Source organism: Vibrio breoganii, assembly GCF_001677275.1.
In the GTDB taxonomy this organism is placed as follows: domain Bacteria; phylum Pseudomonadota; class Gammaproteobacteria; order Enterobacterales; family Vibrionaceae; genus Vibrio; species Vibrio breoganii.
On the sequence record NZ_CP016177.1, the window covers coordinates 1555038 to 1612708 of the forward strand.

46 protein-coding genes (1 of these 46 only partly in view) are annotated in these 57671 nt (G+C 46.2%); 26 read left to right on the forward strand and 20 right to left on the reverse strand.

All coding sequences use genetic code 11. From position 1 onward, the window contains the following. Positions 1-8 precede the first annotated feature (8 nt). Positions 9-1010, reverse strand: coding sequence for a zinc-binding alcohol dehydrogenase family protein (locus tag A6E01_RS07250; RefSeq protein WP_017030084.1), 1002 nt, complete (start codon positions 1008-1010; stop codon positions 9-11). Between the two features lie 104 nt (positions 1011-1114). Here A6E01_RS07250 and A6E01_RS07255 point away from each other — a divergent pair, with 104 nt between their 5' ends. Further along, positions 1115-2017 carry a LysR family transcriptional regulator gene (locus A6E01_RS07255; protein WP_065209939.1) on the forward strand — a complete coding sequence of 301 codons (903 nt, stop codon included), beginning with the start codon at positions 1115-1117 and terminating at the stop codon, positions 2015-2017. Between the two features lie 1103 nt (positions 2018-3120). Here A6E01_RS07255 and serC read toward each other — a convergent pair. After that, complete coding sequence (serC, locus tag A6E01_RS07260; protein WP_065209940.1) at positions 3121-4203, reverse strand: 3-phosphoserine/phosphohydroxythreonine transaminase; 1083 nt, start codon at positions 4201-4203, stop codon at positions 3121-3123. Positions 4204-4351: 148 nt separating this feature from the next. Continuing rightward, positions 4352-5620, reverse strand: a complete 1269-nt coding sequence (locus A6E01_RS07265; RefSeq protein ID WP_065209941.1) for a DUF945 family protein — start codon at positions 5618-5620, stop codon at positions 4352-4354. Between the two features lie 164 nt (positions 5621-5784). Between A6E01_RS07265 and A6E01_RS07270 the strand changes: the two genes are divergently transcribed. From A6E01_RS07270 to A6E01_RS07280, 3 genes are all read left to right on the forward strand, one after another. Beyond that, complete coding sequence (locus A6E01_RS07270; RefSeq protein ID WP_065209942.1) at positions 5785-7692, forward strand: ATP-binding protein; 1908 nt, start codon at positions 5785-5787, stop codon at positions 7690-7692. A gap of 14 nt (positions 7693-7706) precedes the next feature. Further along, positions 7707-8204 carry a response regulator gene (locus tag A6E01_RS07275; RefSeq protein WP_017030523.1) on the forward strand — a complete coding sequence of 166 codons (498 nt, stop codon included), beginning with the start codon at positions 7707-7709 and terminating at the stop codon, positions 8202-8204. 203 nt (positions 8205-8407) lie between these two features. Next, positions 8408-8947, forward strand: coding sequence for a hypothetical protein (locus tag A6E01_RS07280; RefSeq protein ID WP_017030522.1), 540 nt, complete (start codon positions 8408-8410; stop codon positions 8945-8947). Positions 8948-9010: 63 nt separating this feature from the next. Here A6E01_RS07280 and A6E01_RS07285 read toward each other — a convergent pair whose 3' ends face one another. From A6E01_RS07285 to A6E01_RS07295, 3 genes are all read right to left on the reverse strand, one after another. Beyond that, entirely contained in the window at positions 9011-9211 is a 201-nt protein-coding gene (locus A6E01_RS07285; RefSeq protein WP_017028485.1) for a DUF4250 domain-containing protein, read from the reverse strand. A gap of 92 nt (positions 9212-9303) precedes the next feature. Then, on the reverse strand, positions 9304-9996 hold the full coding sequence (locus A6E01_RS07290; RefSeq protein ID WP_065209943.1) for a hypothetical protein: 693 nt from the start codon (positions 9994-9996) through the stop codon (positions 9304-9306). Between the two features lie 54 nt (positions 9997-10050). Beyond that, positions 10051-11241, reverse strand: coding sequence for a BamA/TamA family outer membrane protein (locus A6E01_RS07295; protein ID WP_017242798.1), 1191 nt, complete (start codon positions 11239-11241; stop codon positions 10051-10053). Positions 11242-11367: 126 nt separating this feature from the next. Here A6E01_RS07295 and A6E01_RS07300 point away from each other — a divergent pair, with 126 nt between their 5' ends. Beyond that, positions 11368-13698: a YgiQ family radical SAM protein gene (locus A6E01_RS07300; protein ID WP_017028488.1), complete on the forward strand. Its 2331-nt coding sequence runs from the start codon at positions 11368-11370 to the stop codon at positions 13696-13698. Between the two features lie 53 nt (positions 13699-13751). On the opposite strand, the gene A6E01_RS07305 is transcribed toward A6E01_RS07300, so the two are convergent. After that, positions 13752-16205, reverse strand: coding sequence for an MMPL family transporter (locus A6E01_RS07305; protein ID WP_237334457.1), 2454 nt, complete (start codon positions 16203-16205; stop codon positions 13752-13754). 175 nt (positions 16206-16380) lie between these two features. Here A6E01_RS07305 and A6E01_RS07310 point away from each other — a divergent pair, with 175 nt between their 5' ends. The 4 genes from A6E01_RS07310 to A6E01_RS07325 all read left to right on the forward strand — a co-directional run bounded on the left by A6E01_RS07310 (position 16381) and on the right by A6E01_RS07325 (position 20085). Then, positions 16381-17169 carry a lipase family protein gene (locus tag A6E01_RS07310; RefSeq protein WP_026012669.1) on the forward strand — a complete coding sequence of 263 codons (789 nt, stop codon included), beginning with the start codon at positions 16381-16383 and terminating at the stop codon, positions 17167-17169. 60 nt (positions 17170-17229) lie between these two features. After that, positions 17230-18510, forward strand: coding sequence for a DASH family cryptochrome (locus tag A6E01_RS07315; RefSeq protein ID WP_065209945.1), 1281 nt, complete (start codon positions 17230-17232; stop codon positions 18508-18510). Beyond that, complete coding sequence (locus A6E01_RS07320) at positions 18501-19217, forward strand: SDR family oxidoreductase (RefSeq protein WP_017028492.1); 717 nt, start codon at positions 18501-18503, stop codon at positions 19215-19217. The genes A6E01_RS07315 and A6E01_RS07320 overlap by 10 nt, the downstream gene beginning before the upstream one ends. A gap of 292 nt (positions 19218-19509) precedes the next feature. Continuing rightward, a complete protein-coding gene (locus A6E01_RS07325; protein ID WP_017028493.1) occupies positions 19510-20085 on the forward strand; it encodes a prepilin-type N-terminal cleavage/methylation domain-containing protein in 576 nt (191 codons plus the stop codon). A 203-nt stretch (positions 20086-20288) separates the two neighbouring features. Here A6E01_RS07325 and A6E01_RS20910 read toward each other — a convergent pair whose 3' ends face one another. The 3 genes from A6E01_RS20910 to A6E01_RS07335 form a co-directional block, all read right to left on the reverse strand. Further along, complete coding sequence (locus A6E01_RS20910) at positions 20289-20435, reverse strand: DUF2256 domain-containing protein (RefSeq protein WP_198589104.1); 147 nt, start codon at positions 20433-20435, stop codon at positions 20289-20291. Positions 20436-20443: 8 nt separating this feature from the next. Further along, positions 20444-22069: a peptide ABC transporter substrate-binding protein gene (locus A6E01_RS07330; protein ID WP_065209946.1), complete on the reverse strand. Its 1626-nt coding sequence runs from the start codon at positions 22067-22069 to the stop codon at positions 20444-20446. A 96-nt stretch (positions 22070-22165) separates the two neighbouring features. Then, entirely contained in the window at positions 22166-22771 is a 606-nt protein-coding gene (locus tag A6E01_RS07335) for a TetR/AcrR family transcriptional regulator (protein WP_017028495.1), read from the reverse strand. A 111-nt stretch (positions 22772-22882) separates the two neighbouring features. Here A6E01_RS07335 and A6E01_RS07340 point away from each other — a divergent pair, with 111 nt between their 5' ends. The 3 genes from A6E01_RS07340 to sstT all read left to right on the forward strand — a co-directional run bounded on the left by A6E01_RS07340 (position 22883) and on the right by sstT (position 28882). Continuing rightward, complete coding sequence (locus tag A6E01_RS07340) at positions 22883-23962, forward strand: efflux RND transporter periplasmic adaptor subunit (protein WP_065209947.1); 1080 nt, start codon at positions 22883-22885, stop codon at positions 23960-23962. Positions 23963-23971: 9 nt separating this feature from the next. Next, a complete protein-coding gene (locus A6E01_RS07345; protein WP_065209948.1) occupies positions 23972-27049 on the forward strand; it encodes an efflux RND transporter permease subunit in 3078 nt (1025 codons plus the stop codon). A 615-nt stretch (positions 27050-27664) separates the two neighbouring features. Then, complete coding sequence (gene sstT, locus A6E01_RS07350; RefSeq protein ID WP_017242741.1) at positions 27665-28882, forward strand: serine/threonine transporter SstT; 1218 nt, start codon at positions 27665-27667, stop codon at positions 28880-28882. A gap of 407 nt (positions 28883-29289) precedes the next feature. Here sstT and A6E01_RS07355 read toward each other — a convergent pair whose 3' ends face one another. After that, a complete protein-coding gene (locus A6E01_RS07355) occupies positions 29290-29895 on the reverse strand; it encodes a TfoX/Sxy family DNA transformation protein (protein ID WP_237334458.1) in 606 nt (201 codons plus the stop codon). A gap of 332 nt (positions 29896-30227) precedes the next feature. Between A6E01_RS07355 and A6E01_RS07360 the strand changes: the two genes are divergently transcribed. The 4 genes from A6E01_RS07360 to A6E01_RS07375 all read left to right on the forward strand — a co-directional run bounded on the left by A6E01_RS07360 (position 30228) and on the right by A6E01_RS07375 (position 34609). After that, entirely contained in the window at positions 30228-31133 is a 906-nt protein-coding gene (locus A6E01_RS07360; protein ID WP_026026183.1) for a LysO family transporter, read from the forward strand. Positions 31134-31246: 113 nt separating this feature from the next. After that, positions 31247-31759, forward strand: coding sequence for a hypothetical protein (locus A6E01_RS07365; RefSeq protein WP_017028796.1), 513 nt, complete (start codon positions 31247-31249; stop codon positions 31757-31759). Between the two features lie 109 nt (positions 31760-31868). Then, positions 31869-33518 (forward strand): pyridoxal-dependent aspartate 1-decarboxylase PanP, encoded by a 1650-nt coding sequence (gene panP, locus A6E01_RS07370; protein WP_065209949.1) that lies wholly within the window; start codon positions 31869-31871, stop codon positions 33516-33518. 236 nt (positions 33519-33754) lie between these two features. After that, positions 33755-34609, forward strand: a complete 855-nt coding sequence (locus A6E01_RS07375; RefSeq protein WP_017028798.1) for a MurR/RpiR family transcriptional regulator — start codon at positions 33755-33757, stop codon at positions 34607-34609. A 58-nt stretch (positions 34610-34667) separates the two neighbouring features. Here A6E01_RS07375 and A6E01_RS07380 read toward each other — a convergent pair whose 3' ends face one another. Next, positions 34668-35882 (reverse strand): iron-containing alcohol dehydrogenase, encoded by a 1215-nt coding sequence (locus A6E01_RS07380; RefSeq protein ID WP_017030506.1) that lies wholly within the window; start codon positions 35880-35882, stop codon positions 34668-34670. 267 nt (positions 35883-36149) lie between these two features. On the opposite strand from A6E01_RS07380, the gene A6E01_RS07385 reads away from it, so the two are divergent. Beyond that, a complete protein-coding gene (locus A6E01_RS07385; protein WP_017028800.1) occupies positions 36150-36413 on the forward strand; it encodes a GrxA family glutaredoxin in 264 nt (87 codons plus the stop codon). A gap of 337 nt (positions 36414-36750) precedes the next feature. Next, positions 36751-38142, forward strand: a complete 1392-nt coding sequence (locus A6E01_RS07390; RefSeq protein WP_065209950.1) for a peptide MFS transporter — start codon at positions 36751-36753, stop codon at positions 38140-38142. Positions 38143-38179: 37 nt separating this feature from the next. Here A6E01_RS07390 and A6E01_RS07395 read toward each other — a convergent pair whose 3' ends face one another. Then, positions 38180-38560, reverse strand: coding sequence for a GtrA family protein (locus tag A6E01_RS07395; protein WP_065209951.1), 381 nt, complete (start codon positions 38558-38560; stop codon positions 38180-38182). Positions 38561-38683: 123 nt separating this feature from the next. Between A6E01_RS07395 and A6E01_RS07400 the strand changes: the two genes are divergently transcribed. Beyond that, a complete protein-coding gene (locus A6E01_RS07400) occupies positions 38684-39595 on the forward strand; it encodes a 1-aminocyclopropane-1-carboxylate deaminase/D-cysteine desulfhydrase (RefSeq protein ID WP_065209952.1) in 912 nt (303 codons plus the stop codon). 123 nt (positions 39596-39718) lie between these two features. Then, the gene (gene cpdB / locus A6E01_RS07405) at positions 39719-41680 is read left to right on the forward strand and encodes a 2',3'-cyclic-nucleotide 2'-phosphodiesterase (protein ID WP_065209953.1); all 1962 of its coding nucleotides are present in this window, start codon (positions 39719-39721) and stop codon (positions 41678-41680) included. A gap of 1043 nt (positions 41681-42723) precedes the next feature. On the opposite strand, the gene A6E01_RS07410 is transcribed toward cpdB, so the two are convergent. From A6E01_RS07410 to A6E01_RS07430, 5 genes are all read right to left on the reverse strand, one after another. Continuing rightward, positions 42724-44601, reverse strand: a complete 1878-nt coding sequence (locus A6E01_RS07410) for a propionyl-CoA synthetase (protein WP_017030501.1) — start codon at positions 44599-44601, stop codon at positions 42724-42726. 13 nt (positions 44602-44614) lie between these two features. Then, positions 44615-46066, reverse strand: a complete 1452-nt coding sequence (locus A6E01_RS07415; RefSeq protein ID WP_065209954.1) for a bifunctional 2-methylcitrate dehydratase/aconitate hydratase — start codon at positions 46064-46066, stop codon at positions 44615-44617. A 12-nt stretch (positions 46067-46078) separates the two neighbouring features. Beyond that, a complete protein-coding gene (prpC, locus tag A6E01_RS07420; RefSeq protein ID WP_017026922.1) occupies positions 46079-47218 on the reverse strand; it encodes a bifunctional 2-methylcitrate synthase/citrate synthase in 1140 nt (379 codons plus the stop codon). 77 nt (positions 47219-47295) lie between these two features. After that, the gene (gene prpB, locus A6E01_RS07425; protein ID WP_039825748.1) at positions 47296-48183 is read right to left on the reverse strand and encodes a methylisocitrate lyase; all 888 of its coding nucleotides are present in this window, start codon (positions 48181-48183) and stop codon (positions 47296-47298) included. An 18-nt stretch (positions 48184-48201) separates the two neighbouring features. Beyond that, a complete protein-coding gene (locus tag A6E01_RS07430) occupies positions 48202-48867 on the reverse strand; it encodes a GntR family transcriptional regulator (RefSeq protein ID WP_017030498.1) in 666 nt (221 codons plus the stop codon). 347 nt (positions 48868-49214) lie between these two features. On the opposite strand from A6E01_RS07430, the gene pepT reads away from it, so the two are divergent. From pepT to arfB, 6 genes are all read left to right on the forward strand, one after another. Beyond that, positions 49215-50444, forward strand: a complete 1230-nt coding sequence (pepT, locus tag A6E01_RS07435) for a peptidase T (RefSeq protein WP_065209955.1) — start codon at positions 49215-49217, stop codon at positions 50442-50444. Positions 50445-50578: 134 nt separating this feature from the next. After that, the gene (locus A6E01_RS07440; protein WP_065209956.1) at positions 50579-51121 is read left to right on the forward strand and encodes a hypothetical protein; all 543 of its coding nucleotides are present in this window, start codon (positions 50579-50581) and stop codon (positions 51119-51121) included. Positions 51122-51248: 127 nt separating this feature from the next. Continuing rightward, positions 51249-51512: a hypothetical protein gene (locus A6E01_RS07445; RefSeq protein WP_017026927.1), complete on the forward strand. Its 264-nt coding sequence runs from the start codon at positions 51249-51251 to the stop codon at positions 51510-51512. A gap of 147 nt (positions 51513-51659) precedes the next feature. Continuing rightward, a complete protein-coding gene (locus tag A6E01_RS07450; RefSeq protein WP_065209957.1) occupies positions 51660-52262 on the forward strand; it encodes a class I SAM-dependent methyltransferase in 603 nt (200 codons plus the stop codon). After that, on the forward strand, positions 52255-54711 hold the full coding sequence (locus tag A6E01_RS07455; protein WP_065209958.1) for a DEAD/DEAH box helicase family protein: 2457 nt from the start codon (positions 52255-52257) through the stop codon (positions 54709-54711). Before A6E01_RS07450 ends, A6E01_RS07455 begins: the two co-directional genes overlap by 8 nt. Before the next feature lie 11 nt (positions 54712-54722). After that, the gene (arfB, locus tag A6E01_RS07460) at positions 54723-55133 is read left to right on the forward strand and encodes an alternative ribosome rescue aminoacyl-tRNA hydrolase ArfB (protein WP_065209959.1); all 411 of its coding nucleotides are present in this window, start codon (positions 54723-54725) and stop codon (positions 55131-55133) included. An 85-nt stretch (positions 55134-55218) separates the two neighbouring features. Here arfB and A6E01_RS07465 read toward each other — a convergent pair whose 3' ends face one another. Together A6E01_RS07465 and A6E01_RS07470 are read right to left on the reverse strand one after the other, a co-directional pair. Then, positions 55219-56292, reverse strand: a complete 1074-nt coding sequence (locus A6E01_RS07465) for a saccharopine dehydrogenase (protein ID WP_065209960.1) — start codon at positions 56290-56292, stop codon at positions 55219-55221. 16 nt (positions 56293-56308) lie between these two features. After that, positions 56309-57671, reverse strand: partial view of a Na+/H+ antiporter NhaC family protein gene (locus A6E01_RS07470; RefSeq protein WP_017030481.1) — the 3' portion only. The gene runs 137 nt beyond the window's last position; only the last 1363 of its 1500 coding nucleotides appear in the window; its start codon lies off the right edge, out of view; it ends in the stop codon at positions 56309-56311.

Sequence of the window (57671 nt, forward strand, 5' to 3'; positions counted from 1 at the left end):
ACCACTATTTAGTCGTTAAAGCCTTCCAGCACTATCTTTCCGCGTGCTTTTTGAGACTCTAAAAGCGCATGTGCTCGCTTCAGATTTGTCGCGTTGATCGCGCCAAAGTGCTCTCCTAGAGTGGTTTTCACCTCTCCAGAGTCGATCATTGTTGCCACCTTTGCTAAGATCTCATGCTGCTTTTGCATGTCGTCGGTTTCAAACATCGAGCGGGTATACATAAACTCCCAGTGCAAGGACACACTCTTTGGTTTAAGCGCTCGAATATCAAAAGACGAAGGGTCATCAATCAAGCCAAATTGACCTTGTGGCTTTATGACCTTCATAACTTCAGGCATGTGCTGTTCGGTATTGTTGAGACTCACCACATAATCGACACAATCATTCATCCCAAGTTGCTCACTCATGGATTGGTTGTGATCAATCACCTGATCTGCGCCAAGCTGTTTTAGCCACTCCACAGAGGCAGGACGCGAAGCGGTCGCTATCACCTTCAAGTTAGTGAGCTTTTTCACTAGCTGGACCATAATTGAACCTACCCCGCCCGCAGCGCCGATGATAAGAATGCTTTGATTTGCTTCTGTATTAACTTTTAGGCGGTCAAACAACATCTCCCAAGCGGTTAACGTAGTCAAAGGCAAGGCTGCAGCCTGAGACACGCTCACGGAAGTTGGAGCTAGACTGGCAATGCGCTCATCCACTAATTGAAATTCAGCATTGGTACCAGAGCGCGTAAGATCCCCCGCATACCAAACAAGGTCGCCAACGTTAAACAAAGACACTTGATCGCCTACCTCTTCGACAATACCCACCGCATCCCAACCGATCACTTTATAGCCGGACTCTGGAGCCACATTGGCACGTATTTTGGTGTCTACCGGGTTGACGGAAATAGCTTGCACCTTAACAAGTAGATCCCTGCCTGCTGCATTGGGTTTATCGAGCGTGATGTCCTGTAGTGACGCTTCATTGTCGATAGGTAGGTTTACTTGATATCCAACTGCCTTCATTGTTTGCTCTCCAGATTGATTCCGTTATATACAACCAGTTTAATTGACACGTTTAGTTTGAAAAACTAAGCTTCGCTCAAAACACTTTTTACAAAAAGTTAAAAATGAAATCACTGCATGATATTAAAGTCTTCCTTGAAACCGCAAAGCTCGGCAGCCTTTCCGCTGCTGCTCGTAGTTTAGACCAAACTCCAGCTGCCATTAGTCGGACGATTCAAAGATTAGAAACAGAGCTCGAGGTCCCGCTGTTTATTCGCTCCACTAGAAAGCTAAGACTCTCTCCTCAAGGAGAGTTATTTCTGCCTCGCTGTCAGCAAGCCATGCTTATCTTTGAGCAAGGTATCGATGAACTAACAGAAAAAGATCAAGAGTTAGCCGGCAATATCAATCTCTCTATGCCCTCAGATACAGGGCGAGGTGTCATTATGCCGCTCATCGATGAGTTTTTGGCTCTGCACCCTAAGGTATCGGTGCACGTGCATCTTTCCGACAGCTACGCCGACCTCTACGAGCAAAATGTCGATGTGGCTCTGCGCATTGGAGAACCTGAAGACTCCAACATGATTGCCATCCCCCTGTATAAAGAAAACTATCGAATTTTGTGCGCCTCTCCTGAATACATAGAGTCACATCCTAAAATCACCCAACCAGAGGATCTCACGGAGCACAACTGCCTATGCTTCGCCCTGAATCAAAAGCTGCACAATCGTTGGCACTTTATTCAGCATGAATCTCAGCAACAATTGGTGGTTAAGGTAAACGGAAATCGCAAAACCAGCGATGGGCAGATGGTGCGTCAATGGGCACTCAACGGGCATGGTGTCGCGTATAAATCACGACTGGATGTACTGCAAGATATTAGAGAAGGTCGCTTAATGACTCTAGCGCAACAGTGGCGCGGCGAGCACGCCCCATTGTATATGATATTTACCGACCGAAGTCAGTTCAGTGGATTGGTGAAAGCCCTGAAAGAGTTTCTGCAAACGAGGCTGAAAGCTCTCAGCTGATAGATACGAAAGACCGTCATCCTGAACTTGATTCAGGATCTTAGTGAGCACATAGTTAAGTTATCCACTCCCCAAGATACTGGATAAATACTTCGTATTTTCCAGTATGACGTGGATTCAGGGTGAGTTATTTAGAAGAGAACCGTTGTCACTACGAAAGCCGAAATAACCGTCATCCTGAACTTGATTCAGGATCTTAGTGAGCACATAGTTGAGCTATGCACTCTCCAAGATACTGGATAAATACTTCGTATTTCCCAGTATGACGTGGATTTAGGGTGAGTTGTTCAGAAGAATGTAGTTGTCACTACGAAAGCTTAAATAGCCGTCATCCTGAACTTGATTCAAGAACTTAGTGAGCACATAGTTAAGTTATCCAATCCCCAAGATACTGGATAAATACTTCGTATTTTCCAGTATGACGTGGATTTAGGGTGAGTTGTTTAGAAGAGATCCGTTGTCACTACGAAAGCCGAAATAACCGTCATCCTGAACTTGATTCAGGATCTTAGTGAGCACATAGTTGAGTAATGCACTCCCCAAGATACTAGATAAATACTTCGTATTTTCCAGTATGACGTGGATTTTAGGGTGAGTTATTCAGAAGAATATAGTTGTCATTACCAAAGCCGAAATAGCCGTCATCCTGAACTTGATTCAGGATCTTAGTGAGCACATAGTTGAGTAATGCACTCCCCAAGATACTGGACAAATACTTCGTCTTTTCCAGTAAGACGTGAATTTTAGGGTGAGTTGTTCAGAAGAATATAGTTGTCATTACCAAAGCTAAAATAGCCGTCATCCTGAACTTGATTCAGGATCATAGTGAGCACATAGTTGAGTTATGCACTCCCCAAGATACTGGATAAATACTTCGTATCTTCCAGTATGACGTGGATTTAGGGGGAGTTGTTCAGAAGAATGTAGTTGTCACTACGAAAGCTTAAATAACCGTCATCCTGAACTTGATTCAGGATATTAGTGAGCACATTGTTGAGTTATGCACTTCCCAAGATACTGGATAAATACTTCGTATCTTCCAGTATGACGGCTAACGGAAAGCCCGGTTAATACCAAGCGACTTTCCTTCAAACTTTCAGCTATTAATTATTCGCTTTCTCAAACTCACTCATAAACGCAACCAGCGCATTTACGCCTTCTTCTGTCATTGCATTATAGATAGAAGCGCGCATGCCGCCCACGGCTCTGTGGCCTTTTAACGCCACTAGGCCTTTCGCTTCCGCTTGCTCTAGGAACAAAGCATCAAGCTCTGGTTTTGCCAATTGGAAAGGTACATTCATCAATGAACGGTTATCTGGATGAACATCATTCTTGTAGAAAGCAGAGTCATCTATTGCCTTGTACAGGGCTGCCGCCTTGTTGCGGTTACGTTTTTCCATCTCAGCGATACCGCCGATGGATTTTAGCCACTTGAACACCAATCCAGACAAATACCAAGCGTACGTTGGTGGCGTGTTGTACATAGACTCTTTCTCATCGAGCAGTTTGTAGCTTAGCGTGCTCGGCAAGATGTCACTGGCCAGATCCAGTAAATCATCACGAACAATCACCAGTGTAATGCCCGCAGGACCGATGTTCTTCTGTGCTCCGGCATAGATAACGCCAAACTTACTCACATCGATCTGGCGAGACAAAATCGTCGATGACATATCCGCAACGATAGGTTTATCAGTCACCGGAAGGTCATTGATCTCGATGCCATCAATGGTTTCATTTGGGCAGTAGTGCACGTATGCGGCGTCATCATCGATAGGCCAAGATGCCGCAGGCGCAATCGCGGCCTTACCATCACGTTCAGTTTTAGCGTCAACAATCTGAACCTCACAATACTTATTCGCTTCTGCAATAGCACTGTTTGCCCAGTAACCACCGTCAACGTAACACGCCTTAGTAGCTTGACCGAGAAGGTTCATTGGCACTGCAGAGAACTGAGCGCGAGCCCCGCCCTGACAGAATAGGATTTTGTAGTTGCTAGGCACTTGAAGTAATTCGCGCAGGTCGCGCTCGGCAGCTTCCGCTACTGCAATAAACTCTTTACTGCGATGGCTAATTTCCATCACTGAGCGGCCCATACCGTTCCAGTTTACAAACTCTTTCTGAGCTAATTCCATCACGGCTTTTGGTAGGCCAGCAGGTCCGGCACTAAAGTTATAAATGGCGTCCATTTCGTTTACTTACTCCAAGTGATTCAATCAATGTTTTCAATGACTATACCCCAGCTTAAAACAAGATTTAAGTCTCATTTTGATATAAAAAAGCCATAGTTGGTATAAAGGACCAAACTATGGCTTTTTTTTCTGTAGGTAATTGGTTTTACTGTGCTTGTTGTGGCAATAGCATTGGCAGCAATAACGACATTACCGGTACTTCTTTGCCATTAGAGAACAGTATATTTCCATCTTTCAACTGCAAAGACATTTTGTAACCATCATCAGTCTGCGATGCAACTTCCATGATCAACAATTCATCTAGGTTTTCTTGAATGAAAGGGTAAGCCATCACCAAGTCACTAGAAACAAAGGCATTCATATCCCCTTGCAACAGTTCGATAAGCTGTAAGAAATCTTTCGATGTGTTCGCCTCACCCGAAGGCAGGTTCATATTCCAGTTTGACTCAAAATGACCTTCGTCCACATCAACGCTGAATTTATTCAAAGACATGAAGAAACCCTTAGCCAGAAACTCATCGACTTTAGGTAATGCTTTAGCGGTGTCTTGCTCTGTCCATACAGGGCTATTCTGATACATCTCAGACAAATCCAAGAATGCAGATTTATCAAAACCACCAGCGGTAAAGCTTAGGCTTAGGTTTTTAGCCTCACCATCATGGTTTTTAAACTCCTGCAGAGTCAGTTGATAATCCCCTTGCAGAGTGTGTGCCGTTTCGTCTTGGCTGGTTTGGAATTGATAGCTCAAGCCCCCCATTTCCACTAAGTTGACACCCTCATAGTCGTTAACCACAAAGCTATCTAGAGAAAGGGTTTGCTCACCCATCCAAAGCCCTTGCTCTACTTTACCTTCACCACTGCTTGCTAGGCCATCAAATCGAATCATAGCGCCATTTTGATAGTCAAACTCAAGAGAAGGCATAGTTAATTGATATTCAAGCTCACCTAATACTGTCACAGAGCCTTCGATATCTAGTGCGCCCAACAGTGCTGTCATTGGCTCGCTACCGGCGATATCAAATTGCTGCGCTTTTACGTTGGTAGAAAACTCAGTATTACCATTAAGTTGAGTCGTTGTGAGAAGCTTAAGCTCAGGCACTTGAGAATAGAAAGTCTCGCCACTTAGGCTCAACATCCCATGATTAATATTGTGTACCAGCTCATACTGTGTCGGCCAGCCGTAAGCATTCAGCTGAGCCACAGCTTGCGGATCTATTACGGTGACTAGCGTCTTAGCCACAGAGCTTAGATAGCCTCTATCGTATTCTTCTAGTTCTACCTTGATGTCTTGATTGTCAAAGTTTTGAATACCGTCAGTCACTATGGTTTGTCCAATGTGACCTACGGCCAAAGGCCAGATACCGATAAGGGCTACTGCACCGCCTACTGCGGCTATTGATTTTAATTGTCGCATATTCTTATAATTTCTGTGTTTGCACGTCTACTCTCTTTTATACAGATAAAATTGAGATAAATCAGTATTTTCTAGGATATTTTCGCTTTACTGGCATAACTTTAACTGGCTCTCATTTGAGTTAGATTAAAATTGTTACAGTGCAATAAAAAGATGGGTTGATTATGACTCAATATTGCGTTCTTTGTATCGAAGACGATCCAAACTCTCTATCAATATTGGAGCTTGCTCTCAAACCCTATGAGCGCAAGTTTAGACCTCTGTTCGCGAAAAACGTTCGTGATGCTTATGCATGCCTCGAGGAAATTCGTGTCGAGCGCCAAGAGCTGGCCATGGTTATCGCCACAGAATCACTCAATACTAGCGCGTCACAACTGCTGGTTGATCTAGAACCTCACTACCCACACTGCCGCAAGATACTGACTTGTGATGCCAACCAATTAGAAAGTGTGATTACAGCAGTAAATGAAGGGCGATTAGACCACTGTTTTACTCACCCACTGCAACTTGAAAATACCACTCAGATAATTAAAAAAGAGCTCACTGAATTTATCATTAATCAGCCTAAAATAGACTGGTTACCTTATGGCTCCGTCTTAGATAGCCAAAAAATCATCAGAGTTCATATAGATAAGCGCATTCACGCCTACCGCAGTGATTTTATCCGTGATTATCATTCCATTAGTGATGACGAGTTATCGGAAAAGGTATGCAACGCACTAGAAGCCTTCTTTGCAAAAAGCGATGAATCACGGGCTATTCGTCGATACTCTCCTTCTCACCTCTTGACCAAAGAGGGAGAACCAAACCAATTTCTATGGTTTATCACCAAGGGGGAGGTTGCCTTATACAAACGAGATGAACATGGCAAGCGACGCGAGGTGGTTCGTCACGGCAAAGGCGGCATTATCGGCGGTATGTCATTTGTGACCGGAGAAAAGTCCTTTTCAACCGCACTGACCTTAAGCCAAACCCAAGTTATCAAGCTCAGCAAAACCACCTTTACTGAAGTCATGCATTCAAACAGTGCCCTGCTTCCCTTATTCACCAACTTACTCTTGCGTCACTTCAACCGTCGATTGCAGCGTAGCATTCACACTAAACTGCAGTTACAACATACCTTCGAGTCCCTTGAAGCTGCGCAAACTCAGTTGGTTGAAAATGAAAAGATGGTTGTACTAGGGCAATTGGTTGCCGGCGTTGCCCACGAGCTCAACAACCCTATTGCGGCTATTTTGCGAAGCTCCGATACTCTAATTCACGAAATTAGCCAGGACACCGAAGAGTTTGAAGCGACCAGCAAAGTCCTCGGCAAGCAAGTGCTCGAGCGAGCATTGCGCTCTAACCCCATCTCAACCGTGCAGCTTAGACAAAAATCCAAAGCTATCGCCAGTAAGATGCAGACCAAACAGCAAGCTAAGATGGTGGTCAACATGGGCCTTGAAGAGCAAATCGATAGCATCTTGGCCCATCAAGACATTGATAAAATCTTGGCGCAACTCGAGCACTATTACACTGCTGGCACCACTTTGCGGTCGATAAATGTGTGCTCACAACGCATTGCCGACATGGTGAAAAGCCTAAAAAGCTATGCGCGCTCAGATGAAGAATCAACACAGAAAGTCGATATACACGAAGGTATTGAGGATACCTTGGTCATCTTTGAGAACCGATTGAAAAACATCACCGTGGAGCGAGATTACCACTCAATCGCCCCAACATTTTGCCGCCCCATTGCGCTGCAGCAGGTATGGACCAACCTAGTTTCCAACGCCCTAGATGCAATGGATAACAATGGGAAACTCAGTATTCACAGCGCATTAGATGCAGATAAACAGCAAATAGAGATCGTATTTCAAGACAACGGGTCTGGCATTGAACCAGAACAGCTCGAGAGTATTTTTGAACTTAACTTTACCACCAAGAAACAAGGTGACTTTGGCTTAGGCATAGGGTTGTCCGTGTGCCAGCAAATAGTCCACCAGCACCAAGGCAGCATCTCCGTAGCATCAACCATCGGGGAAGGAACGCAGATGATTGTTCGTCTGCCGTTTATACCGCAATCAACGTGAAAATGAGGGAATGAATGAACAAGCTATTAATTTTGTGTGTCGATGATGAGAGAGACGTCTTAGAAAGTGTGGTTCGTGACCTTAAATCGTTTGCAGAATTCTGCGAAATTGAAGCGGCCGAATCAGTCTCGGAGGCGCGTGAAGTCATTGCTGAATATCAAGCAGAAGACACCCCTTTAGCGATGATCTTGTGCGACCACATCATGCCAGAAGAAACCGGTGTCGATTTTCTTATCGAATTGCATCAAAACGCAGCCACAAAAGCCTGTAAAAAATTACTTCTCACCGGGCAAGCCGATCTCAACGACACCGTCAATGCCGTCAATCACCACTGTTTAGATTTCTATATTGCTAAGCCATGGAAGAAAGCGGAGCTTGTCGACATCGTTACTGAGCACCTAACGCGCTACGTAATAGAGACTGCGGAAGAACCAATGCAATGGGCTCGTTTCTTAGATACCGCCAAAATATTGCAGGCCGTTTCGGAAAAACGCACTCAATTCGGTGAATAAACGTGCGAAAACACTAGCTTTGTGAAAATTGACAGAAATTTAGCGTATATAACCCTCTGTTTTAGTGGAGGTAATAGTCTGGTTACATTAATATGGTCAGCATTATAAAAGGCAAATCATTCACATAGTGCATGATGACTACGAGAGTTTACTCTCTTAGAGCCAAGGACTAACAATTTCCACTAAGTAGGTTATCAATCATTATGCGTAAATTAGCCTGTGCTGCACTTGCTGTAGCAGCGACTTTTTCTGGCGCCACCTTTGCAAACAGCCCTGCTGTTATGAGCAACTTTAATTACGACTACTTTGAAGCGCGCATTGGTATGGCTCCGCTGACTTTCGGTGCTGGCTTTAGTAAAGCGATTCACCCGAACGCGCACTTTGTAGCAACCATCGACTCTGAGTTTGAAAGTGATTACAACCTTCGTACCGGTCTTGGATTCCATGCTCCAGTAACAAACTGGGCTGACATCACAGGTCAAATGTTACTTCGCGTTGTAGACAACAATAAGTTTGACAACGACCTAGGTATGGAAGTGAACCTTGGCTGGCGTCAATGGTTAGGTCCACAATTTGAGCTAGGTGGTAACGTAGGTTACGTGACTATCGACAGCAATGACGACTGGATTGGTAGCGTTTATGGTCGATTCCACGCCACAGAGCTTTTCTCTCTAGGCTTAGAAGGCAAAATTAATGACTTCTACGGTGATCAGTTCATGCTGACCACTCGCTTTGTATTCTAGAGCGTCCTAATACAAAAAATGGCTACCCTAGGGTAGCCATTTTTATAGGTAATGTTTTAGTTTCTAGAACTCGTGAGATTTAAACTGATTAGTCAGTGGGTCATATTGATAGCCCACACCGCTTAGCTTGTCTGCCAAGCTGTTTGCGTCAATTTCGTACATACTCGCTAACTCTTCAATGCTGTCGCACTCTAAGCGCAGCTTCTCGTTAACGATACTCAGCAGGATATTACTGTCCCAGCGTTTGATGTTACTTAGATCCATGTGTCACCTCTCAGACGAACTGCTCCCAAAAACCTCTCTTACAAGATTAGTTGCAAACCAGTCGTTTGACAGTGATCAATGGCAAAATTTTGTCAAAACAAAGGAAGTAGAAGATAGCTGCCGCTAATTCCTAATGCACTCGCCACCAAGACTTGATACTGATTCACGGTCGATGAGCGAAACAGATGCCAACTCCACACAAGGATAGCGGTGAGTAATAGCGGGAAGGAAAAGCTAATCACCGATATAACAACCTCGCTTTGTTCACTCCAAGCCCAATGAGCCTGAACCAATACCGAGAGCACAAGCAGCATGGCCGAAGCAATACCAGCAACAGGCAGCAGTGTATGGAAAGCTTGAAGGCGGGTCTTCGCTCTGATCATAAGAAGATGACCTAAAGCCGCGCCTAAGAAGATCACCTCACCCATTGCAATACTTAATGAACCAAGGACAAATCTAGGCTCACTATTCACTATGGATAATATCCAGAATAGGCATGCGGATACGCCTGCCAACATTAATAAAAACAGCGAGCCACTGTCGCGCGTTTTGCCCGTTTTGGTTTGAACTGAGAAGTACATAAGAAGCGCAGCTGGGACAATAAACGCTGGCATAGCGCCGCCACCAACAAAGAATAAGCAGGCAATAATAGGCAGTTGCTTGTGCAGGCGACCTCTTTGTCCAGGGCAAATCTCACCCTTGGTTAAGGCCAGAATCAAAATCGCTAAGGCGCCAATGGCCATAGGCAAGAAGATATGTATCGATAGCTGAGCGTAGGTGTCCATAGTGTCATCAATCAAAAACAATGAGGAGAAGTAGTGTAACCTCCCCTAGCGTGATTACAATCCCGTGCCAACATTAAAATAGAACGCACTGTCTTCTTCACTAAAGCCAAAATCCATTCCCATATGAACGCCATAGCGTCTAGCTATGAGATAACGAAAGCCCGTACCATACGCCCACTTCATGTCGTCAAACATGGCCGATGCCCCTTCATTAGATCGGCCAACGCCACTGTTGCCTCCAACGCCGCCAAACACAGACACACTCCAGCGTGGAGTAAACTGCCACATGACCTGCGTTTGATAAGAGCTAGTGTAGTTACCTTGATAGCGGTTCACCGGGATACCTCTAAGGGAAATATCGGGATAAGCGAGTGGTGGTAAGGTGGTCTCATCCGTTGTCAGTGAGTTGTATTCAACGGCAAAAGCCAGAGTCCAATTGTTCGCTATGGGTACATACGCGGTACTTGAGGCCAAAAAGGTCTCGTAATCGTTATCACTGCCGATGCCTTCTCTATACCAGAGGTATTCAGCAATAAAGTCCCAGCCCTCGGTTGGATAAAAAAAGCTATTTTTTGCGTCATATTCAAGGTTAAACCCCAAACCTGAAGAGCGTGTCTCGGCAAGGGTATAACTGTCCGAACCAATCCCAGAATTATTCTTGAGCCTTACCTCACTATCCGCGTAGAACTGCTGTATACCCAAAAACAATTTAGTGTCTGCCACCCTAAACTGAAGTTTTTGCATGCCGCCATAACCTTCCGTTTCAAGCTCAACACCTACATCTTGCAGAGGACCACCACTATTGGAAAAAGGATAGAACTCCATAATTGCCGTACCAAAGCCGACTCCGCCCATATAACGAATAGAGTCTTGTTTCCACACTCGTCTATGTCCTAACAGAGCAAACCAAGTCCCGTTTTCAGTCGCCGCTCCACCCGCTACAGTGACTGCCGGAGGAATAAGCTGCGCGCCCCCATCGATAGATTCCATTGCGAGTTTACGACGTTTCTCTTTTTGCTCTTCTGTTTCGTGCAAAAACATCCCTATCACGCCGAAGCCATAGCCCACCGCAGGTTCGGTTATAATTACTGGGATAGGCAGAAATCCGTAGGCGTTTTCAGCTAGATATTCGCCCATATCAAACATACCATCGACGGGGTCAGTGAAACTGACTGCATGAGCAGTATTGAAAACAGAGCCACTGAGCGCCAATAGATAGGAGAGTTGACGAATAGGCTTACACATAAAAGGGACTCTTATATATCTGAAATTTAAAGACTATTTACTGAGTATATATAAAATTCTGGCTTCTGCTAGCTAACCTTAAAACTAATCGCTATAATGCACCGCTTGCTCAAAAGAGGTCAAAAAATGCACAACACTATTACTCCAATCCACCAATACAAAAAATATTGGGCAGAGTGTTTCGGAACCGCACCATTCTTGCCAACCAGTCGCAAAGAAATGGACGCTCTAGGATGGGACAGTTGTGACATTATTATCGTCACTGGCGATGCCTATGTGGACCATCCAAGCTTTGGTATGGCTATCATTGGGCGACTTCTAGAAGCTCAAGGCTTTCGTGTTGGTATCATTGCTCAACCGCGATGGAACAACAAAGACGACTTCATGACGCTCGGTAAACCAAACCTATTCTTTGGTATTACCGCTGGCAACATGGATTCAATGATCAACCGCTACACTGCGGATAGAAAATTGCGTCACGATGATGCCTACACCCCGAATAATGAGGGGGGAAAACGCCCTGATCGTGCGACCTTAGTGTATTCTCAGCGCTGCCGTGAAGCCTTCAAAGGCACACCGATTGTGCTTGGTGGTATCGAGGCAAGTCTTCGCCGTATCGCGCACTATGACTACTGGTCAGATAAAGTGCGTCGCTCAGTCATCTTCGATGCCAAGGCAGACCTTCTTCTGTTTGGTAACGCTGAACGTGCCCTTATCGAGGTAGCACATCGTCTTGCTGACGGTGAAGATATTGCACAAATGACCAACATTCGTGGCACAGCGGTAAACCTAGCGCAAGCGCCACAGCAATTTAAGATCATCGATTCGTCACGCATAGAAAAACCAGGCAAAGCCTTCGTACCGACTAACCCTTACGAAGTCGAAACCAACTGCAGTGATAAAACCTCAGAGCAAACCGAAGTTAAGGCTGAACCTGTAGTAGTGCGCCCTAGCCGCCATGACTCGGAAACCACAGCCATTCGCATACCTGCGTATGAAAAGCTGCATAACGACAGAATCTTATATGCCCACGCAAGTCGCGTGATGCATCTAGAAACCAATCCTCACTCAGGCCGAGCGCTAATACAGCGTCATGGCGATCGTGAGCTATGGGTAAACCAACCGCCTATTCCTCTGACAACAGAAGAGATGGACTATGTGTTCGGTCTACCGTTTGCGCGTGTACCCCACCCTATGTACGGCAAGGCAAAGATCCCTGCTTACGACATGATTAAAACCTCGGTTAACATCATGCGTGGATGTTTTGGTGGGTGCTCGTTCTGTTCTATTACAGAGCATGAAGGGCGCATTATTCAAAACCGCTCTCAAGAGTCGATCCTTAACGAACTCGAAGAAATCAGAGACAAGGTTCCAGGATTTACTGGCACGATTTCTGATCTTGGCGGCCCAACGGCGAACATGTACCGCCTTGGCTGTAGCATTCCAAAAGCTGAAGCAACCTGTCGTCGCCCATCTTGTGTATTCCCAGGCATTTGTAGCAAGCTCAACACAGACCATAAGCACACCATTGATCTCTACCGCGCTGCCCGTAAGGTGCCAGGCGTTAAAAAGGTGATGATTGCTTCTGGCGTGCGTTACGACTTGGCAATTGAATCTCCAGAGTACGTCAAAGAGTTGGTGACTCACCACGTTGGCGGATACCTGAAGATTGCTCCTGAGCACACAGAGAAAGGTCCTCTAGACAAAATGATGAAGCCGGGCATGGGCACCTATGACCGCTTCAAAGAAATGTTCGAGAAGTACAGCCAACAAGCAGGCAAAAAACAGTATCTGATCCCTTACTTCATCTCTGCCCACCCAGGTACAGAAGATGAGGATATGGTGAACCTTGCGCAATGGCTAAAATCAAACAGCTACGAGTGCGATCAGGTTCAGAACTTTTACCCTTCACCTATGTGTAACGCCACAGCGATGTACTACTCAGAGACCAACCCTCTGAAACGCGTTAAATATAAACAGCGTGAAGATGTGCCTGTAGCTAAGGGTGAGCGTCAGCGCCGCCTGCACAAGGCATTGCTTCGTTATCACGATCCTGCCAACTGGCCGATGATCCGCGAAGCGCTGATCAGCATGGGTAAAAAACACCTTATTGGTGACAAGCCAAACTGTCTTGTGCCAGAAGAAGATCTCGATAAACAAACGCCAGCACAACGTCGCAAGTCGGGACGCCACGGCGCACACCGCTTTGCAACCAAGCACACCGACAGCCAGCCAGACATTCGCAAGCCAAACCAAAGAGGCAAAGCGAAGCCAGGACAAGGCCGTAACGGCAATAGCACCCAAGGTAATGCAGGCCAAGGCCGCAATAGCCAAGGTAGCACTGCTAACGGAAGTAATGCCCAAGGCAAGGCTGGTGCGAACAATAAAGGCGGTCAGCAAAACCGACCACATGCAGGTAAGCCGAAGGCAGGTAAGAAACCTAGTCGTCAAAGATAGATCTCTACAGCTGTCAGCTTCAAGCTGACAGCTGTAAGCCTAGGTTCTAGGTTCTAGGTTCTAGGTTCAAACCTATGCAAGAACGCAGGCAGAATCAGTAAGCTAAAGCAGAGTATTGCACTTAGCGCTATGGTCAGCAAAAACCCTATCGAATACATTCCCTGATGGTCAGCTAAGGTCAATGCGCCAAAGGTAGCGATGGTGGTCAAGCAGCTGATCAAGGTTGCTTTCGGCGTTGATGATGAGAAGAAACGTGTAATCGTCTGCTCGTGTCTAAACCGCTTCACAATATGAATACCGTTATCCACACCAAGGCCAAAAATCAGCGGTATAACAATGATGTTAGCCATATTCAGAGACTGACCAAACCAATGGGCTATCGCAAGTGTTGTTGTTGTGGTTAGCAGTAACGGAATAAAGATAAACAAGATATCCAGCTTATACCGTACGCTGAATATCAGGATAAGCGTTATGGCGACTATCGATATCGCGATTGCAGTATAAAATGCCTTCACAATAATCTGCCCCACTTGTTGCTCAGCCACTGCACGGCCAGTTGCTAGCGGTGCCACTCCTTGCACGGTTTCAATAAACGCATTCACCTGCGCCACATCTCGCATATCACCCGACGGAGTCACTGACACCAGCCATTGCCCATCATCGGCAATATACTTATGGGCAATTTCAGCGGGCAACATATCTACATTAGGATCGACAATCGCTGAGTTTTGAGACGCTAACGCCTGCATTAAAGGCTGAATCTCGGCCGTTAGATGCTGCTGCAGAGTTTTCTCATCGATACTGGTTTCTGAGGCATCGTTCAAGCCAAGTAGTTGCTGATACTTCTTCGAAAACTCTGACCAGGTCATCATCGCTGGGCGTTTTGCTTCAGGAGTCGCCGACTCTTTGAGTTCTTTCACTCGCTGCGAAAAATCCTGAGGCAAAAATGAGTTAGCACTGATGGTAGCCGCAACATCTGGGCTATCTTGCAGCTGACTCTCCCAGTCCATTGCTTGCTGGCGATCTTTTGCCACAGCGAATAGCTGATAACTAGAGCCAAGCTTATTGTCTTGCAGCCATTGCAAAGCCTCTACTGACTCAGAGTTTTTGTTCTTTAACACCAAGGTCGAGAAATCAAACTGAAACTGCATTGCGCCGTATCCCGTCGCAACCGCGCCAACTAAGGTCATTAAAATGATCTTTCTATGTTGAGCCACAATAAACTCGCTGAGTTTCAACGCCACTTTTGAGCGTTTGGCATTGCTTCTCTTTACCTTTGGATAGCCAAAGAACTGGAAGAAAAGTGGGATCACCAAGAAGGTGGCAACAAGCGCTAGTATCATGCCTGCCGCTGAAATAACCCCAAGCTCACCGAGTCCGTTATAAGCCGTCGGATAGAAGCTCAAAAAGCCGATGGCGGATGATAAGGCACACAGACCTAGTGGTGAGATACAGTGCTGAACAGAGAGCGCCAAACTTTCACGGTTATCATGCCCCTTTAATCTTTGTTCATACACATGCAAGCTAAGGTGAACGGCAAAATCCACGCCCAAGCCAATGAAAATAACCATGAACACGATGGAGATGGTATTAAACGAGCCCACCAGAAATAGGCCTGCTGCAAAGGTCCAAACCAAGCCAACGATTACCGCAAGGTAGCTAGCAACGATAATCCTTAAAGAGCGAATACCCACCGCAAGAATCAGTATCAAACTGATGAGTGATACCGTCCCCGCAAGCGCTACGCTATCGTTCGCATCTTGAATTTCATCATAATCTAACGCCGTTTGTCCGGTCACTCGCACCATCACATCCGCAGGCATCCCTACACTGGCAATCACCTCACGAACCGTATTCATGATGAGTTTATTGGGTTCAGTTTCAGAATAATCCGGAACGGCAGTTAAGCTGATCACATAACCATTGGGTACAGAGACATCTGAAAACAATAGGCCTTGCCAATCAACGTCTTTATCTTGCATCGCTTCGAGCAGTGGCTGAATCAATGTGTTGATTTCTTCGGGAGAGCGTTCGCTAGCAGAAAGCTTTTCGTCCAGCGCACCAAGATAAGGCTGTAAGCTGTTCATCTGAGTGGAGACCATGACCTCAGGCAATAGCAATGCTACTTTGTCCCTAAGGGATTGGTATTCTTTATCACTCAGAAAGCCGGTGGCGTATTGTTCAAACCATTGCAAGGTAGACGGGGCGAACACATCAGCAAACAGCTGACGCGTTTTGAATGCCTTTGCCAATTTCTCGGTCGCTATCTTGGCTTGTTCACCATCTTTTGATGAGACAGCAATGATGATGTTTCCAGAGTCAGGGAATACCGCCTCTACCGCATCAAGATTGTCACGCCACTCCCCTTTTTGTTCCACAAGCTCACTGAGATCCGCATTCATAGAAAAATGAGTCGACCCATAATAGCCAGCAGCCATAGTAACCATGACAAGAAGTAGCAAAAGGGTCTTTGGGAAACGAATAATAGTGTCAGTGAAACGTTGCACAGTAGGTGCCTCAACAAAGCGACGGTCGAAAAAAGTAGGCAAATTATTGAACAAGAGCCTGTTTTAAGCAATCTATACAGCGAGTTATCGGCAATTCATCGCTCAGACGGTCACATAATCGTCATTTTCTCGCGACACAATAGACTTTTGAACCAAAGATTGTTCGGTTTCATCATTGAAAAGCCTCAAACGATATCAATACGAACGCTACGCTGTGCTCTGCCGGTTAGCCTATCCTCGCGTATTCAAACAAACCGCCTTTGGTTTCGACCCCAACGGTCAGCGCATTATTCGCAATGCCCAAGGCAATATCATGATGCGGGTGCTTTGGAACAAGCAACGTGAAGAAGTGGTGCTGGTGATTAAGGGCTCCCACAGTGTCAAAGACTGGTTGCTAAACCTTGGATTCTGGCACAAGAGCTGCAAAAATTTCGGCCTCGACTACTCCATCCACGCCGGCTTCCACTATCTCCTGTCTCAAGAAAGCCCTCCTTCTCACAGAGATGACAAGCTTGGGTTGTCGGTATTTGAGCGTGTTTTGGCCATCATTGAGCCACGTCTTGAAAGTGGATACCGCCTTGTTATCACAGGTCATTCATCGGGAGGTGCCATCGGCAGTGTCATTGGGGATTATGTTGAGCATCATTACCCCAAAGCCATCAAGCGCATCGTTACCTTTGGCCAGCCTGCGGTGGGTTGCTGGCGCTTTAAAAAGCATTATCGACTGTCACATAAAACCTATCGCGTCTGCTGCGACCTAGACATAGTGACCTTTATGCCCTTAATTCCCCTCGCTTATTGGCATGTTGGAAAGTTGCTTTGGCTGTACAACGGGCGCATCTATGAAAATACGCCTACCTTCATTCGCTTAGGGCGCTCTCTAATCAGTTGGCTCATTCGCCCTTTCTCTTATCATTTAATGAGCAAGTACATCCGTAACAAGGATTTCTTTGACGAGCATTAGATCGCTCTCATCCACATCTACGTAATAACATTCACTAGCAAATCAGTGGGTGCGATCAGGATGAATGATAAAAAACGGGGGTTAATATGGTTTGGCAACGATTGCCGAATCAGCGACAACAATCTACTCTTTAGAGCCAATCATGAGGTAGATGAGTTGATTTGCGTTTATCTGCCCTACTCTAAAATTACCAATTCAGAAGATGAGCACCTTCCCGTTGCTAGGTCAGAGCACCTTGAACGTTTTGAACACGAATCCGTAAGCAACTTGGCGGAATCTCTCAGCCGGTACGGTCACAGACTATATACACCACACGATTTTCCCCAACTTTGCCAGATCATAGATACGCTGCAGATCAACACTCTATATCGAGCGTTTCACCCTGGTATGTATGAGCAAGAAGCGGAGAAAGCCATTGCTCAGACATTTCCACAGCTGACTGTGTGCAATGCCTATACAGGATCTTTGTTCCACCAAAGCCAACTTCCTTTTACGCCTGAGACGTTACCTGCAACCTTCACCCAATTTAGAAAGCGCGTAGAACATCTCACTATCGTCGAACCCCTGGAGCAACCTGTAACCTTACCCGCCCCCATTGGTATTGATTGCATGTCCGCCGAGCCTATCTTCATGACAGAGGCAACCTTTGGCAACTTTGTTGGCGGTGAGGATGCAGGACAGAATCACCTGTCTCACTACTTTTCGTCGCAGCTCCCGCACAGTTATAAGCTGGTCAGAAACCGACTAGATGGTTGGGATAACTCGACCAAATTTTCCCCATGGCTAGCTTCTGGCAACCTTTCAGCAAGACAAATCTGGCACAGCGTTATTCAATTTGAGCGCGACCACGGCGCGAATGATTCAAGTTACTGGATCAAATTTGAATTGCTTTGGAGAGAGTTTTTCCATTGGTACAGTGCATGGCATCAAGAAAAGTTGTTCCACTCTGGAGGCATAAGCAAAGAGCCACAGCTATGGGATGACGACGCAGCGACACTGGAGGCGTGGATCAACGGCGAGACGGGTTTTGATATCGTTGACGCCTGCATGAGACAGCTGAAAAACACGGGATTTATGTCAAACAGAGGCAGACAGTTGGTCGCCAGTTGTTTGATACACGAGCTTGGTTTGGATTGGCGCCTCGGTGCGTTGTATTTCGAACACAACTTAATTGACTATGACGTCGGCTCAAACTGGGGAAATTGGCAATACATTGCTGGTGTTGGCGCAGACGCCAAACCTGTCAGACGCTTCGACCTTGATAAGCAAACGCAGATGTATGATCCTTCGAGAGCCTTCATCAATCGTTGGCTAGATAAAGAGTGGCAAAAATGCGGATAATGATTGTAGGTGCAGGCGGTGGTATCGGTTCAGCCCTCCTTGAAAAATGCATGGAGGCCTTCCCTTTTGCTACCTTTGAGGCGACGTATCTGAGTAATAAGCCAGAGTTTGAAGCCGAACGGGTCTCATGGCATCGCCTTGACGTTACTGACGAAAGGCAGGTTGAAGAGCTGAGCCATCAGTTTTCCCAGATAGACTGGATCATCAACTGCGTTGGCCTTCTTCATTGCCAGCACCACGGCCCAGAAAAAAGCATCAAACAGCTCGATGCTGACTTCTTTATTGAAAACTTTCGCCGCAACACCTTGCCGACGTTACTTCTTGCTAAATACTTTCAAGACAAGCTTATGTCCAGCAACCAAACCGATGTCGCCAAGTTTGTCACTTTGTCCGCCCGTGTAGGGAGTATCGAAGACAACCGATTAGGCGGATGGTACAGCTACCGAGCTTCAAAGAGCGCCCTTAATATGGCCCTTAAGAACCTGCGCAACGAATGGCAGCGTAGTCACAAACCTATTGCAGTATTGGCCCTGCACCCTGGCACCACAGATACACAGTTATCAGAACCTTTCCAAAGAAACCTACCCGAGGGTCAGTTAATGACACCAATGCAAACCGCACATTTGCTGCTCGAACAGATAGATGCGTTGGATGCGGATTCTTCAGGGACGTTTAAGGATTATGCGGGAGAGACAATTCCGTGGTAAACGTTGGCACTGGGTTCTGGGTTCTGGGTTCTGGGTTCTGGGTTCTGGGTTCTGGGTTCTGGGTTCTTTAGTACTTTTGTACTTCAAAAGCATCACCCACCAACAAAACGTCATCCTCGAGTGCTTCTCTGGGCCGGCGCACTGGTCGGGATTCCCTTAGAGCTCAATAAACTCAAATATAACAAAAGCTTGCCAACAACTTATCAGTACGTCATTCTATATTCATAGTTGAAAATAGATTCATAAACGCCCCTTAAAGCGCATTTAAAGGAGCGGACATAAGGATATGTTAATGAAACACAAGATGAGACAAGGCTTTACCCTCATCGAACTGATTGTCGTAATTGTAATTCTAGGCGTACTGGCGGTAGTCGCAGCGCCACGATTTATTAATCTGCAATCAGACGCACGTATAGCGACGTTGGATGGTATCGATAGTGCATTGGATTCTGCGATAACTCAGGTCCAATCAAAGGCCTATATCGAAGGACTGACAGCAGAGCCCACAATACCTGATGATCAGAATGACTATATTATCGATTTTGGTTTTGGGTCAGTAGAAATTGATTGGGGAACACTCTGTCCTGAAAGTCGTGGTGAATCAGGTGATGCCCTTACCGTTATCGACTTTTTGACCTTAGATACGAGTATCGACGTTACCTATGATATTGGAAATAGACACACAGTGATTGGTTTTGATTATCCATTTCAGGAAAGTGATTTAAACAGTAGGAACTACACCGACTCTGATCTCCCTGATGGCTGCTACGTCATCTATGATTCATTCGGTGGTCGCACTGGGAATAATCGAACCTGCCCTGAAGGTGGCTGTATCTGTACAGTGAGAGTAGTCGATACTGAGTGCTAAACCATCTAAACGACAGTGCCTCTTATCGCACAAACCAAAGCCTTGCACCATCTAAGATTCCGGCTCAAGGCCGGAATGACGTTTAGAGCAGGATAGATATAAGAGATTGAGATATTGAGGCAAAGGTTGAAATACTCTCAACCCCGTCATTCCCGAAGTCTTTTATCGGGAATCTAAAGTCGCACTAGCCCAACCAATTACTCTTATGATCCTTCCTTCTTCACTTTCTTCCTACGACACCGCTCCGAGCAATAAAGCACTTCATCCCAACATCGCTCCCACTTCTTGCGCCAGACAAAAGGTAGGCCGCAGGAGCGGCATACCTTAGAGGGAAGGTCCTTTTTCGCTATCCGCTTACTCACAGCTTCTTAATGTAAAGGTCTTTAGAGTAAATACGCCCTTCAGCATTGTGCTTGGGAACGCCGCCGACATTCGGTCGTACTAAGCGCGCTTGCATAAAGTAATAGATCGGAGCGATAGGCATATCTGTGGCTAGGATAGATTCAGCTTGGTCATACAACGCACTTCGCTTTGTCTCGTCTGTTTCGGTTTGCGCTTTATCCTGCACCGCGTCGTATTCAGGGTTTGCATAGAAGGCAAAGTTTCTGTCGTTGTCTGAGGTAAACAAGCTTAAGAAGGTTGAGGCCTCGTTATAATCCCCGCACCAAGAGGCGCGCAGTACATCAAACTCCCCGGCCTTGCGCGCGTCCAGATAAGATTTCCACTCTTGGTTCTCTAAGGTGACATTCACTCCTAGCGTCTTATGCCACATAGAGGCAATACCCACCGCAATACTTTTGTGACTCTCTGAGGTGTTGTATAAAAGGTTAAGTGTGAGAGGGTTTGATTCGTCATAGCCCGCCTCCTTCATCAGCGCTGCCGCTTTTTCGTCACGCTCTTTTTGAGTTAAGTTCGCATAATCTGGTTTTGTCGCATTAAAGCCTGCAACGTCTTTGTGAGCAAAGGTATAGGCTGGAAGGTGACCGCTATTGGTGATGCCTGTAGTCACCACATCGCGCATGATGCTGTAAGACAAGGCTTGCCTGACCTTAGGGTCTTTAAGGGCTTCGCGCTGTGTATTAAACGCGTAGTAGTAAGTGCACAACAAAGGCGCTACTTGATACGCATCTGGAAGGTCTTTAGCCAGCTTGGTGGCCATTTGCGCCGGCACATCGGAGGTAATATCCACCTCTCCGCTACGATAACGATTATAAGCCGCCATTTGGCTTTCAAACGGGATATAGGTGACTTTATCTAATCGTGTATCCTTGCTATCCCAGTAATTTGGATTGCGCTTAAGCGTGATTTTTTCATTCACCACCCACTCGTCTAAGACAAATGCCCCATTGGATACCAAGTTTCCTGGCCTTGCCCATGAATCAGGATTGGCCTCCACACTCGCTTTATGAATCGGCATCATAACGGTATGACCGGTCATCGCTAAAAAGTATGGCACTGGCTTAGATAAGGTGATCTTAAGAGTGTGGTCATCCAACGCTTCCACGCCGAGACTATCAGGAGACTTCTTCCCCTCAATAATATCTTCAGCATTGAGCATTTCGGTCAGCTTCAGATACCAAGCATTCGGTGATGCAGTGTTAGGGTCAACCGCTTTACGAAGGCTATAGACGAAATCGTCAGCCGTGACAGGGTCACCATTAGACCACTTGGCGTTCTTCCGAAGATAGAAGGTAAACTCTTGATTGTTTTCATTGTCCCAGCGCTCAGCGGCACCTGGAATGACGTTGCCATCGGCATCTTGAATAACCAAGCCCTCAAAAAGATCGCGAACCACGTGCATCTCTGGTAGCCCTTCCGCTTTAATTGGGTTTAGGGTGGCTACTTCGGCATCATTGGCGCGCACTAGCTCTTGGCTAGACGCAAGCGTTACATTTTGAGGCAATGGATTTGCCAACACTTGAGATGAAAATTGGCTAGCGATGAGTACTGAGGTCGCGAGTACGCTAAGTGAAGGCAGGGTCATGAAATATCCTTATCTGCGAAATAATCTACCGTGACTTCAATTGTTACATAACTCTTTGAAATTACGATACGAATAATTCTTTTGATATCACACTATTTACACCCGGTGCCCATTTCCCTTTAAAAACAGATCCACACAACTTTCAATGTAGGCTGCACGCTGTTCGGGGGTTTCACCACTATCCTCCCCCAAATTTGCCCAATACACAGCTCTACCATGAAACAGTAACAGCAATTGCATAGCGCCGTCCTCTGCTGATCCTTGAAGAGACAACTCACCTGCATCTACTTTTTTAGAGAGATAATTGCTCAACACGCGATTGGTCATTTTGGGGCCGGATTCAAGATAAAGCGCCGCTAGATCTGGATGCAATTCCAGTTGGCTAATGGCATTGCGAAAGGTTTGCTGCACCCCTTTATCCAGCAACATATTTTGAAAGCGAACACCAAACTCAAGTAGCACATCCCTAACCGGAGCGTCGGTATTAAACGCGTTTTCATCAATACGGTTACTCACACACTTAGACTGTATGCAGGTTTCAAACAACACATCTTTGGTTTTGAAATGGGCATACACCGTTTGTTTTGAGACGTTAGCGGCCTTAGATATGGCATCCATACTCACCCCATAACCGTGCTCCGCAAACAACTTTCCTGCCGCTTGAAGAATTTGATCTCTTTTACGCTCACTTCTGCTAACCATGTCTTCTCTCAAATACTCAACATTTTTTACAAATATAACCCAATCAAACTGGACAGTCTAGTTTGATTGGGTTTTAATAGACTCATAAACGTTGCATCAAGGATGTCTGTCATGTTGTACACATCAAAATTCAAAGTCGTTTCACTATTGTCATTGTCAGTAGCGATCAGTGGCTGTTTTGATTCAAAGGCCCAACAAGAAGAGTACGTACAAACCGTCTCTGTTCAAACCTATACCCTTCAGCAAAGCGAGCAATATCAAGTAGAGCGCGAGTATGTAGGTACCGTTCAGGCAGGACAAAAAGCACGTCTTGGATTTGAGTTTGCAGGAAAAGTGTCCAGCATATTGGTCGATGTAGGGGATAAGGTCGACAGAGGTACTCCTCTAATCACCCTTGATACTCAGTTACTAGAGACCGAGGCTAGGCAGTTAAGAGCACAGCGAAATGAAATACGCGCCCAGTTAAACTTGGTGGATGCTAACCTCAAAAGGCAGCAGTCGCTCAAATCAAAAGGGTTTAGTGCTGAAGCGGAAATTGATGCGCTCAACAGCCAAAAAGGCGTGCTGCAAGCGAATACCGTCAGGCTCAACGCTGTCATTCAGGCAAACAGTCTTAAACAAACCAAGTCGACAATTAAGGCGCCCTACTCCGGTACGGTCAGCAGACGCCACGTTTCTCTCGGTGATGTGGTCAATGCCGGCTCCCCCACACTGACTCTACTATCAGAAAATGACAAAGAAGCCTTCATCGGCATCCCAACCATACAATTGCGTAAAGTCAGCCAGATATCCGACCCGAAGATTCGTATTGGTAGGAATCAATATGACGCCAAGTTGATCAACCCTGGTGGAACTGTCGATCTTAACTCTCGCAGTATTGGTCTGCGCTACCTTCTGCCCGACACCGCGCGAGTGCTGGATGGGCAACTGGCTTATCTGACCTACACCGAGAACATCCCTGAAGCTGGCTTCTGGATTCCGAATACAGCATTAACTGATGGGATTCGCGGCGTATGGAACGTGTTTGTCCTAACCCAAGACAACGTTATTGAGAGACGCAGTATTCAGGTGCTATTTGCCGACAATGAGCAAGCGTATGTAGCGGGTGCTATCTCTGAGGGTGAGCGCATTGTTGAAAACGGACTTCACCGCGTCGTACCGGGTCAAGTCGTCTCACCTAAGCAGGGCTAAGGATAGAATATGAAACTTATCAATATCATATCCAACACCCGGTTACTTGTGCTGATGACCGCATTTTTGTTGGTCAGTGGCTTCTCTGCGCTGAATACCTTGCCAAGAGCGGAAGACCCAATCATCAGCAATCGCTTTGCCAACGTCACCACCACCTTCCCTGGTGCCAGTGCTGAGCGTGTTGAGGCGCTAGTAACCGAAGTGGTTGAGAACAAACTGCGTGAACTCAGTGAGGTAAAGCTGCTTTCGTCGACCTCTCGCCCCGGCGTTTCTATCATTACCATTGAACTTAACGATGACATTACCCAGCCGGACGCTATATGGTCCAAGGCCCGCGACAAACTCTCTGACGTCACCCCTTTTCTTCCAGACGGCACTTTAGCGCCAGAGCTTGATAGCGACCACACCTACGCCTTTACTCTTATCGCTTCACTCATTTGGCAAGGTGAAGGGGAAAGTGACCTACTGACTTTAGGTCGATATTCAAAAGAGCTAGCCTCACGTTTGCGCTCAGTCTCCGGTACAGAGTTTGTTGACGAATATGGCATGCCACAAGAGGAGGTACTAGTCAGCCTTGATACCAACAGCGTGGTCGCCATGGGCGGCTCTAGTGCCAGCATCGCCGATAGCCTTGATGGGGCAGACGCAAAGAACTCAGCCGGTGAACTGGTCAACGGTAACTCACGCTTTGGTCTAGAAATCGCCTCTGATCTCGACTCCCTTGAACGCATCCGCCAAGTGCCTATCTCTATTGACGAACAAGGGCACATGGTGCGCCTTGGTGATATCGCTACGGTCGAGCGAACCCAAAAGACCCCTGCTGATGAAATCGCCGTGATAGGTGGAGCGCCTGGCGTTATAGTCGCCGCACGCATGCAATCACATCTTCGCGTGGACAAGTGGACGCCTCGCGCAGAGGCCCTCATTGAGCAGTATCAAACAGAGCTACCGAGCAACATTAAGGTCAATATCCTCTTTAATCAGCAAGGGTATACCGAATCGCGACTATCGGAATTAAGCGGTAGCTTGCTGCTCGGTTTTAGCATTATCTTGGTGGTGCTGCTGCTCACACTCGGCTTTAGAGCTGCAATTATGGTGGCAATCGCTCTTCCTTTAACTTCTATGCTCACCTTGGTATTGATGAAGTTTACAGGAATCCCTATCAATCAGATGTCCGTCACAGGCCTGATTGTGGCATTGGGCATAATGGTCGATAACGCCGTAGTGATGGTGGATACTATTCAGACCTACCGACTGCAAGGTAAGGCGAAACTCGAATCAGCACTTAAGGCGATTGAACACCTTTGGGTGCCGTTATTAGGCTCCACTCTAACTACAGTTTTGGCCTTTGCACCTATCTTCTTAATGCCTGGCGCGAGTGGCGAATTCGTTGGTGCTATCGCCATTACGGTATCCTTCTCTCTAGTGGGTTCATACCTTATTTCTCACACTATCATTGCCGGGTTCGCCGCGCAGATATTACCGAGTCATACATCGTCGAATCGCTGGTATCAAACTGGGGTACATTTTCCTGCGCTCACTCTAGCTTTTTCTAAAACTGTGGCGTTTGCCATTCGCCGTCCGCTCATCGCCATTGCCTTGGTAATTACTGTTCCCATTGGCGGATACCTGAGTATGTCGCAATTGACAGAGCAGTTCTTCCCGCCATCAGACAGAGATATGTTTGAGGTGCAAGTGTACCTATCGCCTCAAGCGAGCATCTACGCCACCGAACAAGCCACAAAGAAAGTGGACGCCATCATTCGAGAATATGAGGGAGTCGAGCAAGTCAATTGGCTACTCGGGGCTAACTTCCCTTCTTTCTATTACAACCTGCAAGCCTCGCAAAGCAAAGCCCCCTACTTTGGGCAAGCGATGGTGAAGATGGATACCTTCCAGTCGGCGAACGATGCAATTCCAAAGCTGCAACGTCAGCTCAGCCAAAGCATACCCAACGCACAGATTTTAGTGCGCAAGTTAGAGCAAGGCCCTCCGTTCAAAGCGCCCATTGAACTGCGTATTTACGGAGAAAACCTAGATAGACTAAAAATGATTGGCGAAGATATCAGGCTGATATTGGCCAATACCAATCACGTCACCCACACCAGAGAAACATTACAACCGGGCACGCCAAAGGTTTGGCTTGATGTTGATGAAGACACCGCAAAGCTAAATAACCTTGCGTTAAGTGACTTTGCCGACCTTCTACAAGCGACCTTAGTGGGCAGAGAAAGTGGCAGCATCATAGAAGCGAGTGAATCTATTCCAGTGCGCGTGCGCGTGGGTGATTCGGATAGAGAAAATATTACTCACTTGAGTAATTTACGACTGCCTGTTGTTTCAGAGATGTACACCACAGGCATCAGTATCTCGACAATTGCCGAGCTTAAGCTCACGCCAAGCCGTGGCGCAATCCCAAGGCGTGATGGACAGCGCGTGAATACCATTGAAGGCTATCTCGAATCTGGCGTTTTGCCACAAACCGTGCTCAATGACTTTCAAAAAGCGCTAGAGAGTTATTCTTTACCGACAGGCTATCGTATGGAGTTTGGCGGCGAATCAGCGGAGCGCGATGAGTCCGTTAACAGCTTGATTGCCAACCTGTCGATGGTGATCACCTTAATGATCTTGGTGGTCGTCATTTCCTTTAATTCATTTAGGTTAAGCGGAATCATCTTTGCCGTTGCCGGCCTTGCAGCAGGCCTTGGGATACTGTCGGTATTCCTCTTCGACTACCCGTTTGGCTTTACCGTTATTATCGCCATGCTCGGCATTGTCGGTTTAGCTATTAACGCCGCCATCGTCATACTAGCGGAGCTAAAAGCAAGCCCAGAAGCGTGCGCAGGCGACAAAGAGGCAATACTAACGGCTGTAATGAGTTGTACTAGGCACATAACCTCAACCACCATCACTACCGTGGGAGGCTTTACCCCTCTCATTATTGGTGGCGGAGGCTTCTGGCCCCCATTTGCGGTCGCCATCGCCGGAGGCACAACACTGACAACGCTTATTTCCTTCTACTTCGTGCCAGCAATGTTTAAGTTGATGGCGAAAAAACCGAAAGCCGAGCCAGTGATGTCATCCTGATGAAAATCAGGATCTTAGTGAGTGCCAAAGGCCAGCTTTAGCAACCCCTAAGATACTGGATAAACACTGCGTGTTTTCCAGTATGACGATGTGCGCCACAAATATGACGAGTCCAGAACGTCATCCTGATGAAAATCAGGATCTTAGAGAGTGCCAAAGGTCAGCTCTAGCAACTCCCAAGATACTGGATAAACACTGCGTGTTTTCCAGTATGACGATGTGCGCCACAAATATGACGAGTCCAGAACGTCATCCTGATGAAAATCAGGATCTTAGAAAATGCCAAAAGTCAGCTTTAGCACCCCCCAAGATACTGGATAAACACTGCGTGTTTTCCAGTTTGACGTCATTACTCCTTTATCCCGCTCCACCACCCAAATGTTACAAATAAATCTAAATTGTTAACGAAGATCACTACAGAAAGCTAAAAAAGCACCAATGCAAACGATTATCCACTAGACATTGAGATTTATCCTTTTATGCTATGTGCTGCTTACCTTTAATTACAATTACTCACAAGAGGTCAGCAAACCCAAGAAAAGCGTTTAAGCCAGCGTCTTATAACTTATAAAAACCCTGGGAGCGGCTTTCTCATCCCAGTTATATGGATATATTATGCAAAACACATTCATCGCCCGTATGGCCAAGGGTAACCTTGTCCTGCAAATCTTAGTCGGTATCGTTGCCGGCGCCCTTTTAGCCGTTGCTTCTCCTTCTGCCGCCACCAGCGCAGGACTACTAGGTAGTCTGTTTGTTGGTGCTCTAAAGGCCGTTGCTCCTATTTTGGTATTTATCTTGGTGGCTGCCTCTATTGCCAACCAGAAGAAAAACCAACATACCTACATGCGTCCGATCGTCATCCTGTATTTAATTGGTACCTTTTTAGCTGCGATCACCGCCGTTCTACTTAGCTTTGCATTCCCAACGACGCTAACCCTAGTTGACAGTGCAACAGGTGCGACACCTCCTCAAGGGATTGCAGAAGTTCTACACACGCTTCTATTTAAGATCGTCGACAACCCAGTACACGCTCTGATGGATGCTAACTACATTGGTATTCTTGCTTGGGGTATCGGTCTAGGTCTTGCGCTTCACCACGCTTCTGACACAACGAAAGCGGTTTTTGAAGACCTTAGCCACGGCGTATCGCAAATTGTTCGCTTTATTATCCGCCTAGCCCCATTTGGTATCTTCGGTTTGGTTGCTGCAACATTTGCAACAACAGGCTTTAGTGCACTTCTTGGCTATGCAAACCTACTGTTTGTTCTACTAAGTGCAATGGCGATCATCGCGCTAGTGGTTAACCCAATCATTGTTTGGGTTAAAACTAAGCAAAACCCATACCCGCTAGTACTTCAGTGTCTACGTGAAAGTGGTGTGACTGCGTTCTTCACCCGTTCAAGTGCAGCGAATATTCCAGTCAACATGGCACTGTGTGAGAAACTAAAACTAGACGAAGATACTTACTCTGTATCTATCCCACTAGGCGCAACCATCAACATGGGTGGCGCAGCAATCACAATCACAGTACTAACGCTTGCAGCAGTGCATACGCTAGGCATTGAAGTAGATATCCTATCGGCTATCCTACTTAGCCTTATCGCTGCAGTTTCTGCATGTGGTGCATCAGGTGTTGCGGGCGGTTCACTACTGCTTATTCCTCTAGCATGTAGCCTATTTGGTATTCCAAACGAAGTGGCAATGCAGGTTGTTGCGGTGGGCTTCATCATCGGCGTAATTCAAGATTCTGCTGAAACAGCCCTAAACAGCTCAACAGACGTAGTATTCACTGCTGCAGTTTGTCGCGCTGAACACGCTAAAGAACAAGTTTAACCAATCACAGCGCTAATGCTGAGTTAGCACGCTTTATTGGATTAAGTGATTGAAAGTCTGATTTTGATACTCTATCAAAGTCAGGCTTTTTATTTTTATAGTTAGGGTCTGTTGACCTTTTGCGATTAAATTTTGCTCGACCAGAAGTCATTTAATCAAGGCGAGGGACTTGCCGCCTAGTCATCTAAGCAAAAGTCGCTCAACGATGAGTAAATGAGTTCTGGACGAGCCCTTCGGGTAGCGCTTTGTTGGGCATTTCTACCGCGTTAGTCACTTTTCATGTGGAACCACCACACCTAAAAGCGACTGCCTTGTATTAATACCCAACAAATCGCTACAAAAATAACCTCAAAAGGTCAACAGACCCTAGTACGTCAATCATAAAAGTAAAATGCCTAAAGTGAGTATTAGGAGCGAGGGTGCCCTCTCGACACTACCTTAGAAAGAAGGCTATTTTTGATTTTGTGCTCTAGCAAAGAAAAGTGAATCCCTCTAATCGCTCCTTCCAATTTCCAAAGCAAATTAATGCTCAGATCTAAGCCGTAGATTTGTTGTAGCCTTTTAAAAGACTCACTTGATCCTGCTTGCTTTAACTCTGCAATATCAATAATGCCTACTCTCGCCAGCATTCTCTCAATACTGAGCTGTAGGTTAGGTAAGTCTCGAATTCGATCATGACAATTGCATTTGATCTTATCTTGCTTCGCAATCTCAATAGATCGAAAAAACAGCAATTGAACTCGAGCTCTCTCTTGTGCATGCATGTCAGTAATGTCGTAGTACTGGACCTTGGCACAGCCTATTCGTTTTTGATATTGATACTGTTCGCATCCCCAATCAATGAGCTCTTCTGTGAGCGTTTGACCTCCTCTTAAGAACGCCTTGTTATCATCGACCAGTAAAAACATGGCATCGTTAACAAAATAGCCCGTCCCCCCAAACATAGGACGTGTACAAAGTCCTTCAAAGCGTTCAATATCATCAATTACAGCCTTAATTCCATCTATAGCCACAACACAATTCTCCATAAGTTCCATCTCACTACCGTACGTAAATACACAAAGAATGCTTATGCAAACGGTACCTTATAATTTTTGCGGGCAGGCATACGGTTGTCGAGTAAACGCTAGTATTATTGCAATGATGAAAAGTACTACTTGCTGCGAGCTAGATCGCACCCAACATTCACACAAGAAATTGTATTATTTGAAAAAAATCATGGTTAAAGAGAACAATAGTTATTCGTCTCTTGAATAAGCTTGGTGTAAGCTAGTCCATCTTCGAAAGGATTCATGCAAGGCCAGATGATTCTCTTGCATATAGACATTAAGAGCCCCAGTAACATATGTTTTCAGGATTATTATTCATTTTCATACCCCTTATTGTTGGGTATCTGATTTCAGTCAAAAACTCCCGTATTCTCGATAAGATCAATCAGTTCTGCTCGCATACTGTGTTATTCATCCTATTCCTTATGGGTCTGAGTATTGCGGGGATGGATAACCTTGGCGGCAACATCAAGCAGATTCTGACTGTCACCGCATGCTTTTTTGTCAGCATGAGTGTATTCAACTTAATCGCCCTACCCTTTATCGATGCAAAATTGCCACTGGCAGTTGATGGAAAGCAGAATAAATTACCATTGCTGCAAATGGCATCAGAGTCACTAAAGTTGGTCGTAGTGGTCGCTCTTGGGGTCATTATCGGTCTGGTTTTTCCAGGCTATTGGTCGTGGGTGCATGCGGCGAGTGAGTGGACCTTGTTTGTACTGCTGTTCTTAATTGGTATCCAGCTTAGAAACAGTGGCCTGACGCTTCGTGAAATTATCATCAACAAACACGGACTGATCATCGCAGGCGTTATTGTCATTACATCATGGCTAGGCGGTATTGTTTCGGCTCTGTTATTGGACTTACCCCTTAGTCAGGGACTGGCTATGGCGTCTGGCTTTGGCTGGTACTCATTAACTGGCATCCTGATCACCGATAATTATGGGCCTTTGTATGGCAGTGCCTCTCTAATCGTCGAGTTATTAAGAGAGTTAGTAGCGCTTATTTTCATTCCCATGCTAATAAAAACTCGCCCTTGCACTGCCATTGGTTACGCAGGTGCGACTGCTATGGATTTTACCTTGCCAGTAATACAACAAACCGGCGGAATTCGCTGTGTACCTGTTGCTATCGTGAGCGGTTTTATCCTTAGTCTGCTTGTTCCTATCTTGATCCTGACCTTTTCGGGATTGGGAATGTAAAGATAAGGCGCGATCGCTCACATTCAATCATTGAACGCTTTGGTAATTGATATGAGATTTGCTAGATTAGCCACACTACACTCGTAGGGTCTATCAACCTAGGGAATAATAAGATGAACAAAACGCTGGTTTTACTGTTGTCAGCCTTGCCAACTTTTGCATTTGCAGCAAACACGGAATGTCAGATCGAAAAATACGACACCTACATCGATGCCTCAATCAACTGGTATCAAGATCTTGCCACTATGACGAGTCAAGATTCACCAGAGCTTAAAGAAGTGAGTGAGTGGTTTCTTGAGGGCCGTAAAAAGCACTTTGAATTAAATCGTGCTGCTGTACATACCTTTCTAGAGTCGCAACCCAACAAAGTCTCTACTGAATTAGACGTTGAGTCCTGGTTACAGCTCTCCCAAAGCGATATTAAAGAACTAGCCACTCGTGATGATGAATTAGGCAACATCGCTAAACAAAGCTTCGAATATCGTCAAGCGAAGTCACACCCACAGAACTATGAATTCCGCTCTGCTCTTGCTGATCTACTCAGTCATCCAAACAAGATCCAAGGCGCTCTCGATTCATATAACCAGTCAATTCAAGACGTTGTCGCTATGGACTGTAAATCTTAGTCACTCATTGACGCTGTTTATAAAAGCAACACATAAAAAATAATGCGAGACTTTGCTTCATTTATTTATTACATTGTCTCGCAATTTCAGCAACACAAACGCATTCAATATGGTTTCACAGGACAAAACAGCGAAAGTTGATTTCGAAAGCTTACTCAGAATATTTACTGTTCCGGAAGGGCCAGAATCTACACTGACTCAAATCGAAGACAGGCTTTCACTAAACCTGAATGAATTCCTAAAAGAGCATATCGTTGCTGAGGAAAAGCCTCTTCGAGAAATCGAGAAAGACTTCAATGATTCCCTGTTGCCTGAGTCACCAACTTTCGTCTCAGAGCACACTCAGCACTTGCTAGACACTCTAGTGTCTCACTCTGTACACACCTCATCGCCAAGCTTTATTGGCCATATGACGTCAGCACTGCCTTATTTCTTGATGCCACTATCAAAGATCATGATTGCGCTGAATCAAAACCTGGTGAAAATCGAAACCTCCAAAGCCTTCACGCCATTAGAGCGTCAAGTCTTGGGTATGTTGCATAGTCTCATTTATGCACAAACCGATGACTTCTACTCACAATGGATGCATAGCGCGCAACACTCCCTTGGGGCATTTTGCTCTGGTGGCACTATCGCGAACATCACCGCTTTATGGGTGGCAAGAAACAATGCGTTCCCTGCTGACGGCGAATTCAAAGGTATTGAGCAGCAAGGCATTTTCAAGGCGCTTAAGCACTATGGGTATGAAGGCATTGCGATACTTGTATCAGAGCGTGGCCACTATTCACTGAAGAAAGCCGCCGACGTTTTGGGTATTGGCAGAGAAAGCCTGATTGCCGTCAAGACTAATGAGAACAACAAGATCTGTCTCGATGATTTAGAGGCGAAACTGGTTGAGCTTGAAGAAAGCCGCATTAAAACCATCGCAGTCGTCGGGATAGCCGGTACCACAGAAACCGGTAACATTGATCCGTTAGAAGATATCGCCAAGCAATGCCAAAAGCACCAATGTCACTTCCATGTTGATGCTGCATGGGGCGGCGCGACTCTGATGTCCAATAAACACCGTCACATGCTTGCGGGCATTGAACTTGCCGATTCTGTCACCATTGATGCGCACAAACAGTTGTACATCCCAATGGGCGCTGGCATGGTTCTGTTTAAAGACCCTCACGCCATGGCAAGTGTTGAGCATCACGCGGCCTATATTCTGCGAAAAGGCTCGAAAGACCTTGGTAGTCATTCCCTTGAAGGCTCTCGCTCGGGTATGGCCATGCTGGTGTACTCAAGCATGCACATTATCAGCCGACCAGGGTATGAGTTGTTAATCAATGAAGGTCTAGACAAGGCGCAATACTTTGCAGATTTAGTCAGTCAGCAGGACGATTTTGAGTTAATCACCGACCCTGAGTTATGTTTGCTCACGTATCGATATATCCCAGCGCGTGTTCGTTTGGCACTAGAAAAGGCCAGCGGCAAGAGTAAGCACAAGCTAAACGAATTACTGAATGGTTTGACACAATTTATCCAGAAGCGTCAACGTGAAAATGGTTTGTCATTTGTATCGCGTACTACACTCACGCCAAAGCAATGGGATAGCATGACCACTATCGTCTTTAGAGTGGTATTAGCAAACCCATTGACCACCCACGATATACTCAACAGTGTTCTCAATGAACAGCGTGAGATCGCTAAGATGGCGCCATCGCTAAACAAACAGATAGATGCCCTCGTCAGCACTATCGAATCTGAGTTGTAATTTTTTTACTCACAAATTAAATAGCCGCTAAATATTGCACAATTTAGTGGCTAAATACGGGTAATTTACGGCTTCAAGTTTGAAGTTTGTCATATTCTAACGCATTACTTGTCATTAAATTTCGGTTTTGTTACACCGCTAGAACATAACGGTATATACTGATTTCATTCGTTTTTTCGCGCCCGTCGGTCTCATTATTGAGTTCACGCATTCAAATTATTCAATAAGCCAACTTCATGAATACTTTAGAAAAAGTACAAAAAAATTTAGAGAACTTCAGTAAGTCCGAAAGAAAGGTTGCTGAAGTAATAATGGCTAACCCCCAAACGGCAATTCACTCCAGTATCGCAACTTTAGCCAAGCTGGCTGATGTCAGCGAGCCAACAGTGAACCGTTTTTGCCGTCGTTTAGACACTAAGGGATTTCCAGATTTTAAATTGCACTTGGCGCAAAGCCTAGCGAATGGCACTCCCTACGTTAGCCGAAACGTTGAAGAAAACGATGGCCCTGATGCCTACACTCATAAGATTTTTGAGTCGACCATGGCCTGCCTTGATGTGGCAAAAAACAGTTTAGATGCGCAACAAGTCAACCGAGCTGTCGACTTACTCACTCAAGCAAAACGCATCTCATTTTACGGACAAGGCGCCTCTTCTGCCGTTGCAAAAGATGCTCAAAACAAATTTATTCGCTTCAATATCCCAATCACCTGCTTTGACGATCCTGTTATGCAGCGCATGAGCTGTATCAATAGTACTGACAATGACGTGGTAGTTTTAATTTCTCACACAGGCAGAACCAAAAGCCTGATCGAAATTGCGCACCTAGCCCGAGACAATGGCGCAACGGTTATTGCCATAACATCAAAGAACTCTCCACTGGATAAAGCAGCATCACTGACTATCACCCTAGATATATCAGAAGATACCGATGTGTACATGCCAATGGCGAGCCGTGTCGTTCAAATGACGATCATCGATGTGTTGGCTACCGGCTTTACATTGCGACGTGGTAGTAGCTTCAGAGACAACCTAAAACGTGTAAAAGAAGCACTGCGTGAGTCGCGCTTCGGTAAAGACGAACAGTTTTAATTCCAAGACAATCATAAAAAATGCGCGATTTATCGCGCATTTTTTATCTCAGCAAGACTCAAACCATTTCCGGTAAATCGTCACCCTGCTCTCTTCTGTCCTGCCTATTATCTTGTCTATGGTCACAGGCACACACTTGATTTAACACCTCAACCAATCGGTCCTGAGTTAGCGGCAATGGATTTCCCTTAATTGCCACAGATTTCAAGGCATCCTCTGCAATTGAATCGAACGACACGTCGCATATTCCATAGTGAGACAAGGTCGGCAACTCGAGCTTATCCAACATGCTATTGACCCAATGTATGCCATCATCCATATGCGCGTCATCATTCTCCGTAACAAACTGAGCGATCTTACGGTAACGCGTCAGAAGATCGTTGCGCCCACTTTGTTTAGCCGCTCGCATATTCTCGTTCATCACGAATGGGGCCAGTCTTGCGGTGATTACACTGTGGGGTGCTCTTATCTTGCCTCCCAAAGCAGAAGCTAAGCCATGAGCCGCACCTAGTTTTGCATTGGTAATTGCCATTCCACCCAACATGGCGGCAAATGAGAGATCCGAACGTGCTCTTGGGTTGTCTTGACGACATCCAGCAATAATAGAGCGGGCTAAGCGCCTAAGGCCTTCTTCACAAATCATATCGGTCAACGGATTAGGCTCCCCGCAAACATACGCTTCCATCAGATGAGTAAACGCATCCATAGCGCCTCGCCCTGAAGTTTGTGCATCAGTGCCATAGGTTAATGTTGGGTCAACAATGGCAACGTTAGGCAGCATCTCCGGACTGCGAAGGCTTACTTTTACCTTGTCCTGGCCTGACTTTAGTACGGCATTTTTAGTGACTTCCGCCCCTGTACTGGCTGTCGTTGGAATGGCAATCATAGGAAGAGGGGCCGCTTTAATTGGCACATTTCGCCCCACGACCTCCACATAGTCGTACAGATCCCCATTATTAGTCACCATTGCTGCTAGCGCTTTCCCCATATCAATCACGCTGCCCCCGCCAATAGCCACCACCATATCTGGCTTGAAGCGGCGCGCAACAACAGCGGACTCCTCGACCATAGTAATATTGGGTTCGTTGCTCACGGAAATATGTTGATAGCGCATTGACTGGCTTTTTAGATAACGGGTAATCATTTGCGAGCGAGAGAGATCCTTCCCTGTCACTAGCAAAACGCTATAACCAAATTGATTAAGGATTGAGAGCGATGATTGAAGAGCCCCCTCGCCGAATACGATCCTTGATGTAGTCATAAACTGAAACATAGAAACATCCTCTGTTAGTCTCTAGGGTAAGCATTAGCATGCACCCTAATGGGTACTAATTTATTGATTTACTTCAATCAAATTTTTCATAAAGACCTACAAACAGTTTACATTACATATCAGATCACACTTCGTTCGATATCTAGTTTTGATTAAACCGTCACCGCTTAGTTTTGATAGGTGCTTCCTATCACAGTAACAGGTAATTTATTCTTTATTTCAGCGAAGGGTTGAGGCATAGTTTCTGCAACGGAAAAGGAGAATTTTATGTTTGTAGTTATTTTTGGTCGTCCAGGCTGCCCATTCTGCGTTCGCGCAAAAGACATTGCTGAAGAGCTTAAAGAGAAGCGTGAAGATTTTAACTATCGTTACGTTGATATCCATGCAGAAGGCATTTCGAAAGCAGACCTAGAGAAGACTGTTGGTAAACCTGTAGAAACAGTACCTCAGATCTTTATCGACCAAGACCACGTTGGTGGTTGCACAGAATTTGAAGCTTACGCGAAAGAGAACCTAGAGCTTTACGCTTAAGTAAATTGGCTTAATTAACAAGCTAAAGTACACATTAATCCCCAATAACTGTTATTCAGATATTGGGGATTTTTTTGTGTGCAAAAAACAACCTTACCGCTTGCATTGCAAACAATTTCAGTGCGATTTTTTCTCTGGATAATTTTTGATAGGCAAAAATGGAAAGTTACTTTCCAGCACATGATCCACGTGCTATTTATTCCAATTAACCTCTACAAAACAACAACTTAATCACTAAATGTGCATATTTAATGCAATTTACGGTCATTGATGTGATGCCTTCATCCCTGTATACCTAACTGCGTTCATACTAAAAATACTATATACAGACACAACTATGACTACTCAAAAAAACATCTTAGGCCATCCGCGCGGCCTATTTCTCCTATTTAGCACCGAGCTATGGGAACGATTCTCTTATTACGCAATGCGTGCCATCCTTGTTCTTTATCTTACAGACACCACGCTTAACGGCGGTCTTGGTTGGAGCACTAAGGAAGCACTTGATCTTTACGGTATCTATACTGGCCTAGTTTATATTACTCCTCTTATTGGTGGCTGGATTGCAGATAACTTCTTAGGACAACGCAAGTCCGTTCTTATTGGTGGTGTGTTAATGGCCCTCGGCCAATTTTCATTAGCGCTCCCTAACCATGCGTTTGGACTTAATATTCATACCACGTTCTATTTTGGTCTAACGCTACTTATCTTGGGTAACGGTCTATTTAAGCCAAACATCTCGACTATGGTTGGCGACCTTTATGAAGAAGGTGATAACCGTCGTGATGGTGCATTTACCATCTTCTACATGGGCATCAACCTTGGCGCGCTTATCGCCGGTGTTGTTGCAGGTAGTGTGGCTAACTCTTACGGTTGGAACGCAGGCTTTCTTGTGGCGGGCATCGGTATGGTGCTGAGTGTGGTACTTCAGGTAAGCCTTAGCAATTCTTGGCTAGGCAAAATCGGCACTGTTCCTGCAGCTAAACTGGCTCAGCAAAAAAACAGCAACAAGCAGAAAGCACCATTGACCAAACAAGAAACTGATCGCCTAAAAGTGATCATGGTACTGGGTCTATTCGTTATCGTGTTCTGGGCAGGTTTTGAGCAAGCTGGCGGCTTGATGAACATCTACACCCAGCAATACACTGACCGTATGTTAGGTAGCTTTGAAGTTCCTGCAGCTTGGTTCCAATCTTTAAACCCGTTCTTCATCATGCTACTCGCACCACTATTGGCTGCGGTATGGGTGAAACTGGGTAAACGTGAGCCTAGCTCGCCAGTGAAATTTGCTCTAGCGCTGTTCTTCCTAGCGGTTGGCTTCTTGTTCATGGTAGGCGCAGTACTTCAACAAGGTGGCGATGAGACAGTAAAAACCTCAATGTTTTGGTTGGTCGGCGCGTTCTTCTTCCATACCTTAGGTGAGCTGTGTATCTCTCCAATTGGTCTTTCTATGGTGACCAAACTGGCTCCGCTTCGCCTAGCATCATTGCTAATGGGTGCGTGGTTTGGTTTCAACGCCATTGCGAACTACGTAGCGGGCTTCATTGGCTCTCACGTAGGCGACTACGGCGCTATGTCTATCTTTGGTGGCATTGCAGTAGCGGCAACCGTCTCTGGCATTATTCTACTGTTCATGTCGAACACGCTAGTTAAATGGATGCACGGTGCGGAAAGCAAGCCGGACACTACAGAAGATAAAGTGCACGACGCACAAACTCTTCATGCATAATCGATAACGTCTAAGGGTCGCATTTAGCGACCCTTTTTTATCGAAAGACCCAACGGGCGCTAAGTAGATAATTGCTCACTAGGCCCGCCGCAACACCGCACACGAACGCAATAACATGGGTAATGGGGTTTTCCCCAAGGAAAAGCAGTAAGCCTTTAAACACCATCAGGTTTGGCAGCATTGAGATACAAGCCGAGAGAAAGAAACGCTTCCATTGACCAAAACGATCTGAGGTACTCTTGAATGTATACAAGCGATTGCCGAGCCAAGTCGTGGTGGCAGCGACAATGAATGAAAGTACTCTCGATAACATGGTGGGTAAGCCAAACCCGTAAACCAATATCGAAAATACTAAAATATCCACCACAAAACCTACGGCGCCGACTTTAGCAAAACGCAAAAAGCGTCCGTTTTTCATTCCATACCTTTATATAAATTCGTATTAATGTGAACAAATCATCTTGGTTTAAGCGTCAAATAACACTAAGATGACCGACTTTTGCTGATTCGACTTGCCCTATAATGATCGCTAAGCACACCTATGAAACTTGATACTAGTCCAGTTACACAACATATCTTTCGCGACCACTGTTTTTATTTAAAACGCGATGACCAACTACATCAACATTTTTCTGGCAATAAAGCTAGAAAATTCATGCGGTTGTTACAAGATGACTATGCTGGCATTGATACCCTTATCGGTTACGGTTCCATACAAGCCAACTCTCTCTACTCTTTGGCTGCGCTGTGTAAAATCAAAAAATGGAAGCTGGAGTTCTACGTTCAGCGCATTCCGCAGTGGCTTAAAGACAACCCTCGAGGCAACTACCGAGGCGCTCTCGAACTTGGCGCTAATATCATAGAATGTGACAGCGCCTTCTCAGAAGGTATTCATCCTGCTGATTACATTCGAGACGTCAGACAACCAGAGGTAAATTGTCTGGTGATCCCCGAAGGCGGGCGCTCTTACCTGTCAGAAGAAGGCATTAAAGGGCTAGCGAGCGAATTACTCACTTGGACTCGCTATCGCCCCAATCAAAAATTTGCTATCGCCCTTCCCTCTGGCACTGGCACGACCGCGTTCTATCTACACAAACACCTCAAGCGACATGAAATCCCAGTGCTGACCTGCGCCTGCGTGGGGGGTAACGAGTATCTTCACTCTCAATGGCAAGAACTCGGTGGCAAGGACTTTCCTACCGTATTGTCTGCTAATTACAAGCATCACTTTGGCAAGTTGTATGAAAGTGAATTCCGCATTTGGCAGAAACTAGAGAAAATCACCAACGTCGAGTTTGACCTTTTGTATGACCCTTACATGTGGAATTGCCTACTGCCATGGATGGACGAGAATCCAGACATCAAGGTACTGTATGTTCACCAAGGTGGCATTTTGGGCAATGAAACCATGCTACCCAGATACTTACGTAAGTTCGACGTTCAACCCGCTTAAAGAGTCGTGAGATAGGTCGCAGAATCGCAATAAGATAGCGACCTATTGACACTAAATCACCGTCCTTTCCTCTCAATTTGTTACATTTAGCGCGTTTATCACTCTTTTGGCGTGGAGCGCACAATGAGAACATCAATCAAACCAATTTCACTGGCCGTTTTAGGTGGCATGCTAGCAATGGCTGGCCCTGCTATGGCAGACACAATCAAGCTTCGTATTATCGAAACGACCGACATTCATACCAACGTAATGGACTATGACTACTACAAAGATTCTCCATCACAGAAAATCGGTCTGACACGTGCAGCGACTCTAGTAAAAGAAGCGCGCGCCGAAGTAAATAACAGTGTATTGGTTGACAATGGTGACCTGATCCAAGGCAGTCCAATGGGCGACTACATGGCTTCTAAAGGCATCAAAATGGGTGAAGTACACCCTGTCTACAAGGCTATGAACCAGCTTGATTACGATGTGGGTAACATCGGCAACCACGAATTCAACTACGGCCTTGAGTTTCTATTTGAAACCATCAACGATGCCAAATTCCCTTATATCAGTGCCAACGTGTTTGACAAAAAAACCGGCGAGCACCTGTTTAAGCCCTACATCATCAAGGAGCATACCTTTACTGACGTAGACGGCGAGTCTCATAAAGTAAAAGTGGGCTACATCGGCTTCGTACCACCGCAAATCATGGTATGGGACAAGAAGAACCTAGAAGGCCGTGTTTACGCGGAAGACATCAAAGAAACCGCTGAAAAGATGGTCCCTCAGATGAAGAAAGAAGGCGCTGATATCATTGTCGCGATCCCTCACTCTGGCGTATCTCAAGACCCGTACAAACAAGGCGCAGAAAACTCCACATACTACCTATCAGAAGTTGAAGGTATTGATGCTATCGCCTTTGGCCACTCTCACGCAGTATTCCCAGGCAAAGGCTTTGATAACATCCAAGGCATCGATAACGAGAAAGGTACAATCAACGGTGTAACCGCTGTTATGCCAGGTCGCTGGGGCAGCCACGTGGGTGTTATGGACTTAACTCTGGCACAAAAAGACGGCAAATGGGTAGTGACTGACGGTCAGTCTGAGGCTCGTCCTATCTTTGATACGGCGAACAACAAGTCACTGGCAGAGCCTGATGCTGGTATTGTTAAAGCACTAGAAGAAGATCATAAAGGCACGCGTGAGTTTGTTAACCAACCGATTGGTAAAGCAAACGACGTGATGTACAGCTTCCTTGCTCTTGTACAAGACGATCCAACCATTCAGATTGTTAATCTTGCACAAAAAGATTACGTTGAGCGCTTTATTCAAGGTGACCCTGATCTAGACGGCACACCTGTACTTTCCGCCGCTGCACCATTTAAAGTAGGTGGCCGTAAGAACGATCCTGCTAACTTCACCGAAGTAGAATCAGGCCAGCTAACCTTCCGTAACGCAGCTGACTTGTACCTATACCCGAACACGCTCGTAGCGCTTAAGGTAACAGGCAATGAAGTAAAAGAGTGGCTTGAGTGTAGCGCCGGTCAATTCAACCAAATCGATGTGAACAGCACTGAGCCGCAAGGACTTATCGACTGGGATAACTTCAGAACGTACAATTTTGACGTGATTGATGGCGTTGAATACCAAATCGATGTGACCCAGCCTGCTAAGTACGATGCAAGCTGTAAGGTGATCAACCCAGAGTCTGAGCGTATTGTTGGCCTAACCTATCAAGGTAAAGCAATCGATATGAAGCAAGACTTCATCATCGCCACCAACAACTACCGTGCCTACAGCAACAGCTTCCCAGGTACAGGTCCTGACTTTATCGCGTTCGATTCACCAGATGAAAACCGCACTATCGTTGCTAACTACATCTCACAAGTAAGTGCAGACAAAGGTGAAGTAACCCCAAGCGCAGACAACAACTGGCGCTTCGCTCCTGTTAAAACCGCCACCAAACTTGATGTCCGCTTTGAAACCTCACCAAGTGAAAAAGCAGCGCAGTTCATCAAGGACAAGGGTCAATACCCTATGAAACAAGTTGCGACTGATGAAAGTGGGTTTGCTTTGTATCAGATTGATCTTACTAAGTAGGGTTAGTTTAAAGGGAAAGTAGTCGAACAAACGTCATTCTGGAAAACTCGAAGAGTTTATCCAGAATCTTGGTGAGTGCATGGCTAAGGTTTGTGTGGTCTAAGGTTCAGCTGAGACGGCGGGATATTGGAGCGCACAATACGTAGTTTTGCATGACCTAAGATTCCGGCTAAGAGCCCGCCGGAATGACGGTAATTTGGGGCCATGTTTAATTATTATCGGCATCCCAGAAATACATAAGAAATCACGTCATGCTCGAGTGCTTTTCTGGGCCAGCACACTGGTCGAGCATCTGATTTGTATCAGGTTGATCTTACTAAGTAGCGTTAATTTAAAATGCAAGTAGTCAAAAAAACGTCATTCTGGAAAACTCGGAGAGTTTATCCAGAATCTTGGGGAGTGCATGGCTAAGGTTTGTGTGGTCTAAGGTTCAGCTGAGACAGCGGGATATTGGAGCGCACAATACGTAGTTTTGCATGACCTAAGATTCCGCTGTACCGGCAACCCGGCTAAAAGCCCGCCGGAATGACGATAATTTGGGGCCATGTTTAATTATTATCGGCATCCCAGAAATACATAAGAAATCACGTCATGCTCGAGTGCTTTTCTGGGCCAGCACACTGGTCGAGCATCTGATTTGTATCAAATTGATCTTACTAAGTAGGGTTAGTTTAAGCGCAAGTAGTCAAAAAAAACGTCATTCTGGAAGCGACCTAGTCGCTATCCAGAAACTTGGGATGCACTATGGGTAGTTGGGTGCGATCTAAGATTCCAGCTAAAACACTGCCGGAATGACGGTATTTTTCAGCATTGTTTGTTCTAATTGCCATCCAAGAAAGTACAGAGAACCTTAAAACACTGCCTGAATGACTTAGGAAGTCACGTCATGCTCGAGTGCTCTTCTGGGCCAGCACACTGGTCGAGCATCTGATTTATACACCTACACAACAAAAAACGAACATCTCCGATATAAACCCTCGAAGAAATCCGTTTCATTGAACATAGCAAATACGCTACCCCCAGTAACCTAGCACCCGGTCACCCTACCTCTCCAACACCCTTTCAATCTCAGTCAAACTACTAGGATCATCAATCGTAGAGGGCACAACATACTGCTCACCATCGGCAATTTGACGAATCACGCGACGCAGGATTTTACCCGAACGAGTTTTAGGCAACCTATCCACCACCAGCGCTTGATCAAAACACGCTACCGCGCCAATCTCCGCTCTAACCTTGCCAACTAACTCAGAAGCAAGAGCGGCATCTTCCACTGACACACCGTCTTTGAGCACCACCAGCCCAAGGGGTTTTTGCCCCTTAAGGTCGTCATGGATTCCCACAACCGCACATTCCGCTATAGCTGGATGTCCGCCGACCACTTCTTCCATTTCACCAGTAGATAGCCTATGCCCAGCTACATTAATCACATCATCAATACGACCCATGATAAACAGGTAGCCGTCTTCGTCCATGTAGCCACCATCACCTGATAGGTAATACCCATCAAAATGACTCAAATACCCAGATTGGAACCTATCGTGATTGCGCCATACCGTTGGCAAGCAGCCCGGTGGTAATGGGCGTTTCAAGGTCACATAACCTTGCTGGTTAGCACTTGCTTGATCTCCCGATTCATCCAGTATTTCCACTTGATAACCCGGTACAGGAACGGTTGCCGAGCCCGGTTTCACTGGCATCATCTCAATACCCGTTAAATTCGCGGCGATCGCCCAGCCGGTTTCTGTTTGCCACCAGTGATCGATAACTGGCTTATGAGTCATTTCAGTAACCCACTCCAGCGTAGGTGGATCTAGCCTTTCTCCTGCCATGAAGATGGTATCAAGCTTGCTAAGGTCATATTTTGCCAGCTCAACCCCTTGCGGATCTTCTTTCTTGATGGCTCTAAACGCCGTTGGCGCAGAGAATATCGCCTGAACCTGATACTCCTCGCACACTCGCCAAAATGCGCCCGGATCTGGGGTTCTTACTGGCTTGCCCTCAAATAGCAAAGTAGTACAGCCATGAATCAGCGGCGCATACACAATGTAGGAGTGTCCCACCACCCAGCCCACATCCGATGCGGCCCAAAATACTCTATCTTGGTCAATATTGTAGATACTGCTCATCGAGTACTTCATCGCGACCGCATGTCCGCCATTATCGCGAACCACGCCCTTAGGCTTACCTGTGGTGCCTGAGGTATACAAAATGTATAACGGGTCGGTGGCTTTAACGGGAACACAGTCATGAGGCTTGGCAGCACTTACCGCTGTTTGCCAATCAAGATCTCTTTCATGCCCAAGCTCTGCCAAGGCTTGAGGACGTTGGAATACCACTACATTTGAAGGCTTCCAGCGACTGTCCATGATCGCCTTATCGACCAAGGGCTTATACTCCAGCACCTTGTTCACTTCGATGCCACAGGAAGCGGTCAAAACCACCTTTGGTTCAGCATCCTCAATACGCACGGCTAACTCATTAGGCGCAAAACCGCCGAACACCACAGAATGAATAGCGCCGAGTCTGGCACAAGCAAGCATCGCCATTGCGGCCTCAGGGATCATTGGCATGTAAAGAACGACTCTGTCACCCTTCTCTACCCCAAGATTGCTGAGCATGCCTGCCACTTTTGCCACCTCATCGCGAAGCTCAACATAGGAGTAGCGTTTTTTGGTGCCCGTGACTGGCGAGTCATAAATCAGCGCCGTGTTGTTGGCTCGGCCATTGGCAACGTGGTAATCCAGAGCAAGCCAACAGGTATTCAGCTCGCCGTCAGCAAACCAGCGCTCAATGCCATTTTCATCATCAGATAAAATCTGAGTAGGAAACGTAAACCAATCTATCTGCTGAGCCTGTTCTTTCCAAAACTGCTGAGGGTTAGTCGCAGCATTGTTATATTCATCCTGATAGTTCGACATAGCCTGTCTCCAATTAGTTGATGACCAACAGATTCATGAACTCTTGAACTGGGGTTTGCTCTAAACGGTCAGCATCCTTACATAGCGCAAAGACTTTCTGACAGCTAGCTTCTGGGTAACGGGTACGCAGACTGCTCAAGAACTTCTGCTCAAGAACAGGGATGCCTTCTTCTCTGCGGCGACGGTGACCAATTGGGTATTCAACCTCAACTTTTTGCGTTGAGCTTCCATCTTTAAAAAACACCTGAATGGCGTTGGCAATAGATCGCTTCTCAGGGTCAAGATACTCTTGGGTATAACGAGAATCTTCTACAATACTCATCTTCGAGCGAAGCTCATCAATACGTGGATCGCCCTTATGGAAGCTATCCTCATAATGCTCTGCAATTAAGTCACCATGAATCATTGGCACAGCAATCATGTATTGCAGGCAGTGGTCTCTATCTGCAGGGTTTGCCAGCTCGCCTACCTTAGAAATAATGCGAATGGCCGACTCATGTGTGGTCACTTCAATACGCTCTATTTCATCCAAGCGATCTTTTACCTCACTGTGCAAGGTCACCGCGGCCTCTACCGCCGTTTGAGAGTGGAACTCAGCAGGGAAAGAGATCTTGAACAGAACATTTTCCATCACGTAGCTGTTAAACGGTTGATTCACCTTAAACTGCTCACCCTTAAACAGAACATCAAAGTAACCCCAGCCTGGAGCTGACAACACGGTGGGAATACCCATCTCACCCTTCATGGTGATCATCGCAAGGCGCACTGCACGCGAGGTGGCATCACCTGCAGCCCAAGATTTACGCGAGCCTGCATTAGGCGCATGACGATAGGTACGCAGTGCTCCGCCATCCGCCCACGCATGGGACAGCGCATCAATGACTTGGTCACGGTTACCGCCCAGCATTTTGGTCACCACAGCCGTTGATGCAACGCGCACCAAGAGTACGTGATCAAGACCAACACGGTTAAAGCTGTTCTCTAACGCTAGAACGCCCTGTATCTCGTGCGCTTTGATCATTGCCGTTAGCACATCGCGCATGGTCAAAGGCGCTTTGCCCTCAGATATTGCTACCTGACTTAAATAATCCGCCACTGCCAAGATTGCGCCAAGGTTATCCGATGGATGCCCCCATTCAGCAGCGAGCCATGTATCGTTAAAATCAAGCCAGCGCACAATACAGCCGATATTAAAGGCGGCAGTAATTGGGTCTAGCACATGAGAAGTACCCGGTACGCGCGCACCATTGGCAACCTGCATTCCCGGCACTACTGCGCCTAGATGCTTGGTACACTCAGGGAAGCGAAGCGCAAGCAAGCCACAGCCAATGGTATCCATTAAGCAGTTTCGCGCGGTATCGTAGGCTTCACTGGACTCAATTTCGGTGTTCATTACATAGTCGGCAATGGTCACCAACAGTTCATCAGGGGCTTGGCGCTCATTAATATCTACATTGTTACTCATAATAAATTCCTTTTATTTACGCTTCTCAATAGGTAACCAGTCTTGATGCTCAGGGCCGGTATAATCTGCACTTGGTCTAATGATTCGGTTATTCTCACGCTGCTCGTAAACGTGCGCCGCCCAGCCCGTCAATCGGCTTATCACAAAGATTGGCGTGAACAGCTTGGTGGGAATATCCATAAAGTGATAGGCCGAGGCATGGAAGAAATCCGCATTACAGAACAGGCCTTTCTCTCGCTTCATCACCGATTCAACACGCTCCGACACAGCATAAAGGCTGGTATCACCCACGGATTCAGACAATACCTTTGACCAATGCTTAATCAGTGCATTTCGAGGGTCTGACTCGCGATAAACCGCATGACCAAAGCCCATGATCTTGTCTTTCGCCTCTAGCATTTGCAGGATTTTTTGCTCTGCTTCTTCCGCGCTTTTCCAGTCTTGAATCATCTCCATTGCCGCTTCATTTGCCCCGCCATGCAAAGGCCCACGCAAAGTACCAATAGCCGCCGTAATACAAGAATGAATATCGGAAAGGGTTGAGGCGCACACGCGAGCGGCAAAGGTTGAGGCATTGAATTCATGCTCTGCATACAAAATCAGCGAGCAGTGCATCACTTGCTTATGAAGTTCTGAGGGGGATTTATCCGTGAGCAGTTTTAAGAAATAACCACCAATACAAGACTCAGACTGATCTTCGGTGTCTACTCGCACGCCATCATGGCTAAAGCGATACCAGTAACAAATCATGGCCGGAAACAGCGCTAACATTCGCTCTGTGGCTTGCTGTTGCTGTGAGAAGTCTTGCTCTTGTTCAAGGTTACCCAATACCGAACAACCGGTTCGCATCACATCCATCGGGTGCGCCGTTGCCGGAATCAGCTCAAGGGCTTTCTTTAATGCATCCGGCAGACCGCGCTGCGCCACTAAGGCTGTTTTGTACTGATCAAGCTCGGTTTGGTTAGGCAGATGTCCGCGCAATAGTAGATGCGCTACCTCTTCAAATTCCGCATGCTTGGCTAAATCTGAAATATCGTACCCTCGGTAGGTAAGGCCCGTACCCGATTTACCCACGGTACATAATGACGTAACACCGGCCGATTGGCCTCGCAGTCCTGCGCCTCCAATTGGCGCGGTAGTTGTTAATGGCATAATCACTCCTTGTATCCCGTCTGCGCATTTACTGCTGTTCTATCACTACGCGCTTCAGGCTTTTCATTAATCCGGTATCACGATTGGCGAAATAGCTTATCCAGCTTGTCTTCAAAGTCGTGATAATTTAGGTAGTCGTACAGCTCCGCTCGCGTTTGCATATCCCCAAGCAGGGCTTCTTGGTTTCGTTGATCTAACAGGTGCATGTAGGTCATTTCTGCGGCTTTATTCATCGCGCGGAACGCCGACAATGGATACAGCACCATGTCCACACCCACCTCTGCTAATTCGTCGCAGTTATACAGCGGCGTTTGACCAAACTCAGTAATGTTGGCCAAGATAGGCACTGCCCTGCCCGTTGCTGACTGCAGAGCCATAGAGAAGGCTTGATACTGACCCAATTCATTCATGGCCTCAGGGAAGATCATGTCTGCCCCCGCTTCAACACAGGCAATGGCACGCTCAATGGCCTTGTCCATGCCCTCTACTGCCAGTGCATCGGTGCGCGCCATAATCACAAAGTCAGGGTCGATGCGCGCATCAACGCAGGCTTTAACCCTATCCACCATCTCTTGCTGAGTAACGATTTCCTTGTTTGGACGATGACCGCAGCGCTTTTGCGCCACCTGATCTTCAATGTGCACCGCCCCTGCTCCGGCTTTTTCTACGGATTTAATGCAACGGGCGATATTGAACGCCCCGCCAAACCCGGTATCTATGTCCACCAGCAAGGGTAAGTCACAGGCATTGGTCACACGCTCCACATCCACCAGCACATCGTTAAGGTCGGTAATGCCCAAATCTGGCAACCCGTAAGAGGCGTTAGCAATACCGCCACCCGACAGATAGATCGCTTGATGCCCTACCTGCTTTGCCATCAACGCACAATACGCATTAATGGTGCCGACGATCTGTAATGGATGGTTGTCCGCCACCGCCTGTCTAAACTTCTTTCCTTGGCTCATCATTTTGTCCTCAATGGCTCAATCAATTTCAGATTCGAGTAAACGACGGCTACCAGAGATATGACGACGCATCAGTATCTCGGCCAGTTCCTCATCGCGGTTTCGAATCGCTTCTAAGATAAATTGGTGTTCTAGTAGCGCTTTGTGCGGATCGTTATGCCTTCTAGGAGACTGATAACGATACATTCGAATTAAGTGATACAGCTCGCCGCACAACAGCTTTATCAAGTGCGAATTACGGCTGGCGTGAATGATCTGATGATGGAAATCGAAATCCCCTTGTTGCAGGGCATAGGATTCCCCATCTCGATTGGCAAGGTGATCGCCGTGCGCTTCAAGTAGCAGAGTTAATCGCTCTAGTTCTGGCTCGGTAATGTGCTTGGCGGCCAACCTTGCCGCCATGCCCTCCAACGACTCGCGAACACAATACAGCTCCACCAAGTGCTGCTTAGACACGCTAATAACTCGAGCGCCCACATGCGGGATGCGCTCAATCAGCCCTACCCCTTCTAAACGCATCAAGGCTTCACGCAATGGACCGCGGCTCACTTCAAAGCGTTTGGCGAGCTCTGGCTCTGAGATCTTACTGCCCTCAGCCAAGTCACCACTGACCACAGCTTCAATAAGAAATTCGGTAAGATTCTCTGATTTGGTTGAGTCTTTTACTAATTGGGGAATATTCATTTCCACTTCACATTGTCGACAATCTGTAATTTATGGTTAAAAAATAGGCTCATTAATCACTAATTACAATCAAATTGTTTACAATATAGACTAAAGGCTAATATGAAACGCCTTGGGCAATGCGCTAGATCACACTACTAGGTCAGGATCGTCTAGGCATTGCATGAGAGGTTTGAAGGGCCGCTTTATTGAGTAGTGGCTGCTCTGATGGGCAAAGACTGGATTGAATCCATCAACACCTTGCTTGTTAATTTTTCAAAACTTACTGAAAACTGATATATCGCAACTCAATTTGCCGTCACTAGCCTGATACTGTTGGGCTAAAGAACGAATAAGGTAGTAGAACAATGGACAACTTAGTTGAGCGCTTCTTGCGCTATGTAAGCTTTGATACTCAATCGAATGGTGCAAACGAGCAGTGCCCAAGCACAGAAGGACAGCGCGTTCTGGCACAGCAGATAGAAAGCGAACTGCGCGAGCTTGGCCTTAGTGATGTGATTCTCGATGACAATGGCTACATTTCGGCTCGCCTTCCATCTAATGTCGATTTTGATGTCCCAGCCATTGGCTTTGTTGCCCACATGGACACCGCCCCAGACGCTTCAGGTAAAGATGTAAAACCGCAGATTGTCGACAACTATCAAGGTGGCAAGATTGTATTGGGCGATTCAGGAGAGGTACTCACTCCGTCTCAATATCCTGATCTCGACAAACTGCAGGGTCAAAGCCTGATCACGACTGACGGCACAACCCTGCTAGGGGCAGACAACAAAGCAGGCATAGCCGAAATCATCACAGCAGCGGCTTACCTTAAGGCCAACCCACAGATACAACATGGCGACATCTGCATTGGTTTCACTCCAGACGAAGAGATTGGTCGCGGTGCCAACTTATTTGATGTAGAAAGATTCGGCGCCCAGTGGGCCTACACCATAGACGGCGGCCCTGTTGGTGAACTTGAGTATGAAAACTTCAATGCGGCATCGGCAAAAGTGATTTGTCACGGCGTTAACGTCCACCCAGGCACCGCAAAGAATAAAATGGTTAATGCCATCAACATGGCAGCGCAATTTCAATTGCTGATGCCTAGTGAAGAAACACCAGAATGCACCGAAGGCTATGAAGGCTTCTATCACCTTAATTCAATGACTGGCGCTGTGGCTAAGGCTGAGCTTTCTTACATCATCCGTGACTTTGACCGTGATGGACTAGAAAGCCGTAAAGCCTTCATGCAAGCACAAGCTGACAAGCTCAATAGCCAACTCACTAACGGACATGTTGAACTCGAGATCAGCGATAGCTACTACAACATGCGTGAGATGGTAGAGCCGTACCCGCACATCATCGATATTGCCAAGCAAGCGATGATTGATTGCGATGTCGAGCCAAACATCAAGCCTATTCGCGGTGGCACTGACGGCGCTCGCTTATCCTTTATGGGCTTGCCGTGTCCAAACATCTTTACCGGCGGCTATAACTTCCATGGCATTCATGAGTTCGTCAGCATTGATGGCATGAAACAAGCGGTGAAGGTGATTGTTAAGATTGCAGAGAATACGGCTAAACGCCCGCAGTAGAGTGCCTATCAGGTCACAGCACTCAAAAGTGCCCAGTTTTTGCTGGGCACTTTTCTATGCACTGTACATAAAAGACACTCTAGGTCGCTTTTAACGCTAATCTATCTGTATTCAATCGATAACCGCATCAGTCTATGAACCACCCACTCTTAAATAAGCTCATCCATTGGCATCAGCAGGCTCACCCAGAATATGTCGGTAACAACGCGCCAAACCCCGACTCTAAACTAAGCCTAGAGCAACTGGTCTCTCAGATACTCGTTCCCATTGAAGCGCAGCTTGGCGAAGTCACTATTTCGTATGGATTTAACAGCAGTGAGCTCAACCGTTATATACAGCGGATTAGCCCTCGCGATACTGGCCCGAAAGAAGATCAGCACGCTGCAAGTGAGCTTAACCTAGCAGGCAATAGAATCTGCACTCGAGACGGCGCAGCCTGTGATTTGTGGGTAAAGGGCTTTGAAGACAAGATGCATTTGGTCGCGAAATTCATCACAGAGCACCTGCCCTTTGACCGTCTCTACTATTACGGTTCAGATAGACCAATACACATCAGTTTTGGCCCAGAGCACAGCCGCTACATTCAATACCGCCGTACACGTGAAGACGGTAAACGTGTATTAGGTAAAGTGATTAAGTTCACAGAATCTGGCGATTATTTTGCAAGCTTAGATTGAGCAGTTTTCGTTCCAAAGTGGCGCGTAGTGGTAAGTATAAAATGGAACTCTTAGGTATTATATCTATCAAATAAACATGCCTGCGAATCCGCAGTGTCATGCTTTCAGATTGATAGAGAGGTTCATTATGTTTTCAGTAACGTTACTCCCAAGGGACTACAACTCTCAGCTTTGTTCGGAACTAAAGCGCACGCTATCTCAAAAGCTTCACGACTACTTCGATGCTTCTAGCGTGAAATTTTGGGAATCAAACGCAGAACAAATTATCTTCATTGAAGATGCAAAAGAAACCCCATGGGGAATTACCATCAACGCCAACAACCGCGTAGTGATTGAAGAGTTCCTAGACAATATGGACAGCCCGGTTGAGTTTGAAGTGCTAGAGGCGTAAACGCTCATCTAGTGTTGATAAAGCCAAGGTTTTAAAATGCCTTGGCTTTTTAGTTTCTGGTAAATAATCTTCCAAATAACAGAGAGTTATCTCACCCTTCCCTCTCAGTATTTTGCTACCATTAGAGCACTGACTAAAGGATTGCCAATGAACAGCACCACCCGATACTACAACCAAAACGCCAAACAGTTTTTCGACTCGACTATAGATGTTGAAATGCAGTCTCTGTACGAGAAGTTTCTACCACTGATTCCAAATGGTGGGAGAATCCTAGATGCAGGATGTGGTTCGGGTCGCGACAGCAAGGCTTTTCTGGACAAGGGTTACCAAGTCGATGCATTCGATGCCAGCGCCGAACTCACAAAGCTTGCCACAGAACTCACTGGGCTCGAAGTCACGCAAACTACCTTTCTCGAATTTCAATCTGAGCCAGCGACCTATGATGGTATTTGGGCTTGTGCATCATTGTTGCATGTTCCAATGGATGAACTGGATAACACATTCTCTCATCTAAGCGAGTTTCTAAAACCCCATGGTTACTTCTACTGCTCTTTTAAACTCGGTAAATCAGAGTTAGATAGAAATGGTCGCTTTTTCAGGGATTTAACCTTGGAACAACTGCAACAGAGCCTCGCTGCAACAGGCAGTTTAGAAGTAGATACTTGGTGGGAAACCTCGGATCTGAGAGCAGGGCGTGAAAACGAGAAATGGTTGAACGCAATACTAAAAAAGAACAATAAATATGCCTAATACCCAGCTAAATCTTAAAGAGAATATCCTTACTACAGGAGGAGACGATCCTCTTCTTGACCAACTGTTGTATGCCATCAACCATGCAACGGAAATCGATATAGCTGTTTCGTTTATCCAAAGCTCAGGGTTACAACTTATCCTCCCTGCCATCCAAGAAGCTATCGAACGATCACACAGTAACGCTTACCCTCTAAAACTTCGTGTTCTCACTTCAGATTACCTAGGTATTACAGATCCTGTAGCTCTTCGAGCTCTGATGGCTCTCAGTGCACCTAATGTTGAACTTCGAATTTTTGAGTCCAACAATCACAGCTTTCATATAAAGTCGTATATTTTTGTTCGCTCAGACAAAGAGAACACCTTCTACCACGGCTCTGCATTTGTAGGCTCTAACAATATTAGTAGAGCCGCACTCACCAATGCTCATGAATGGTGTATTCGTTTCGACCACAAAGAGCCACAGAGCTCCTTTGAAGCAACACAATTTCAGTTAATTCGAAAAGAATTCGACAAGATATTCTCTCATCAAAACAGTATTGACTTGAGCGATAGTTGGATCGATAGCTATATCGCGAGAAGACAACTACCAAAAGCAATCTCCCTGGTCAGCGATGCGGTTAAAGAACCCGAAGAAACCTACACTCCCAACAACGTGCAAATGGAAGCACTCGAAGCACTTCAAGAATCTAGGAGTAACGGATATACCCGTGGTTTGGTAGTACTAGGGACTGGTATGGGAAAAACTTGGTTATCAGCATTTGACGCCATGCAATTAGATGCTAAAAGAACTCTGTTTGTCGCTCACAGAGAGGAAATACTTACACAAGCTCTCAATACCTACACCAAGCTTTGGCCACAGAAGTCGGCTGGGTACTTCAATAGTTTCAGCAAAGCAACAGATAAACAGATGCTATTTGCTTCGGTACAAACGCTTGGAAAAGAACATCACTTAGCAACGTTTGATAAGGACCACTTCGATTACATCGTGATTGACGAGTTCCATCACGCCCGTGCCCAAAATTATCTAAATATCCTGCAATACTTCGAACCTAAATTCCTGTTGGGCTTAACGGCTACTCCGGAGCGTACTGACCAAGCAGATATACTCTCGCTCTGTAACAACAACCTAGTATTTGAACGCAATCTAGTTCACGGTATTAATCAGGGCATTTTAGCCCCTTTTCACTACTATGGTATCTGGGATGACACCCTAGATTATCAAGAGATCCCATGGCGAAATGGTAAATTTGATCCTAACGCTCTAGATGCAGAGTTTGCTACAACTCGTCGTGCCCAACATATTTTCAAGCATTGGGAGATTCACCAACAAAGCAAGACACTGGCTTTTTGCATTTCAGTCAAACACTGTGATTATATGGCAGAGCAGTTCAATAAAGCCTTCAATGGCAAGGGATATAAAGCCGTTTCGGTACATAGCCAATCAGAAATTAGGCGAAATGAGGCCTTGACGATGTTGGGTAAAGGGGAGATACAGATTCTCTTCTCAGTCGACCTTTTCAATGAAGGAACCGACCTTCCTTCTATAGATACCATACTCATGATTCGGCCTACTCAGTCCAATATCATTTTCCTACAACAACTTGGACGGGGGCTCAGAACATCCCCTAATAAATCGCATGTTGTAGTGTTAGATTTCCTTGGTAACCATAAGTCTTTCTTAAGTCGCAATGACCTTTTACAAATCCCTCTAACAGGAACAAACAACAATGCTATTGGTGAAGAAAAAGGGCATTATGGTTCTCTAACCGAGCTAGGCGAAGGTTGCCACATTAATATCGACCCTGAGGTCATCAACTTTTGGACCGAGTTAAAAAAACGTTTCAAAAATACTGCTCGCGAAGAATTTGAGATGCTCGAAGCTCGATTGGGACACAGACCTACAGCAACAGAATTTTTCCATCATGGGTACGACCTGAAAAAGGTAAATAAACAACATGGCAGTTGGCTTGAGTTCGTATCACTCTACTCCGATAGTAAAGAACTAAAATCATTGGTAAGTAGATGGAAAACCTTTTTCCTTACAGACATACAGGAAACTAGTAGGCAGAAATCATACAAGCCTATACTACTCGAAGCGTTAATCGAATTAGACGGATTTCGCAATCCTCCAACATTGGACGCACTAGCCGAAAAAAGTTGGCATGTATTAAAGTCATATCCAAGACTTTATGACCTAGATCTACCAGAAGAAAAAAAGGAATATTTGCCCAGTGACAAGAAATGGCTTAACTACTGGAAAGGTAATCCTATAAAAGCTTACACAACAAAAAACACCGGGGTTCCTTTTGCTCCTTTTAAAATTGAAGATAACGTGTTTAAACTAAGCCAAGACTTGGAAGAAAATGACATTTTAAACTTTCAGAAATTAGTCAAAGAACTGATCGACTACCGATTAGCTGAATACACGCACAAGAAATTAAATTAGTTTCAATTATTATGCTAAACATCTCCAACACAGTATCCCTAGCCGATTGGGAAATCGAAATGACTGCCATTCGCGCTATGGGTGCGGGTGGTCAGAACGTTAATAAGACTTCCTCGGCAATACATCTGCGCTTTGATATCAATCGCTCTACTCTGCCTGCTGTGTATAAGGAGCGATTGCTTGCCCTTTCAGATAGTCGGATTACTAGTGAGGGTGTGGTGGTGATCAAGGCTCAAGCGTATCGAACCCAAGAGTTGAACAAACAAGATGCGCTCAATCGTCTTCAAGAATTGATTAAGAGTGTCACTGTGGTGCAGAAAAAACGTCGACCAACTAAGCCAACCAAGGCTTCTCAAAGACGACGTATCGATTCGAAGAAGAAAAAAGGACAGACCAAGTCTTTGCGTGGTCGCATAGTCTAACCACGTTCATGCCGTATATGAAAAAAGAGGTAGATGCATTAGCACCTACCTCTTTCTCTATCTTAGTTAAGCTATAGAAACTTACTTACGCTTCAGCCAACACCGACTTCTCAGCGGAGTAGTAAAACTCTTCCGCTCTAGCCCAGATACCTTCTGGATCTTTACCTTGGGTAAGGTCAATCAAGTGCGGTAGCAACTGGCCTGCAAAGTCTTCACTGCTCTCTTTTGGCAGGACGGTTGGCAGGTGGTCTACGGCTTGTACGCGAACACCTTCAACTACTGAGTCAATAATTGGCTTGGTGAGCTTAGTGCACTGGTTGTAGATCCTGATTGGGTTATCAGGGTTGTTTGGATCGCAGCTTACGTCACTGATCATGCTTAGGCGTGGTGATTCGCCTAAGCTCTCTTTAGTGAGGAATGGAGGCGTACCTTCTGCAAGGTATGCACAGTTCACTAAGATATCGTAGTCATTGATTGCGGTGAATGGACCACCGGCTTTGGTTTCTTCGATATCCCAGCCTTGTGCTTGAAGACCAAGGTCTGTGAATAGATCCATTGCGCCTTTACCACAGCGGCCGAACTGACCGATAACCAATACCTTTGGTGCTTGCTCGGCGCTCTTTAACTGCTCACCTAGTACAGCTAGATACTCAGAGCGGTCGGCATAGCTTTCAACGGCTGGGTAAACATCACTGCTTTGTGTGTGATGAACATAACCTGAAAGACCAATTGCCGCGCCCACATAGCCTGCCCAGTAGCCAAATGCACATACACGGCGGCCTTGTTCATCACGCAAGAATTCAAGGTCTAGAACCTGACCACTGCCCTCTTTAAAACGAGAAAGGATCTGAACGGCTTCGTCTTGCCCTTTAAAAGCGTGAGCAAAGTAGATGTGTTTGTGCTTAAGGGCAAAGCTTTCTTCTGCCAGCTCTTTTAGACCAAGAATATAAGCGTGCTCTGGAGCATCTACCCAAGAGTGTGTTTCCACCAGCTGACAGCCTACATCGGCGTAAGCTTGGTCTGGAAAGATACGCGTTTCACTGTGTTCAACAGAAATCTCAGCACCCGCATCAATCAATGCTTTTGCGCCAGAGGGAGTCAGTGCAGTGCGACGTTCTCCTGGTTTTACTTCATCGCGAAGCCAAAATAGTGTTTTCATTTCTTAAAATTCCTTCTTATACAGCAGGCACGGCGCGCTGGATCCTACCCTGTCGACGTACCATAAAGGTAATGAGTGCAACTTGAAGAATTGCAATAGCTAGGATCGTGTACGGGCTACGAGTTATCTCTGCTAGCATAAAGCCAACTGACGCTGTAACAGCAGTCAAAATTGCATACGGGAACTGGGTTCGTACGTGAGAGACGTGATCACAACCTGTCGACATTGAGCTCAGAATTGTCGTATCAGAGATAGGCGACGTATGGTCACCTAGCATACCACCACTTAGAGCTGCGCCAATACAGATGATTGGGTCAGCGCCTAGTGCGGAAGCCACTGGTACAGCAATTGGGATCAAGATAGCAAATGTGCCCCACGATGAACCTGTCGCTACCGATATAAAGCTACCGATAATGAAGATGACTGCCGGCAACAAGAATACAGGCAGGCGGTCGTTCATCACTTGGCTGATGTAATCACCGGTACCCAATGTTTTACAGATATCGCCGAGTGTCCAAGCCAGTAGCAAGATCATCAAGATCAGCATGATGCGCTGCATGCCCGCTACAAAGGTATTGAACGCAGTAGAAGCGGTCATTGTCTTGGTGTAGGCGTAGTAGCCAATCGCCGTAATGGACGCAATCAAATAACTCGTACCAAGACTTGCACGAATCACTGGACCATTAATGGTGCCATGCAGATGGTAGTTGTAAGTAAATAGCGCAATCAAAGAGCCAAACAGCACCCCTAGCGGAAGAATAATCAACGTCATAGATGCTGACTTACCTTCTGTGCTTTTCGGCTGTACTTCTTCGACATCAGCAGACAAACGCGCTTTGGCTTCCGCCTCCGCCATTGGGCCCCAGTCTTTTTTCAGCATCGCATACACAGGCACACTGAACAGTGTCAGTAAGGCATAAAGCTGGTAGGGAATCACTTGCAAGAAGGTGGTAAAGCCATCTACTTGCTGGCCCATGTTGCTGTACGCATTCTCAATCAAGCCCTGTGAGTACACGCCCCAGCTAATGATAGGGATTAGCACGCACACGGGTGATGAGGTAGAGTCGATAATAAAGGCCAGCTTCTCACGGCTTAGTTTTAGCTTGCTAAAGATTGGCGAGAACATGGGTCCTAAGATAAGCGAGTTACCCGAATCGGTAAAGAACACACCGATACCCGTTGCCCACGTCGCCACCTGCGCCTTTAAAGGCGATGAAATATAGCGTGTCGCCATAGTGGAGAACGCTGTCATCCCGCCGCTTTGCTCTACAAGGTAGATAAAGCCAGAGATGATGGTAATAACAATAATGATTTGCGCATTAGTAGTTTGAGCGAGTTGGGCAAACGGACCGTCCGTCAAAAACATCAATGCGGTGTCT

Coding starts and splice junctions, on each gene's coding strand:
- A6E01_RS07250 (WP_017030084.1), bottom strand. CDS start 1,010: ATGAAGGCAGTTGGATATCAAGTAAACCTACCTATCGACAATGAAGCG.
- A6E01_RS07255 (WP_065209939.1), top strand. CDS start 1,115: ATGAAATCACTGCATGATATTAAAGTCTTCCTTGAAACCGCAAAGCTC.
- serC (WP_065209940.1), bottom strand. CDS start 4,203: ATGGACGCCATTTATAACTTTAGTGCCGGACCTGCTGGCCTACCAAAA.
- A6E01_RS07265 (WP_065209941.1), bottom strand. CDS start 5,620: ATGCGACAATTAAAATCAATAGCCGCAGTAGGCGGTGCAGTAGCCCTT.
- A6E01_RS07270 (WP_065209942.1), top strand. CDS start 5,785: ATGACTCAATATTGCGTTCTTTGTATCGAAGACGATCCAAACTCTCTA.
- A6E01_RS07275 (WP_017030523.1), top strand. CDS start 7,707: ATGAACAAGCTATTAATTTTGTGTGTCGATGATGAGAGAGACGTCTTA.
- A6E01_RS07280 (WP_017030522.1), top strand. CDS start 8,408: ATGCGTAAATTAGCCTGTGCTGCACTTGCTGTAGCAGCGACTTTTTCT.
- A6E01_RS07285 (WP_017028485.1), bottom strand. CDS start 9,211: ATGGATCTAAGTAACATCAAACGCTGGGACAGTAATATCCTGCTGAGT.
- A6E01_RS07290 (WP_065209943.1), bottom strand. CDS start 9,996: ATGGACACCTACGCTCAGCTATCGATACATATCTTCTTGCCTATGGCC.
- A6E01_RS07295 (WP_017242798.1), bottom strand. CDS start 11,241: ATGTGTAAGCCTATTCGTCAACTCTCCTATCTATTGGCGCTCAGTGGC.
- A6E01_RS07300 (WP_017028488.1), top strand. CDS start 11,368: ATGCACAACACTATTACTCCAATCCACCAATACAAAAAATATTGGGCA.
- A6E01_RS07315 (WP_065209945.1), top strand. CDS start 17,230: ATGAATGATAAAAAACGGGGGTTAATATGGTTTGGCAACGATTGCCGA.
- A6E01_RS07320 (WP_017028492.1), top strand. CDS start 18,501: ATGCGGATAATGATTGTAGGTGCAGGCGGTGGTATCGGTTCAGCCCTC.
- A6E01_RS07325 (WP_017028493.1), top strand. CDS start 19,510: ATGAAACACAAGATGAGACAAGGCTTTACCCTCATCGAACTGATTGTC.
- A6E01_RS07330 (WP_065209946.1), bottom strand. CDS start 22,069: ATGACCCTGCCTTCACTTAGCGTACTCGCGACCTCAGTACTCATCGCT.
- A6E01_RS07335 (WP_017028495.1), bottom strand. CDS start 22,771: ATGGTTAGCAGAAGTGAGCGTAAAAGAGATCAAATTCTTCAAGCGGCA.
- A6E01_RS07340 (WP_065209947.1), top strand. CDS start 22,883: ATGTTGTACACATCAAAATTCAAAGTCGTTTCACTATTGTCATTGTCA.
- A6E01_RS07345 (WP_065209948.1), top strand. CDS start 23,972: ATGAAACTTATCAATATCATATCCAACACCCGGTTACTTGTGCTGATG.
- sstT (WP_017242741.1), top strand. CDS start 27,665: ATGCAAAACACATTCATCGCCCGTATGGCCAAGGGTAACCTTGTCCTG.
- A6E01_RS07360 (WP_026026183.1), top strand. CDS start 30,228: ATGTTTTCAGGATTATTATTCATTTTCATACCCCTTATTGTTGGGTAT.
- A6E01_RS07365 (WP_017028796.1), top strand. CDS start 31,247: ATGAACAAAACGCTGGTTTTACTGTTGTCAGCCTTGCCAACTTTTGCA.
- panP (WP_065209949.1), top strand. CDS start 31,869: ATGGTTTCACAGGACAAAACAGCGAAAGTTGATTTCGAAAGCTTACTC.
- A6E01_RS07375 (WP_017028798.1), top strand. CDS start 33,755: ATGAATACTTTAGAAAAAGTACAAAAAAATTTAGAGAACTTCAGTAAG.
- A6E01_RS07380 (WP_017030506.1), bottom strand. CDS start 35,882: ATGTTTCAGTTTATGACTACATCAAGGATCGTATTCGGCGAGGGGGCT.
- A6E01_RS07385 (WP_017028800.1), top strand. CDS start 36,150: ATGTTTGTAGTTATTTTTGGTCGTCCAGGCTGCCCATTCTGCGTTCGC.
- A6E01_RS07390 (WP_065209950.1), top strand. CDS start 36,751: ATGACTACTCAAAAAAACATCTTAGGCCATCCGCGCGGCCTATTTCTC.
- A6E01_RS07395 (WP_065209951.1), bottom strand. CDS start 38,560: ATGAAAAACGGACGCTTTTTGCGTTTTGCTAAAGTCGGCGCCGTAGGT.
- A6E01_RS07400 (WP_065209952.1), top strand. CDS start 38,684: ATGAAACTTGATACTAGTCCAGTTACACAACATATCTTTCGCGACCAC.
- cpdB (WP_065209953.1), top strand. CDS start 39,719: ATGAGAACATCAATCAAACCAATTTCACTGGCCGTTTTAGGTGGCATG.
- A6E01_RS07410 (WP_017030501.1), bottom strand. CDS start 44,601: ATGTCGAACTATCAGGATGAATATAACAATGCTGCGACTAACCCTCAG.
- A6E01_RS07415 (WP_065209954.1), bottom strand. CDS start 46,066: ATGAGTAACAATGTAGATATTAATGAGCGCCAAGCCCCTGATGAACTG.
- prpC (WP_017026922.1), bottom strand. CDS start 47,218: ATGCCATTAACAACTACCGCGCCAATTGGAGGCGCAGGACTGCGAGGC.
- prpB (WP_039825748.1), bottom strand. CDS start 48,183: ATGAGCCAAGGAAAGAAGTTTAGACAGGCGGTGGCGGACAACCATCCA.
- A6E01_RS07430 (WP_017030498.1), bottom strand. CDS start 48,867: ATGAATATTCCCCAATTAGTAAAAGACTCAACCAAATCAGAGAATCTT.
- pepT (WP_065209955.1), top strand. CDS start 49,215: ATGGACAACTTAGTTGAGCGCTTCTTGCGCTATGTAAGCTTTGATACT.
- A6E01_RS07440 (WP_065209956.1), top strand. CDS start 50,579: ATGAACCACCCACTCTTAAATAAGCTCATCCATTGGCATCAGCAGGCT.
- A6E01_RS07445 (WP_017026927.1), top strand. CDS start 51,249: ATGTTTTCAGTAACGTTACTCCCAAGGGACTACAACTCTCAGCTTTGT.
- A6E01_RS07450 (WP_065209957.1), top strand. CDS start 51,660: ATGAACAGCACCACCCGATACTACAACCAAAACGCCAAACAGTTTTTC.
- A6E01_RS07455 (WP_065209958.1), top strand. CDS start 52,255: ATGCCTAATACCCAGCTAAATCTTAAAGAGAATATCCTTACTACAGGA.
- arfB (WP_065209959.1), top strand. CDS start 54,723: ATGCTAAACATCTCCAACACAGTATCCCTAGCCGATTGGGAAATCGAA.
- A6E01_RS07465 (WP_065209960.1), bottom strand. CDS start 56,292: ATGAAAACACTATTTTGGCTTCGCGATGAAGTAAAACCAGGAGAACGT.